The organism is Ruegeria sp. BHSA123 (genome assembly GCF_059613425.1).
Genome location: NZ_JBXWSL010000011.1, coordinates 1 through 55,725 on the forward strand (window position 1 = coordinate 1; position 55,725 = coordinate 55,725).

Below are 55,725 nucleotides of genomic sequence, written 5' to 3' on the forward strand. Positions count from 1 at the left end.
ATCGCGATGGAGCAGGGCCTGCGCTTCGCCATCCGCGAAGGCGGCCGCACCGTCGGCGCCGGCGTCGTGTCGAAGATTACTGAATAATTCGCACAAGCGAATGAACCAACGGAAAGGGCGCCCTTCGGGGCGCCCTTTTTCTGTCGCTATGCGCTTGTTGTCCCTAAGAGTGTGATGAATGCAATAGATCGTAGGGTTTTCTCAGGTTCGGATAAAATCGTTTATATTTTTCATCATTCTGGAAAAGTCCGGTTCGGTCTCAAAAAGTAAATGGTTCGGACTGCTTAGTTGGACAAATGACGCGTTTGGGATTTCTGAGGCCAGCAGCTTCCCCTCAGAAAGTGGTGCCACAGCGTCCATATCACTGTGGAGCACCAAAGTCGGTACTGTGACATCCGGCAACATATCGATTACGTTAATATCGTCAAACATCGCGCGAAATTGGGCAATATTTTCAGCTGGCCCGCAAAGCTTCTGAAATTCGTTGAACCATTGTGTTTCTTCTTTGGTGGCATCCGGCATGAACATCGTTGTCAAAATTTGGCGGATTGCCGGGTTATCGTTACCCCAACTGGTACGGATCAGTTTTACGAGGGCTTCGCTTTCTTCAAATTCAACTTCATTTCCACGTTGTCTGCGTCCCCGCGGATACCCCCCGCTGAGGATAAGGTGGGAAATGCGTTCGGGATGTCGAAGAGCATATGCCACCGAAACGGACGCACCCTGTGACAATCCCAAAACTGCCACGTTTTTAAAGCCGTAGGCGTCGACGACAACTTCCATGTCATCGACCATGCGGTCAAAGCTGATGTCGACATCTTTCCATTGAGACATCCCATTTCCGCGCTGATCATAACGGATGACAGAGAAATGTTGTGAAAGGTGTCGAATATAGTCGCCAAAAGCTGGGCTTTGCCAGTCTTGCTCTAGATGTGTCATCCAGCTTCCTGAGATCAGCAAAGGATAACCTTCACCAGAAACGGTATGAGCTATGGATGTTCCGTCATAGGAACGACAGAACTTTACTGGCGGCAAAGAGGACGGTTGACCATTTGGAACTCCGTTGCCTGAGCTTGGCTCTTCATCCGGTTTTATGGATATCGCGCCCAATAGGCGGAAGCCACGTCGCCCCACGGTCTCTAGATAGAGCGGATTTTTGGCGCTATCGCCGAGCGCTTTTCGGATTTCAAAGATGTATTCCCGTACCAGATCCGGGTTCACGTTCAAATCCTGCCAGACCGCCGCTAGAATTTCTTCCTTGGACAGAACGACGCCTGTCTGAGAAATCATAAAGGCCAGAACTTCGGATGCTTTGGGTGACACTGAGGAATTACCCTGGTCCGATGAAAGTGTGCCATCGTCTGGATTTAATTCCCATTGCCTCATGCAGGCCTCCATCGTTGTGTTAAAATTCAACGATATAACAACGATAAGTCAACGGTGCCGTTGTTCGTGAACGGGTAAGCTCAATCGCGAGGCTAACCGGGACTGAAGATAATGCCACAGATGTCGACAAATAATTTGCACCCGAAAACTGCTATCGGCCAACCCGAAACTGCCACTGAAGCTGCCCTTTTGTTGCTACGTATCGCAGATGAGTTGGAGGGAGAGATTTGCCGCGCGCTTTTGGATGGGGATGTTGATTTGGCTCAGCGTTTGGCATTGCCGCAAGCGCGGTTGAAAAATCTCAGCCCGTTTCTGCGTTAGTCGAAACCGGCTGAGCTTTAAAATAAGTGAATTCCAGCGTGCTAATAAACGGACGCCAGTTTTAGCCCAGAGAGGTTTCCGCCGCTGCCCGAACGGCCCGGATGTTCTGACCGTATACCTCGGGTTGATCCACCGAACCGCCCTTGAAGACAGCCGACCCTGCGACCAGCACATCAGCCCCCACTGCGGCAACAAGGGGTGCTGTCTGGGGATCAACACCGCCGTCGATCTCGATATGCACCGGGCGGTCACCGATCATCTGGCGCAATTTGCGGATCTTGCTGGTCATGTCGATGAACTTCTGGCCACCAAAGCCGGGGTTCACGGTCATGACGCAGACCAGATCGGTGAGGTCCAGCAGGTGTTCGACCGCCTCAGCCGGGGTGCCCGGGTTCAAGGCGACGCCTGCCTTCATGCCTGCGGCGCGGATTGCTTGCAGCGTGCGGTGGGTGTGGGCCCCCGCCTCGACATGCGCGGTCAGAATGTCAGCGCCTGCATCAGCGTAGGCCTGAATGTATGGATCGACCGGCGTGATCATCAGGTGCACGTCCATGACCGTCTTTACATGCGGGCGGAAGGCTTTGACGGCTGGCGGGCCAAAGGTCAGGTTCGGGACGAAATGGCCGTCCATTACGTCAACATGGACCCAATCCGCGCCCTGCGCTTCGATGGCCTGAATTTCCTGCCCGAAATTGGCAAAGTCGGCGGACAGAATGGACGGCGCGATCTTGATGGTGCGGTCAAAGCTCATATTGGCCTCGTGTCAGCTGAAGAGTCGCGGATGCGTATACCCGTGAGGCGGAGCGATGGATACCCCCCGCGCGCCGGGGCGTTACAAAACTTTCACTACGCTGACACATATCCTTTGAACGGCATCTGTAGCAGTCCGCCAACACGAATTGGGGGTGGCACGTGCTGCGTATCAAGAAACTGACCAAACGCTTTGGTGACAATGTTGCCGTGAATGCCGCGACGCTGGATGTGGACAGGCCGTGCATGATCGGGATCATCGGACGGTCGGGCGCGGGTAAGTCCAGCCTGCTGCGGATGATTAACCGCCTGACGGATGCCAGCGAAGGCGAAATCCTGTTTGAGGGTCGGGACATCACCCAACTGAAAGGCCGTGAGAAACGCGCCTGGCAGGCTGATTGCGCGATGATCTTCCAACAGTTCAACCTGGTGCCGCGCATGGATGTGGTTTCGAACGTGCTGCATGGCACGCTCAACCGTCATTCGACGCTGGCCGCTATGTTCAACCTGTTCCCGATGGATGAAATTCACCGTGCCATCGACATTCTGGACCGGTTGGGAATTGCGGAACACGCTCCGAAACGGGCCGAGGCCTTGTCGGGCGGCCAGCAACAGCGCGTGGCGATTGCGCGGGCGCTGATGCAGGACCCGAGGATTATTCTGGCGGATGAACCAATTGCCTCGCTGGACCCGATGAATGCACAGGTGGTGATGCAGGCGCTGCGCCGCATCCACGAAGAAGATGGCCGTACCGTCATCGCCAACCTGCACACGCTGGACACAGCACGTCGCTATTGCGACCGCGTGGTTGGGATGCGCGACGGGCGCATCGTCTTCGATGGGCTGCCCGAGCAACTGACCACAGGCGTCGCCCGCGAGATCTATGGCGCCGATGCCAGCTTCTCGGAAGAAGCGACATCAACGGAAATCGAAACGCTCGACGCCACGCGAAAGGCGCTGATGGAAGCAGAAGCAACCATCTGAGCCATCCCAACCCCTTTCATCGCCCGGCCCGGTGAGAGGCCGGGGTTATCAAACTGGAGAGAGACAGATGAAAAAACTGATTGCTGCCTTGGTCGCATCCACAACACTGGCTGCACCGGTCATGGCCGAAGAAATCAGCGAATTCCGCATCGGCATTCTGGGTGGCGAGAACGCTCAGGACCGGATGAGCAAAAACGAGTGTCTGCGCGAATACACCGAAGAACTGTTGGGCGTTCCGACCAAACTGTTTGCCCCTGCCGACTATAACGGAGTGATTCAGGGGCTGCTGGGCGGCACGATTGATGTCGCCTGGCTGGGTGCGTCGGGCTATGCCAAAACCTATCTGAGCGACCCCGACGCGGTTGAGCCGGTACTGGTCAAGGTGAACACCGATGGCGGCTACGGCTATTACTCGGTTGGGTTTGCACACAAGGACAGCGGCATCACCTCACTTGAGGACATGAAGGGCAAGGTTTTCGGCTTTGGCGACCCGAATTCGACCTCGGGTTATCTGATCCCGTCGATTGAGATTCCCCAGGCCACCGGAGCAACCATGGAGTCGGGTGACTATTTTGCTGAGGTGAAATTCACCGGCGGTCACGAGCAGACCATCGTTGCGGTGAACAACGGTGACGTAGATGGCGGTGTGACCTGGGCCGATGGTCTCGGCGAGTGGGAAGACGGCTATCAGTCGGGCGCACTGCGCCGCGCTGTGGATGCTGGTCTGGTCGACATGAACGATCTGGTCCAGATCTGGAAATCGGCACCGATCCCGGAAGGTCCGGTTGTACTGCGCAAGGCTCTGCCCGAGGATGTCAAAGCTCAGGTTACCGAATTGTGGAACACGCTGGATGAAAAAGACCGCGAATGTTTCTACGGCGTGGCCGCGGGTGAGGCCAAGAGCTTTGATCCTATCACGCATGAGGCCTACGAGGTCATCATAGAAGCGCGCAAGCTGAAGTCCAACTAAGACTGCATATCCAATGATCGGGGTCTGGCGATGTACCGGACCCCGTTTTCCCTTCAGGAGCATTCCATGACAGACCTTACCGCAGGGTCCTTATCCGTCGATCAGATCCGCAACGACTATACAGCGATGACACGGCGCAAGCGGGTCTATGGTGGTATCCTCCTGATCCTGTTCCTGTCGTTGATGGCGGCAGGGTTTCGCACAGCCGACAATCGGAATGCCGGCAGCTTTGTCGATGGCTGGCACCGTATCCTTGATTACCCCAAAGAGGTTCTGTCCGAAGCGGGGGAAAAGATTGCCGAAATGCCAGCCAATCTGGTCTCGTTCTTCCCAGCCCTGGTCGAGACAATCAACATCGCGGCGGCGGCGACGCTTGTCGGCACAATTGTCGGAACGTTTTTCGCCCTGATGTCGACACGCGGCATGGCGCTGTGGCCGTCATTGATCCCGCTGTTTCGCCGAATATCAGACATCTGCCGCGCCATTCCCGAGATCGTAATTGCGTTGGTTCTGATCTTCATTCTGGGCGGTGGCCCGGTTCCCGCGATGATCGCCATCGCGATTCACACTGCTGGCGCATTAGGCAAACTGTTTTCCGAGGTGAACGAGAACGCCTCGCTGAAACCGGTGGATGGGCTGCATTCCGTGGGTGCCAACTGGTCACAGCGGATGTATCTGGGGGTGATTCCGCAGGTCGGGCCGAACTATGTCAGCTACGCGCTGCTGCGGTTCGAGATCAACATCCGTGCCTCGGCCATTCTTGGATTTGTTGGGGCAGGCGGTCTGGGTTACGAGCTTCGCAATGCCATGTCCTGGGGGCAGGGGCGTTATGACGAAGCCGCGGCCATCTTCATCCTTCTGTTCGTGACAATCGTGGTCGTCGACCAGCTGTCTGGCTACCTGCGCGACCGTCTGACCCATGGCTCGGAAAAAGGAGCTTTGGCATGAGCACCTTCGCAACCAATCTGACTGTCGATGACCTCAAAGCCGAAGCAGATCGCTTGTTCAACCGCAAGAGGCTGATGAACTTCGGGTTGCCTGCTCTGGTTTTCGTCTATCTGATCTATGTCTTTTTTGTTTTTGACGTGTCGGGCCTTGTGGGGCGCGCAAACTGGGCAAATGGCAAGACGCTGGTGGCTGACAGCTATAGCTACAAAACGCATATCGCGCGGGATAATCGCACCGGTGAAGTTTCAGCCGCCATCGAGGGTGAGCGCAAGGGGGCATATCCTGAAGGGCAGGCCCCGGAGTGGGTGGCGCTGGGCGAGACAACTGTGATCGACCTTGAAAAGGGCCATGTCGTGCGTTTCGGTTCGCAGACGGTGGAATATGACATTCCCGGCTATGGCACCATTCGCGCAACACCAACGCGTTCGGCCGGTGTACAGACGGAGTTGCCGGAGGGCGAAGTTCCTGAGTGGATCAACGTCTCTAAAAACCGGCTGTCTGTGACCACGGACGCAGGTCGTTTGACTGTCACCCGCAACCGGTCCGAGGTGTTTCGCTATTTCACAGGTTGGGAATTATTCTGGTTCACGCTGGACAGCCCTTATTTCGGCAAGTCCTTCCCGGAACTGGCCAGACTCGCGGCGTCGGGCGAGGCGGGCGCGATCTTTAATGATTTCTGGACCAACAAGATGTGGCGCCATCAGGATGTGGCCTGGGCCATCTTCGAGACGATGCTGATGGCATTTCTGGGCACGTTTGGCGCGGCGATTGTGGCCCTGCCATTGGCCTTCCTTGCGACGCGCAATTTCAACCGGATAACATCCATCCGCTTTGCTACGCGCCGTGTATTCGACTTTGTGCGCGGCGTGGATGCGTTGATCTGGACTGTGGTTCTGGCTCGCGCCTTTGGTCCCGGCCCATTGACCGGTGCGCTTGCCATTCTGGTGACGGACACCGGAACATTCGGCAAGATCTTCTCGGAAGCGTTGGAAAATGTGGATCAGAAGCAGATCGAAGGTGTGCAGTCCACGGGTGCAAACGCCCCGCAACGGTATCGGTTTGGCGTTATCCCTCAGGTTACGCCCGTTTTGCTGAGCCAGCTTTTGTATTTCCTCGAATCCAACACCCGCAGTGCGACGGTGATCGGTGCAATCACGGGCGGCGGCATTGGGTTACTGCTGACGCAGGCAATCATCACGCAGAAAGACTGGGAAGAGGTCGCCTATTACATCATCCTGATCATTCTGATGGTGATGCTGATGGATTGGTTTTCGGGCTGGCTGCGCCGTCGTCTGATCGAGGGTAAGGCGGGTAAAAAGCGCTGGCCGCGCACGCCCGACCCCAAACCGTTCCTGTTGCCCTGAACCGGGTTTGGAGTGACAAGAAAACAGCTCGGTTCAGTGCGGCGCAACCGTTTGAAGAAGCGTCACAGAGCTTATTCCATTACCGTTCATCCCATATTCAGAATAATGCTGACCCGAAAGGCAGCTGAACCGATTTTCGCACCATGCCCAACGGGATGCGACCCCCGGCAGTAGGTCGAGGTCGAGCGGCAGGGGTTGTGGTTTACTCTTCGTTCAGCGTCAGCGTGACACGCTCACCAGCAAATACGGTTCGGCCATATTCGACGGGTCTGCCGTCCGGGTCCGCGTTGATGCCGACCGAAAACAACACGGGGGCACCTTCGGACAGTTGCAGGTGAAGGGCTTGCGTTGCTGTCGCGCCGCGCGCGGTCAATCGGGTCGAGATGCGGGTGTAGTCCGCGATACCGCTGCGTTGCAGGGCTTTTGTTACTGACTGGGTCTCGGTCAGCGCCTGTAACAGGTTTGGAAAGCGTTCTGCCGGGAAGACGCTTTGAAAAACGGCTATGGGCTGCCCATCCGCCAGCGATAACCCGTCATAGACATGCACCGGGTCGCCTTTGCTCAGACCCAGTGCTTCGGCCTCGGCTTCATCTGCCGCGCGTGTCGTCAGGGCCAGAATTTTCTTTCCCGGTATCTTGCCGCTGGCCGAGACGTTCTTGTGATATCGAACCCTTTTGCCAATCGGATAGTCGGTTGGCCGCGCGGCCACAAAAACGCCCGCACCGCGCCGGGCATGAACCAGACCTTGTTCCGACATGTCGGCCAATGCGCGCCGCACTGTGTGGCGATTGACACCGTATTTGGCGGCCAGCTGCGCTTCGGTCGGCAGGCGGTCACTGGTTTGATACCGCCCTTCGGCAATGTCCGAGGTCAGGCGCAAGGCGATGCTTTTCCAGATCGGCGTTTTGCTCATGTCATCAAATCTTCACACAGTTGGAGATTGCGTGTTGCGCGCACGCAGGCTAATATTTGTCTAGTTGTATAGTTCAAATAGACAACCCGGCCAAGAGGCTTTGATGACAGATCAGACAGAAATCGCGACCGGGGCGCGCAGGGATTGGATGAGTTTGCTGGCCCGTGCACCTGACGACACCCTGATGACCTTGTGGGATGGGATTGAGACCCGCCCGAGCTTTGACTGGCTGCGCCGTCCCGAGGTCGGGAGCGTGATGGTGCGCGGTCGCACCGGTGGTACCGGAGCGCCGTTCAATATGGGCGAAATGACGGTCACGCGCTGTTCTGTGGTGTTGCAGGATGGAACGGTTGGTCACGGTTATGTTCAGGGCAGGTCGAAACCCAAGGCCGAAGCCGCAGCGATGATTGATGCGATGATGCAGACCGCGGCGGCAGATGAGGTACAGGCGCGGCTGCTCGACCCGCTTCAGCAACAAATGCAGGCGGTCAAAAGCACACGCGCGGCCAAGGCAGCGGCCACCAAGGTTGAGTTTTTCACGCTGGTTCGGGGGGAAGATTGATGGCCGCGCAAACACAGTTTTCCGGGGGCTTTGAAAACGCACCTGTCGATGCCGCACATGCGTTCCGCGCTGCGATGACCGTTATGGCGCGCCCGGGCTACATACGTGTCCTGTCGGGCGGCGAACCCCCAGCGCCCCTGTCCGTGGCGGCTGGTACACTGCTGCTGACGTTGTGCGACCCCGAGACCAGGGTTCATCTGGCCGGAGGCACCGATACCGAAGCAATCCGCAATTGGCTGACTTTCCACTCGGGCGCACCGCTCGTATCCGCAGCAAAGGCTGATTTTGCCGTTGGCACATGGAACGCATTGGGACCGCTTAACGCCTATCGCATCGGAACGCCGGAATACCCGGATCGTTCTGCAACCCTGATTGTGGAATGCGACCGGCTAGAGCAGTGCGGTGCCGTTCTGAGCGGCCCCGGCATCAAAAAGACCGCGTGCTTGTCGCTGCCGGATGTTCCGGCGCTTCAGGGGAATGCGATGCTCTATCCTCTGGGGTGCGATTTCTTTTTTACCTGTGGCAACAGGGTTGCGGCCCTGCCCCGCAGCACGCAGATCACGTCGGAGACCTAAGCGATGTATGTTGCTGTCAAAGGGGGCGAAAAAGCCATCGAGAACGCCCATGCCTGGCTGGCCGAAGAGCGCCGGGGTGCGACCGATGTGGCTGAACTGAGCCTTGCGCAGATCCGGGAACAGCTGAGCCTTGCAGTGAACCGGGTCATGGCGGAAGGTTCGCTATATGACCCCGACCTGGTTGCGCTGGCGATCAAGCAGGCGCGGGGCGATCTGATCGAGGCGATCTTTCTGATCCGCGCCTACCGCACGACGCTGCCGCGTTTTGGCTACTCCAATCCGGTCGAAACGGGTGAGATGGCCTGCGACCGCCGGATTTCGGCCACGTTCAAGGATGCGCCCGGAGGGCAGGTTCTGGGGCCGACTTTCGACTATACGCACCGTTTGCTGGATTTCAAACTGGCCGCGAATGGTGATGTCCCGAATGCTCCGGAAGGTCCTGCACGGCAGGAACCGACGCCGCATATCACCGAATTCCTGAAGGACGAGGACCTCATTCAGGACGAACCGGCAAGTGATGAACCCCCCGGCGACCTGACGCGCGAACCGATGGAATTCCCTGCCAGTCGCCCGTTGCGCCTGCAATCGCTGACACGCGGAGATGAGGGTTTCGTGCTGGGCATGGCCTATTCCACCCAACGCGGTTACGCGCGCAACCACGCGTTTGTGGGTGAATTGCGGATCGGCAAGGTTGCGGTTGAAATGGACATCCCTGAGTTGGGGTTTACCATCGATATCGGCGAGGTCGAACTGACCGAGTGTGAGACGGTGAACCAGTTCAAGGGTTCAAAAACCGAGCCGCCTCAGTTCACGCGCGGTTATGGTCTGGTCTTTGGTCAATCCGAACGAAAGGCCATCGCGATGGCTTTGGTTGATCGCGCGCTGCGGTGGAAGGAACTGGGCGAAGACTATCTGGGCGCGCCTGCGCAGGATGAAGAATTTGTTCTGAGCCACGCGGACAACATTCAGGCGACCGGTTTTCTCGAACACATCAAGCTGCCGCATTACGTGGATTTCCAGTCCGAGCTTGAACTGGTCCGCAAACTGCGCCGCGAGGCTGACGCGCGGATCACGTCAAAGGAGGCTGCGGAATGAGCGGGTTTGTCTTTCTGGTGGTAATGCTGGCAGCGCTGCTGCACGCCACGTGGAACGCGTTGGTCAAGGGTGGGTCGGACAAAAGCGCCGCGATGACGGCTGTGGTGATGGGGCAGGGGTTGTCCGGCCTCCTTCTTCTGCCGTTTGCCCAGCCGCTCGATTGGACGTGCTGGCCCTACCTGCTGGCAGGCATCGGGCTGCATCTGGGCTATCAGCTGTTTCTGATTCAGGCCTACAAGATCGGCGACCTGACCCAGGTCTACCCGATCGCACGCGGTGCCTCGCCGCTCTTGGTTGCGCTTGGTACGGCGCTGTTCTTTGGGGTTACGTTCAGCCAGGCCGAGCTATTGGCGATGGCAATGGTCTCGGTCGGGATAGCCTCGATCGCGCTGGTGCGGCGCGCGGATGGCAATTTCAATATGGCTGCTGCAGGGCTGGCGCTGATCACTGGGTTGTTCATCGCCGCCTATTCCATCGTCGACGGACAAGGCGCGCGCATTGCGGGAACAGCGCTGGGCTTCTTCGGCACGCTGACGGCGGCGAATGCGCTGGGCTTTGCCCTGGTGGCGCGGGTTGCGCGACCGGGGTTGTTGCGGCGGGCAGCCAGCCTTTGGCGGCTGGCGGTCCTTGGCGGCGCGGCCTCATTCACCGCCTATGTTCTGGTTGTCTGGGCTTTCACCCAAGCGCCCATCGCGTTGGTCACTGCCTTGCGCGAGTGTTCGATCATCTTTGCACTGATCATCGGCGTGACCTTCCTAAACGAAAGGCTCGACCTGAAAAAGGTCGCCTCAACCGCGCTGACCCTTGCGGGTGCGATCCTTCTGCGCATGAGCCGGAGTTGACCCATGTCTGACTACAACTTCGCCTATCTAGACGAACAAACCAAACGGATGATCCGCAGGGCCATCCTGAAGGGCCTCGCTATTCCGGGGTATCAGGTGCCCTTTGCCAGCCGTGAAATGCCGATGCCTTATGGCTGGGGCACCGGAGGGGTGCAGGTCTCGGCCGCGGCGCTGACGCCTGAGGATACGCTCAAGGTCATCGATCAGGGTGCGGATGACACGACCAACGCGGTGTCGATCCGCAAGTTCTTTGAAAAGACCGCAGGTGTGGAGACGACCGAGGAAACCGAGAAGGCGACGGTGATCCAGACCCGCCACCGCATCCCCGAGGCAAAGTTGCGCGAAGATCAGATCATCGTTTATCAAGTGCCGATCCCGGAACCTCTGCGCTTCCTCGAACCGCGCGAGACCGAGACACGCAAGATGCACAGCCTAGAAGAATATGGGCTGATGCATGTGAAGCTATATGAGGATATCAGCCAGCACGGGGCGATCTCGACCGCTTACGCCTATCCGGTGAAAGTGTCTAGCCGCTATGTGATGGACCCGTCCCCGATCCCGAAATTCGACAACCCGAAGCTTGAAATGGATGCAATCCAGCTGTTCGGTGCCGGGCGCGAGCAGCGCATCTACGCAGTGCCGCCACATACCAGGGTCGTGAGCCTGGACTTCGAGGATTACCCGTTCGAGGCCACCAAGGCCGATCATCCCTGTGACCTGTGCGGGGCCGAGGATAGCTATCTGGATGAAGTCATCATGGATGATGCGGGCAACCGAATGTTTGTCTGTTCGGACACTGATTATTGCCGGTCGCGCCGCGAAGCGGGCCATATGGGCCGACTGGCCGAGGAGAACGCGGCATGACCGCCCTGTTGCAGGCCAAGGGCATCGAAAAGCTCTATGGTGCGCGGATCGGATGCACGGATGTGACTTTTGATCTCTATCCCGGAGAGGTGATGGGGATCGTGGGTGAAAGTGGCTCGGGCAAGTCGACCCTGCTGAATTGTCTGGCCGGTCATCTGGTTCCTGATGCAGGGCAAGTGATCTTTGACACGCGCGCGAATGGGCCAGTGGATACGGTGACCATGTCGGAGCCCGAACGCCGGATGCTGAGCCGTACCGATTGGGCCTTTGTGCATCAGCATGCACGTGACGGGCTGCGGATGTCAGTTAGTGCCGGAGGCAATATTGGTGAACGGCTGATGGCCGTGGGCGAGCGCCACTATGGTGACATCCGAGACAAGGCCATTGACTGGCTGGGTCGGGTCGAGATCGAGGCGGCCCGCGTTGATGACCGGCCCACCGCGTTTTCGGGCGGAATGCAGCAACGTTTGCAGATTGCCCGCAATCTGGTGACCGGTCCGAGGCTGGTATTCATGGACGAACCGACCGGGGGGCTGGATGTCTCGGTTCAGGCGCGGTTGCTGGACCTCTTGCGCGGCTTGGTGCGTGAAATGGGGCTGAGCGCGATCATCGTGACCCATGACCTTGCCGTAGTGCGCCTGCTGGCCGATCGGCTGATGGTGATGAAGGATGGTCATGTGGTTGAGGCCGGGCTGACCGATCAGGTGCTGGATGATCCTCAACACGCCTATACGCAGCTGCTTGTGTCCAGCGTTCTGCAGGTTTGAGTATTTGGGAAAAGGTGAAGCAATGATTGAACTGATCAATGTGAGCAAAAGCTTTACCCTGCACAATCAGGGCGGTGCCGTTATCCCGGTGATGGAAGACGCGTCGCTTAAGGTTGAACCGAGTGAGTGCGTTGCTTTGACGGGGACGTCAGGCGCGGGCAAGTCCACGCTGATGCGCGTGATTTATGGCAATTACCTGGCGGCCTCTGGTCAGGTGTTGGTAGGAGGTCTGGACGTGGCAAAAGCCGAGCCGCGCCAGATCTTGACCCTCCGCCGGGAAACGCTGGGCTATGTCAGTCAATTCCTGCGGGTCGTGCCGCGGGTGCCGACGCTGGACGTTGTGGCAGAGCCTTTGCTGGCCGTCGGTTGCGACAGGACAGAAGCGCTGGAGAAATCCGCCGGGTTGTTGAAGCGGCTGAACATTCCTGAGCGCTTGTGGACCCTGAGCCCCACAACCTTTTCAGGCGGGGAACAGCAGCGGGTGAACATTGCACGTGGCTTTGCCCATGACTACCCGGTGATGTTGCTGGACGAACCGACGGCAAGCCTGGATGCGCAGAACCGCGAAACCGTGTTGTCGCTGATTGAAGAGGCAAAAGGGCGTGGCGCGGCGATTGTCGGGATATTCCACGACCTCGATGCACGTGAGCGTGTCTGTGACCGCGAAGTCAATGTCGCCGACTTCACGCCGGGACTGGTGGCATGACAGTTGCCCCTGTCATAGCGATTGTTGGCCCCTCGGGCGTCGGCAAAGACAGTGTTATGAAAGCGTTGGAGGCACAGGTGCGCGGCGCCCGGCGGGTGCGAAGGGTGATCACCCGCCCCGCAGGCGAAGAAGGCGAGGATTTCGACCGGGTTTCGGTCGCAGAATTCCAGCAGATGGAACAGGCAGGCGCTTTCGCGCTGAGCTGGCCCGCGCATGGTCTGTTCTACGGAATCCCTGCTGAGATTTTGCGACAGCGTCAGGGGGCGAATGCGGTTCTGGTCAATCTTTCTCGCCGGGTTCTTTTACAGGCGCAGAAGGTGTTTGGAGACCTGATCGTGATCTCTCTGACGGCAAATGCCGGAGTTTTGGCGCGGCGCCTGTCCGCGCGGGGACGGGAAAGCGCAGACGAGCAGGCGCGGCGGCTGTGTCGCGCCAACGCGGAGTTGCCGGATGGTCTGAACCGGGTCATCGAAGTCGACAATTCCGGCGCGCTGGAAGACACGGTCGCCGAAATCCTGCGCCGCCTTCAACTGGAAAGCGCGTAGCGATGGATCAGGTGAAACCACCCATCTTCCGTCTCGCCCATCAGGGCAAGATCAGTGATCTGGAAGGGCTGTGGCAGCAAAGGGCTCAGATGGGTTTGCAGTGCTTCTTGCGTTGCCCTGAGGGTCGGCTTGTCCAGTTTGCCGCTCAGCGTGATGTGAAATCGAAACGCGTCCAGCACGTAGGGATAGCCCCATTGGGTCAGATTAGCGTCCTGCTCGGGGGTCAGCCCGGCAGCGCGGCGGCGCGTCAGTTCAGCCTGAGTGGCAGGTGCGCGACACCGGTCGAGGTTGCGAACACAGGCCGCGGCCAGCGCATTCAACGCCTGCGTTTCACCCAGCGGGCACAGGGCCAGAAACCGGCCAAGGCGGGCAATTTCCAGACCATCGAGTGTGATGGGCTGCCGGTTTGCAGCCAGTGCTATGCACGCCTGGTGCAATGCGTCAAAGGTCAGGCCATCGCGCAACCGGAACGGCGGTTTCAATGTCGCGTGCAGCCCGTATTTGCGTGGCACATCTGTGACGGAGGCAATGTCGATGCCACCTATGATCGGATGCGCGACCTGCATTCCCTTTTCCATGTCCCAGCCCAGCCAGCTGGTCGCAAAATCCGTCCAGGCCGCCCCGGCGGGCGGCGCAAAATAGATCGCGTATCGCGTGAATGTCACATTGGCCTCCTATTAAGTGGCCTTCCAATACCTCAGATTGTGTGAAGTTCAGATGACAGAAGACTTGATCCTTGCCAATGCCACGCTTGTGTTGCCGAATGAAACTGTCACCGGCTGTGTTCGAATTGTGGATGACACTATCATCGAAATTGACACCGGGAGTGCAGTTCCCGCAGGTGCGATAGACTGCGAAGGCGACTATGTCAGCCCCGGTCTTGTCGAGTTGCACACGGATAATCTTGAACGCCATATTCAGCCGCGCCCCAATGTACATTGGCCCCATGCCGCCGCCATTCTGGCCCATGACGCGGAACTGGCCAGCGTGGGGATAACAAGTGTGTTCGATGCGATGCGGGTTGGTTCAATCCCGTCCGGCGCCGGACGGTACGGAAAATATACCCGCGGCCTGTCGCGGGAGTTGTGGGAACTGCGCGAGCAGGATGCGCTTAAGATCAGCCATTTCCTGCATTTGCGGGCAGAGGTGTGTTCCGAGACACTGATCGAAGAACTGGACGAGTTTGGACCCGAGGATAGGGTCGGCCTTGTGTCCATCATGGATCACACCCCCGGCCAGCGTCAGTTTCGCGACATGGGCAAGCTGGAATCCTTTCTGAAGGGCAAATATGCAATGGACGATGATACGTTCTTTCAGCATGTGGCTCAGCTGAAAAGCCTACGTGATCGCAACGGCGATGTGCACGAGGTCGAAACCGTCAAGGCCGCGCGCCGATTTGGGGCCGTTCTTGCCAGTCATGACGATACGACCGAAGATCAGGTGAAGGTCTCGGCAGGTCACGGCATTCGGCTGGCTGAGTTTCCCACAACGGTGGAGGCCGCACGGGCGTGTCATGAACATGGTATCAAGGTTATGATGGGTGCGCCAAACGTTGTACGCGGTGGCTCTCATTCCGGCAATGTTGCGGCCCGCGAATTGGCCGAGCTTGGGCATCTGGACGTAATGTCCTCGGATTACGTGCCGTCGGCCTTGTTATTGTCTGCGGTCATGCTGGGTCAAATGTGGGGCGATATGGCGCGTGGAATGAAGACCGTCACATTGGCCCCGGCGCAGGCGGCCAGGCTGGAGGATCGTGGCGAGTTGCGCGCCAATGCCCGCGCCGATGTTATCCGTTTCCGGATGCGCGCGGGTGTGCCAGCCCTCAACTCGGTTTGGGCGCGCGGTCGCCGTGTGGCGTGATCAGGCCGTATAGAACAGGTAACGGTCCGGCGCGATCGTCTCGGGCCCTTTGATCTGGTTGATGCCGACAAGGGGCTGGCCGGAAATCAACAACCCACCGGGCTGCATCACTTGCGCGATCAACGGGCTGAGGCGCGCGGCCTCGGCCACATCTTCGTGTTTGATGCCGCGTCCGAAATCATAATGCGCCAACGCGATCTTGTGCCCCTCGGCCATCAGTTTCCGCAGCATGGGTTCAGCTTCGCCTTGCAGGAAATCTTCGGCCGGTGGGGTGCTTTCGGGATGGCATTGCAGCACACGATCCATCACCCAGATCCGGCGGTGCGGCAGAATTTCTCGCAGGTGGTCATAGGTGCGACCATTGCCCAAACCCATATCCAGCACATCGCCGGGCTGGCCACTGATCTGTTCGGCTGCCCAGTTCAGCCCGTCACGTTGGGCCGTCAGTCGGCGCAGCATGGAATCCAGTCGGCTCATGACGATGTCCTCACTCGTTCTTTGGTGCGACCCAGGGTGTGGCAGGACCGTCCAGCAGATGTTTCAGCAACGCCTCGGTAAAGGCCCAGATGTCCTGATCATGGACCAGGTGATGGGTCAATACTCCAAAAGGCTCGGCGTTGTCTGCGCGGCCTTCGCGCCTGTCCCGCAGGAGGTTAACTGTCTGTGCGATCAGGCGGTCCGGAGAGATCAGACCGCATGAACCCCGCCAGTCAATCGGGTCAAGATGTGTGTTGACCTGCTCAAGCCCCGCTGCCGCCATTTTTGTTCTGCGGGGCGTTGCCGTTGAAAGAACGCGATACCCCAGCGATGGAAGATGTTCGATGACTTCTGGTGCAATGCGGTTCCACGGAGGGATAAACATCGGCCGCAGGGTGTTGCCGAACAAGGCGCCAAGGCGTGACAATCCTGCCGCGGCATCCGCGACAACCTGGTCCAACGGACGGTTGAGACGAAACTCGGCTTTCTTCTCACCGGCGGGCGCATGGTTCGTGTGGGACCAACCGTGGACCACAGGGATGAGAGTTTCGCCGTGCGCAACATAGTCGGCCAGCGCAGCGGTTGCCCCGTGCGGAATGACAGCCAGATGCACCGGCAGGCCTAACTGCGTGGCCAGATCGGACAGCCGGTCCAACTGTGGTGTCGGGTCGATCGCGTCATCGTCTCGCCACCACAACGGCAACGAAAGGCCCGCTGCATGCCAATGGGTCAGCTCGACCTCAAGTGGGTGCCAGTCCGGGTTCATTTACGCCGTTCCAGCAGGTGCTTGGCGATCTCCACGGTTTGGGCCGCGCCATCAAATCCGAAGTCCTGCTGCGCGCGGGGTCCATCTGAAATGACGCGCTCTACGGCCTGCGCCAACGCCTGCCCGCTCAGGGTTCGGCTGAGAAGCACCTCGATGGCTGGCAAACTCGACAGGCTTTGCCCACGCAGCCCCTGTTCAACCTCTTTGCCATCATCGAATGGGACAAAAACAGCGGGTGTTCCGCTTTGCAGAATATCCATGGCGGTGTTGTAGCCGCACATGCTGACCGATGCCGCTGCATGGGGCAGCATCTGGCGAAAATCGGGGCGCACAGGTTCCAGAATTGCCGAGGTTTCTTCAGCCAGTTGGGACAGCTCTGCGATCCTTGCCTTGGCATCCGTCCCGCCGATCAACAGGCGCCAGCGCCTGTTGGGCATCTGGCGGGCGGCCTCGATGGCCGCGCGAAAGATCGGTTGCCCCACAGAACCGCCGCCGGCGCTGACAAGGATTTCGCCCTGCCCAACGGACTGCGGATGCGGTAGAGGCAGTTCCGGCGCCACAAAGCCGGTATAATGCAGCCGTTCCGCCAATCGGTCCGACACCGGCCAACTGACCGAAAGCGGCGTGACACTTTCGGTCGAGTGAACAAGAATGCCGTCATAAAAGCGGGTGACGATATCTTCGGTACGCTGGGCCTTGGCAGGTTTGGATGGCGGGGCCAGAATATCGCGGATCGATCCCAGGATGACCGGAGGCTGAGGCAGGGCCCGTGCCGCATTCAGGCTCGCGTCGAATTCCGCTGCCAGCGACCGGCGGCCAAAGGGGAAAAGCTCGGTTATCAGGATTTGCGGCTGAAAGCTGTTTACCGCCTGCACCATGGCTGTCACGCGCGCGCGATGATAATCAGCATCGGCCTCGGCACCGCTTTCAGTCAGAAGCCGCGTGAAATTGGCTCCATCCGATCTGAGCGGTGGCAAACCGAACAGGGTTAGCCCGCTGCTGTCTAGTTGAGGCGCAGGCATCCCGCCCGAGACGACCATGACCTCGTGACCGTCATCCCGGAAGGCCCGGCCCAATGTCAGAGCCCGGCTCAGATGCCCTGTTCCCAACAGGTGCGTGACAACGATCATCACCTTCATGGCAGCGGCCCATGTTTGATCAAGCGAACAGGGTCCGGATCTGCGGTCATCGTATTCATATCGACGATATACAGCCGATTGCGCTTGATCTTGAAGGGGGCGGGACCATCAAAATCCCAGCGCCACGCCTGGGCGAGAATGACCCGCATGATGCCAATATGGCAGACCGCGACTGTATCCTGCCGCAGCCCGGACACCCAGGGGTGCAGCCTGGTCCAGACCTCGGCAGGGCTTTCACCGTCAGGCGGGCGAAAATCCCAACTCCAGTCTTCGATATGGCGATACCCGCTGGTTTCATCGGCGATCAGGTCGACGCCTCGAAGTCCTTCCCAGTCGCCCCAATTCATTTCTATCAGCGCGTCCGAGGTTTTCGGGGCGCGCCCAGACACGATGCGTGCCGTCTCGCTGGCGCGCAGCAAGGGGCTGGACCAGATATCGGCGGCGGCCCATGGATCAGGCAAGCGATACCCGGCCAGCTCAGACCGCGCGTCGTCATCCAGCGGAATATCGCTGCGCCCCTGAATGCGCCCCGCGCGGTTCCAGTGGGTATGCCCGTGGCGAAGTAGTGCAAGACGGGTCATGATACATCCTTCAACAAGGGCCGTAGATGCGCCCACAACCGCGCGGTCGCCTGAGGTATAAGATGACGCCGGGCCACATAGCTGCGCGCATTCTCCCCAAGCGCGTGGCGCTGCGCGGTATCCTCAAGCAGGTTTTGCATGTGATCGGCAAGCCCTCTGGCCCCAGCTTCAACCGGTGGGTAAACCGCAGGTGCCAGCACGTCCCGAACGCCGGGACGATCCTGTGCGACCACGGGCAGGCCTGTCGCCTGCGCCTCAAGATAGACCATCCCATAGGCTTCGTTCACACCGGGCCAGACAAGCAGGGACGCGCGTTGGTAGGTATTCTGCAAGGCCGCCCGGTCGAGCTGGCCCAGAAAGTGCACCCGGCTTCCGAATGGCGCCATCAGGGTTTCGACTTCAGGCCGCGCCGGACCGTCCCCCGCGATGTTCAGGCGCCAGTCACATGTCAGGTGCGAAAGGGCCTCGGCCAAAATCCAGTAGGACGCCAGCTTGTCCCCATGCCGCATCATTCCGACAGCCAGCATGGGGCCGTCCCCGGTCGTAGCCACAGGCAACCCGGTTTCAGGCAGAAATGGCGGCAATTCAACCAGTGCCTGCTTGCCAAAACGGTCCCGTTCCAACGTAATCAGGTCATTGGCTGTGTGGTAGAATATGATATCCGCTGCATCACACGCCTGATGCGCCGCTTGGGCAAAATCGGCCCACGGCCCGTTCAGCCTGCTTGATGCGCGCGTGCTTTCCAGTTGCACATATGGGATGCCGCGCGCCTGGCAGACCTTGGGGCCCAGCAAGTCGGGTGCTTTGTAGTAATTGTGATAAGTCACCCACAGATCTGTATCAAAGGGCAATTCGGCGCTCAGCCGCTGCGCTTCAATCTCAGCCGCGCGAACAAGGGTTCGCTGTAGGTCCCGGTCTCCGATCTTGTCGTAGATGCGCAGGTCCGAGGCCAGTTCGATCTTATCCCCTTGCGCCGCCAAGCCGAGCATAAGGTTTCGCGCCATTTCGCGGTCGCCCGAGGGTATCTGGCTGCCGGGGGATTTCATTGGCGCATAAAACGCGACCCGCGCCATTACGCGTCTTCCATGCTCAGGGTTTTCAGCCGTGCCGACAGCCGTAAAATACCGGGTTCCATTCGAAAATCTGCAATCAGGCGGTCATAGGCTGCACGCGCCATAGATGCTGCCGTTTCCGGATCAGCGGCCAAAGCTGAAATGGCCGAAGCCAATGCAGCCGGGTCGTCATCAGACAGCACGCCATGCGTTCCGGATTGGATGAATTCCGGGATGGCCGAAACCGGTGTCGACAGAATTGGCAACTGCTGCGATGCGGCCTCCATCAACACGTTCGGCAATCCATCCCGGTCCCCGTCCGCAGCAACACGGCTGGGCAAAACAAACAGGTCGGCCTTGCGCATGGCTTCGATCACCTCGGGCTGATCGCAGGCCCCCCTCCAGGTGATGCGGTCCACGATACCAGCAGCGCGCACCTGTTTGTGTAGTGAGTCCCCAAGACCCCCGCCGCCAATGTGGGTCCAATGCCAGTCCAGGTTTTCCGGCAGCAGCGTGAAGGCCGCAATAAGGCGGTCAAAGCCCTTCTTTTCAACCAGCCGCCCAACGGAAATCATGTGAAACGGATCGCCAGCGGCGCGTATCCTGCGCTTTGGCGGTTCGGGGAAGCGCGACAGGTCCAGGCCATGATAGATAAGGTCCACGCGGTTGGGGTCATCAGCGAGGCTGCGCAGGTGTTCCGCGCCGATTGCCGTGCAGGTGGCTCCGAAAGCGGCCCCATATGTTGCAGCCTGCAGCTTTTCACGCTTTTCCCAGTCCGGTGAGGTCCAGATATCCTTGGCATGGGCGGAAAAGCTCCATGGCAGACCGCGCATGATGGCCGCATATCGGGCGACGGACGAGGGGGTGTGCATGAAATGGGCATAGAGCCCCTGCGTCTGGGCGGGTAACTCGGCGGCCAGAACACATGCTTGCCCAAACCGGCGGATGCGGTTCGGCGTGGGATCGCGGCGCAGGTCGTGCCGCCAGATCTTGTAGGCCTCGGCATAGCCGGGCAGGTCTTGGGCGGCAGTGCGGGCCGCCCACACCCGCTGTGGCTCCTCATGCAGGTATTCCGGCAGATAGCGAACCTGCCCCAAGAATCGATCGTGCAAAGGGTGACGTTTGGTGTCGGTCGGACGGCGCAGAGACCAGATGTCAAATCGGTGCCCGGCTTCCTGCAAGGCAACAAGTTCCTGAGCGATAAATGTTTCGGACAGTCGCGGCCAGCCTTTGACCACAACCGCCAGATTGGGAGAGGCCGAGTTCATCCAGTGGCTCGTTTCTGTTCCCGTGTCAGCAGGCTGTCAATGCGGTCGGTGACATAGTCCAAACCGTCCAGCAATCCACTTTGGATGGCATGCGACGGCACAGATTGGTGCGGCAGATTGCGGATGGCACGGATCATTGCGTCGGGTGTCAGGCTGTCGCGTCGTTCGTCCAGCATCTTGACCAGCCCCAGCTCTTCCGCGCGTGAGGCCCTTATCCACTGTTCCAGACGAGGTGTGGTGCGTGGAACAATGACGGCCCGTTTGTCGAAGGACAAAACCTCGCAAAACGTGTTGTATCCACCCATGCAGACCACGCCTTCGGCCCCTGCAAACAGCGTTTCGATCTGCGATTCAAATCCAACCGCAGTTACGCGACCATTCAATGCGGCAACCCGTGCTTCGAAATCGTTGCGCAATTCACCCGACAGGAATGGGCCATAGACCAACACGGCACGCGGCGACAGGTCTGGGTCTTTCTCGTAGGCGGACAGCACAAGGTTGACCAGCGCCTTACCATCGCCACCGCCGCCGGGTGTGATCAGGATATAAGGTTGCTGAGGCGGTTCCCCGACCGGGCCGAGATCGCGGCGCAGATATCCCGTCCAGTGAATACGCGATCGCGCTGACGCGCTCAGCCGCAATCCTTGCGTCGGATCGTAGATCGACTGTGATCCGTAAACCCAGATCTCATGATAGAACCGCTCGGTCGCTTCGATGGCTTCTTTGCGTGCCCATTCGGCGGCCAGCACTTCGGGTTCGTCCAGCACATCACGCAGGCCCAGAACCAGTTTCGTACCGCAATGGCGTTCGAGATATTTCAGTGTTGGCAACAGCTCACCCCGGAACCCTGTCGGTTCCTTGTCGACCACCAACACGTCTGGGTCGAACTGCTGAACCGCGGTCTGGATCAATCCCGCACGCAATTCGGTTACTTCGTCGATCCCCATTCCGATTGTGCGCGCGGCATACGAGCCGTCCGCACGCTTGGTCACACCGGGCAGGCGCACATGGTCAACCCGGCGCGGAAAAGTGAAACGGCCTGCCACGGGTGAACCCGTCAGGATCAGCGCCGAGGCGCTTGGGTCCGCCTGCGTGATTGCCGCAGCCAAGGCGCGGGACCGGCGCAAATGCCCCAGACCGAACGTGTCATGGCTGTAAAACAGGATACGCGGCGCGCGGTCCGGTTTAGAATTGGTTGTGCCAAGGCTCATAGTGTTGCCCGTCTTCTTGATCCCAGAGCGAAATCCGCGCGTTCGCTAGCGTTACCGTATATTTCAATACCACGCTTGCCAAAGGCGGATTTGCGCATTTGCAAATGTTTCAAGCATTGCGATTTGGCAACAGCGTTTTGACAACTTCGCGGCATATCGCACCACAGCTAGAGAAGATCGCATAAGGATCCCGATGAAGGCAATCGGGTCGGACCTGAAACTTTTGCCCGGTCATATTCAATTATGGCAAGATTGAAAACACCTGCGAGCATCAGAGTGCGCCAAGAACACGTCCAAACACGATATTGAGACGGAGTGATGCGAGTGTTTGAACTGCCTGAAACGCTTCTGTAATCTGGCCAATATCGGCAAAAACTGGATGCAAGACCCAATGCGAAATAACTTTCCGGCCGTATTTTTTTTGGCGTTGTGGGCCATTTTCCTGAGCGTTCCCACTGGTGCATTGGCGCAGACGTCCTTGATTCCCGGATATTCTTCCGGGTCGGGCAGTTCGTCCGGGACCGACAAGGAAAGTGATTTGGCCGCTGCAATCCGTGCTGCCAGCGATGCAGGCGCGAGTGTCATTGTCATCGACAGTGCCGGTCAGGTTGTGACAACGGCAGGTGGAAAGGATGCAGGTTCGGGGGGCGCGGACAGCGATTCGAGCAACCCGATGGGTGACGGTTCGCAGTTGATGAAGGCGCAAGAGCGGTTCTCGAAATTCCGCGAGTCGATGAATTCCCGTCTCGAGGCGCTGCCCTATTCTATTTTTGAAGTACAGTACATCCTGCGCCAGACCAGCCCAGATGGCCGTATCCAGACCTATGTCGAGGTGTTGGGCTGGAATATCCTGTTCCTGTTACTTGGGCGGTGGCTGTCGATCGAGATTTACGGGAAACGGTTCGCGCGCCGCTGGGTGGTGGCGCGGATCAAGGACGAACCACAGGGTTATCGGGAAAAGATGCCGTTCCTGCTGTTCCGGTTCCTGATGGGGATCGGTGCTACGGTCTTTGCAATGATCATGGCTTTGATCGTCGGGTATCTGATCTTTGGCGAGGCCGAGGATATCTCGGTCCAGTTCACGATCACCGCCATCTTTACGGCTTTTTTCCTGTCGCGCACGGTGTCGGACCTGTGGCGCATGGTCCTGTCGCCTTATCTGAGCCAATATCGATTACCGCCCTTTTCGGACAAGAATGCGCGCAGGCTGTACATCTGGGCGTCCGTGCTGGCGACCTATGATATTTCGGTCGTCCTGTTTTCCACCTGGGTCGCTGATTTTGGGCTGAACTACAATGTCTACGCCATGGTGTATGGCGGTCTGACGATGCTGGGCGCGCTGGGTAATATTCTGATGATCCTATTCAACGCCCGTGCCATCTCGAACGCGATCCGGGGTGGGCGGGCATCCGAACAGGTGTCTTGGCTGCTGCGGTTTGTGTCATTTGGCTGGGCGCCGGCATTGATCATCTATGTCGTGTTCAGCTGGTTCCGTCTGGCTGTTGATCTGGCGCTGGAGCATCCGACACCGCTGCCGTTGATTGCAAGCAGCTATCTGATCTTCATGTCCGTGGTCGTGGCCTATGGTGCAATGAACTACCTGCTGGAGCGGTATTTTGACCGCTCGCGCATGATTAGCGAAATAAACGGGGAAGCCGAGGCAGCGGATGAAGGCGTCATGGCGGCGGATATACCCGAGGCTGAACAGCCGAAGCAGCATCTTCTGACTTATGAAGACCTGGCCCGCCGGGTAGCCGGAATTCTGGCTTTCGTGCTCGGGGCTTATGCGCTTGTCGTGATATGGTACCCGAACGCGGACTGGAGCGAGGATCTGCCGGTAGAACGTGCGCTGGATGTGATGGTCGTCCTGTTTATCGGGTACATCCTGTTTCATTTCTTTCGGATCTGGATCGACAGCAAGATCGCTGAAGAATCCGACGATGGCACCGAGGTTGAACTGGGCGACGAAGGCGGGGAAGGCGGGCAAAGCCGTCTGGCAACGTTGTTGCCACTTTTCCGGGGCGCAATTCTGGCTGTTGTCGTGGTCACGATCGTACTAATTGTCCTGATGGAACTGGGTATCAATGTCAGCCCGTTGTTTGCGGGTGCCGGTGTGGTTGGTCTGGCCGTGGGTTTCGGGTCGCAAACGCTGGTGCGCGACATTTTTTCCGGCGCATTCTTCCTGCTGGATGATGCGTTCCGGAAAGGGGAATATATCGACATTGGGGATGTGAAAGGGACGGTCGAGAAAATCTCGGTCAGGTCCATGCAACTGCGTCACCATCTGGGTGCGCTGAACACCATTCCCTTTGGCGAGATCAAAGTGCTGACCAACTATTCGCGCGATTGGGTGATCATGAAGCTGCCGCTGCGCGTGACCTATGACACCGATGTCGAGAAGGTTCGCAAGTTGATCAAGAAATTGGGTCAGGAACTGTTGGCCGATCCCGTAATCGGAGACAATTTCATCCAACCGCTGAAGTCACAGGGCGTGATCGAGATGCAGGATTCAGCGATGATCATCCGGGTCAAGTTCATGACGAAACCCGGCGACCAGTGGCTGGTTCGCAAAAAGGTCTATCAGGACATTCGCGAGTTGTTCGCGCGAGAGGGGATCAAGTTTGCGCATCGCGAGGTCACTGTAAGATTGGCAGATGGCAAAGAGGCGGAAGACCTGACACCAAAACAGCGTGAGGCCGTGACAGGGGCTGTTCAGGCCGCAATTGACGAGGACTATCTGGACGATATCGGGCCGGATGGCGACGACCGGTAGAGAGTCCCGCCGCCGCTTTGTGTTGAGTCTCGGATGAGGTGCCACGAAAGCGTGAGGTCAGTTGGAAACGAAGGGCCAGACCGGGTCAGATGTGCCCAGTTTCGACGCCGGTAAATCCCATTGCAGCACAGTTTCACCGAGGCTTAGCGCTGGTTTGAGGCGGTGCCCCGGTCCCCAGCCCGAGGCTTCTGTTGCAGGGGAGTAATCCGTGGGCATCGGGCGAATGGGCTCAGCCTCGACGTCGTCTTTGCCGAGAATCGCCAAAAGCTCGGCGGTGCGGGCAAGGGACACATACGCATGCATGATGGAATTGCCCGACGCGGCCTCGGCCAATGCGGAAAGGACGGCGGCGGCCATTAGGTAGCCGGTTGCGTGGTCCAAAGCCTGAACCGGCAATGGCGTTGGTTTGTCTGCGTCAGCCCAACCCATGCCCGTATGCGCAATTCCCGCGCTCATCTGCACAAGGCTGTCAAAGCCGCGCCGGTTCGACCACGGGCCTTGCCAGCCATAGGCATTCAGCGTCACCTCGACCCTGTTCGGTGCCAGTTCATCGCGCTTAGCACGGGTCAGGCCCAGCGCGTCCAAAGCGCCGGGCCGGTACCCGTGCACGAATACATCGGCCTGGGACAAAAGCTCTTGCAGCCGTTCCATTCCATTGGTCGATTTCAGATCGAGATAAGAGCAGTGTTTGCCTAGTGAAATGTCAGGGATCACACCGGGTTCGTCCCAACCGGGCGGATCGATCCGCAAAACCTCGGCCCCGAAACCGGCCAATGTGCGTGTCGATACCGGACCCGCCAGAACGCGTGTCAGGTCAAGAACGCGCAACCCGGCAAGAGGTCTTGCAGAGGTTGCCTGCGGCCTCTCGCGCAGCTTGACGTACCGGGGGCCTTGCCAACCAATCAGCGGGTCGCGCGATACAGCGCGGCCCTGCGGATGTTCAAGCCATTCGGTCCGGCTGCGCATGGCAGCGGCCACGCCGCCTTCGGCCACAATATCGGTTTCCAAATCGGATATGGCCCGGGTTCTGACGGCTTTTGCCACAGCGTCACGCTCTGGCAGCGTTCCAAGAACCTTCATCGCTGCCGCGCGATGGCGTGGCAGGTTGGTGTGCAACCTGATCCACCCATCAGAAGCCCTGTAATCCCCCGCGACCGAATCCCAAAGGTTCGGCATTTCCCATCCATCAGGCTTGAAGGAATAGCCGAACCACAAGGATGCCAGCCGATGGTCGACGACGATCTCGGGTGCTTTCTGGGTCAGGTTCAGCGCCTGCATAAAGCGGGACATCTCTTGCCCAACGGCTGCAAAGCTGGCCGTCGCCAGTTCGGAAACGGCAAAAGCACTTGGCAGAGCGCCTGTGCCGACCCTGCGATATCGGTCGGCAGCCGGAAGGGTGGCAAGAAGGCTCATTGCTGATAAGGATCCAGGCTGTCGCGCAACCCGTCACCCAGGAAGTTGAAGGCCAGTACGATCACGATGATCGGCAGCATCGGGATTGCTGTCCAGGGATAGATCTCGATCGATGCGAGGTTTTGCGCGTCATTCAGCATCACTCCCCAGCTTACCGCTGGTGCACGAAGGCCCAGTCCAAGAAAGCTGAGCGCGGTTTCCCCAAGGATCATTGCCGGGATCGACAGAGTGGCAGATGCAATCAAATGAGACATGAAATTCGGCAACAAGTGCTTGCGGATCACCCGGCCCGAGCTTGCGCCCATCATTTCTGCGGCCCGTACATATTCTTCCTCGCGCAGGGACAGGAACTTGGCACGGACCGAACGCGCCAGCCCGGGCCAGTCGAGGATGCCGAGGATGATCGAAATGATGAAGAATACGGCAACCGGGCTCCAATTCGAAGGCACGGCGGCAGACAGTGCCAGCCACAGCGGCAATTCCGGCAGCGAGCGCAGGATTTCGATGACCCGGTTGATGACCCAGTCGATGCGCCCACCGAAATAACCCGCCATCGAACCGAACAGGATACCCAGAAAGAACGATACCGAAATACCGATCAGACCCACGGTCAGCGACAACTGCGCGCCATAGAGGATGCGGCTGAAGATATCGCGCCCCAACCTGTCGGAACCCCACAGGAACAAAGTGGCACCATCCGGCGCGCAGAAAAGATGCGTATCTGTCTTGATAAGACCTGCAAGTCGATATTCGGATCCTTCACAGAAGAACCGGATCGGGCGCGGGTCATCAGTGTCAGGGACGAACTTCCACTGGAAGGTTTCCAGATCCGCCTCGGCGACGATTGGAAAAACATGGGGGCCGATAAAAGCGCCGTCGTAAAACCAGTTCACGGATTGTGGTGGCGCGTACAGATGCTCTCCGTTCCGGTCATTAGGGCCATACGGCGCGATGAAACCGGCAAACGGCAGCATTAGATAGCACAGCAGCAGGAAGATACCCGAGATCAGGCCCAGCTTATGTGTGCGGAACTTGCGCCAGACCAACACCCAGTTTGGGGCATCCAGATCGGCGCGTTCCAGTTGCTGTATCGATGCCTGCGGATCAAAAGGCGCGTCATCGACGTAGCGATTGTCAGGACGTTCGGTCATGCTTCGCGCCCCTCATACCGTATGCGGGGATCCAGCATGACCAGCAGAATATCCGAGATCATCGTGCCGATAAGCGTCAGCAGCGCGACAAACATCAGGATGAATGCGGACAGGAATTGATCCTGCGTTTTCAGTGCTGTCAGCAAAGTCGGCCCGATGGTTTGCAAGCCCAGAACGACTGAAACCAGAACCGATCCTGACACCATTGATGGCAGAAGGTTACCGATGTCCGCAACGAACGGGTTGAATGCCACGCGCAACGGATATTTTGTTAGCATCCGCGACGGGGCCATGCCCTTGGCAATGGCCGTTTCCACATAGGGCTTCCCCAGTTCGTCGAGCATATTTGCCCGCAGGCGCTGCATCATCGCCGATGCGCCCGAGGTTCCGATGACAAAAGTCGGAACGATCAGGTGGATGAGAATGGATTTCATCTTGTCCCAACTCAGCGGCTGACCTTCGAATTGGGGGTCCATCAGACCGCCGATAGGCAGGTTGAAATACCGATGCCCGTAGTAGAACAAGATCAGGGCCAGCAGGAAGTTTGGGGTCGCCAGCCCCAGATAACCCACAAAGGCCGAGGTATAATCAATCCACGTCCGTGATCGCGCCGCAGCAATAACACCCAGGGGAAGGGCAACGGCATATACAAACAGGATCGCGGCAAGGTTGACGACGACCGTCAACCAAAGCGTGTCGCCTACAATCTCCGATACAGGCCGGTCGAACTCAAAGGACCAGCCGTAATTGCCTTGGATCAGACCTGAAAATCCGTGTGGTCCCGGCCAGAAGCCTATCCAGATCAGGTACTGTTCCCACATAGGGCGATCCAGAGCGTACTCGGCGCGCAGAAACTCGGCCTTGGCGACACCCGCTGACTGGCCCGAGGCCTGAAGCTCGGCAATCTGGTTGCTCAGGTAATCACCGGGCGGCAGGTTGATGATTATGAAGATCAGGACCGAGACCACCAACAATGTCAGCAGCATCGTGAAAAAGCGATACACCGCATAGCGCAGCATGACCATTTAGCTGCTCCTGCTTAGTCGGCGAAAAAGAACTCGTCCGGGCGGTGAACGCCGAAATGCGCACCGGGCTCCCATGCCCACATGGCCTGTTCCGGCACATTGCGCAGACGGTTCGACACGACAATGGGTTGGGGTGCTCCGTTCAGGATACCAATGGCATAAAGCTGATCGGCGTGGATTTTAAGCATTTCCGTCCAGATTTCCTTGCGTTCGTCGTCCGTTGTGGCGACCTCCCAGTTATGGGCCAGTTGCATCAGACGTTCTGCCTCGGGCATGTCGGGGGCTTCCCCGGCTTCACCACCTGTCTGGTAGAACTGGCCCCATTTTGGCCAGGCCAGGAATACCTGATCGGTGGGCGCCAGATAGGTTGGAGACGTGTGTGCCTGCGGGATGCCGTCATCCCATCCATACCAGACCGATGCCATCGAGTTGCCGGCAAACACCCGGTTGCGCAGGATATCGCGATCCAATGGGCGCATGACCAGCTTGACCCCGATCTCACGCCAGGTGTCGGTGACGATTTGCAAGGCGTTTTCAACCTCTTGCCGCTCACCAGCAGTTTCGATCACCAGTTCCATAGGACGGCCATCCGGTAACAGACGGACACCGTTCTTGTCGCGCTCGGTCAGGCCGACCTCATCCAGCAACGCATTGGCCTGGCCGACATCGTAACTGGCCCAGGCGGTGGCATTCCTTTCATCGTAAAAGGGCGAGGCAGGCAGAACCGACATTGCACCGGGGTGCGCAAGCTTGAAATACAAAGCCTGGTTGATTGTCTCGCGGTCGATGGCAAGGGAAAGGGCGCGCCGCACACGGACGTCACGCAACACTTCGCGCCAGGCGTCATCCTCGAAATTGAGGTTCGGATAGATCGCGATTTGCGATGCAACGCCGGTTTTCCACAGTAGTGTCTTGTAGCCGCCTTGCGCCTCGCCTTTTTTCAGGATGGAAGCGTCGCGGAAATCCAGGCCCCGACCTTGCAGGTCGCTTTCCCCTGCATTGGTTTTGGCGGCAACCAGACCGGGGGCAACGATCTCCATCTCGACCACATCGATATAGGGCAGCTGAACCCCTTTGCTGTCGATACGGTGGTAATAGGGGTTACGTACGAAATTGTGGCGGATTTTCTTGCCGGAACTTGCGTTCAGCCACGGTTGCAACGTGGGCAATTCGTGATTGTCGAACTTGTACAGGTTGTCGAGCTTGTTGTGCAGCGCGGCCCAGCTTTTGACGCGGGCATCGTCGACCAGAAAGGCAAGTTCCTCGGGGTCGGCATATTTCTCGTGATATCGTTTCAGGAACGCTGCGGGACGATAGATAAAGGGCGGTCTTGCCTGAGCCAGCGATTGTAGAAAACCCGGGTTAGGGTTCTCCCATTCGAAAATCACAGTGGTTTCATCCGGGAAGGTAACGGTGGGTGATTTGCCTTCGACTATCAGAAAATCCGGCGGGCCTGACGGGCTGAGCAATTTGTTGTTGGCAACGTCTTCCCACCAATAGCGGAAATCTTCCGACGTAAACGGAGAGCCGTCGGACCATTTGTGCCCTTCGCGCAGTTTCAGGGTGAACTTGCGGCCGTCTTCGTTTTCAAACGACGCCAGCAAATCGGGGATAATCTCGTAGTTCTGGTCGAAACCGACCAGCCGGGCATAGCCATAGACAACCATCTGGCGAATATCTTTGGAGCGCGTGATCATGGTGCGCAGGGTGCCGCCCTGTTTGCCGAATTCGCGACCCTTTGCTGCCAGATCGACAATCAGTGGGTCCTTGGGCAGGCGCTCCTGAACGGGAGGCAGATTGCCCGCTTCTACTTCCGCGTTCCAGAACGCGCTTTCCTGCGGCGTCGGGATCGTCTCGGCCGTGGCGGGCAGCATCCCGATGAACGCCAGCGAAGCGGCCAGGATCAGGGGGCGAGTGGTCTTAAACATGGCAACGTACCTTATGGCCCGGTTCCAATTCCACCAATGAGGGTATCACGGTGTCCGAGAAACGAAAGGCTTCATCCCAACTGTCCGGCGCGCCGGCGCCCAAGGAAACCACTTGCAGGTCGATCGGGCGATTGATGTCGGGTTCGGGTTGAGCGGCAATCAGCGCTTTGGTGTAGGGGTGGCGCGGATTGTAGAAAAGAGTTTCGGGTGGTGCTTGCTCGACGATCAGGCCTCGACGCATCACGGCAACTTCGTCGGCGATCCGTGCGACCACAGCCAGATCGTGCGAGATGAACAGATAGGACAGATTCAGGCTATCCTGCAGATTTTCCAACAGGGTCAGAATCTGCCCCTGTACCGATACATCCAGCGCCGAGGTGGGTTCGTCACACACGATGAGCTGCGGGTCGAGCATCATGGCGCGGGCTATCGACAGACGTTGCCGCTGGCCCCCCGAAAAGGCGTGTGGATAGCGTTTCAGCATGTCGGCTGTCAGGCCGACGCGCTGCAACATCTCGGCGGCCTTGTCGCGCTGCTCGGCGGTTGTTCCGATGCGGTGAATTTCCAGCGGCTCAGTCATCGCGTCCTGAATGCGCATCCGCGGGCTGAGCGAGCTGTAGGGATCCTGAAACACCATCTGCGCATTGCGCTGAAACGCCGTGCGCTGGGCGCGGGTCATGTTGTGCACCGTGACGGGATCGGCATTCGGCGCGGTGCGAAACAGGACTTCTCCGCCGGGATCGGGCAGTTCCGCACCCAACGCGATCCGCGCGGCTGTCGTTTTACCTGATCCGCTTTCACCGACAATGGCCAGCGTCTTGCCACGTGCAAGATTCAGATCGACCCCTTTGCACGCATAGATTTCCTTGTCGGCCTGCCACCCTTTGCTGGACCGCATCGTGTAGGTCTTTGAGACGCCCTTCATCTGAAGGATCAGATCGTCGTCCGGCATCGGTATGCCCACAGCAGCCTGATCTGGAATTTCCGGCGCAGCATCAAACAGTTGTTTGGTATATGGATGCGCCGGGGAGGTCAGGATTGGTGCGGCCGGGCCAGCCTCCATGATGCGGCCCTTGTGCATGACCACAACCTGTTCGGCCATGTTGGCAACCACGCCCAGATCATGGGTCACCAGAATAAGCGCCATGCCAGTCTCGCGCTGCAATTCCTTGATCAGCCCCAGAACCTGAGCCTGAGTGGTCACATCCAGCGCGGTGGTTGGCTCGTCCGCGATCAGCAACTCGGGTTTGGATACCATGGCCATCGCAATCATGGCGCGTTGGCGCATTCCGCCCGACAGCTCGAACGGGTAGGAGTCATAGGCGCGCTGCGGATCTGGAAAACCCACGCGCTCGAACTGCGTCAGGACCTTTTTTCGCGCTTCAGACTCGGAAAGCCCACGATGCAGCCACAGGACTTCACTGACCTGATTCCCAATCTTGTGCAGAGGTGACAGTGATCGCATTGGTTCCTGAAAGATCATCGAAACGCGATTGCCACGAATGCCGCGCATTTCCCGTTCGGTGACCGCTGTCAGGTTACATGTGCCCTTGGAATCATTCAAAGTTATCGTGCCGCTGCGTATCTGGGCCGTTCGCGGCAGAATCCGCAAGACGGCCCGGCACGTGATGGTTTTACCCGATCCCGATTCACCGACCAGCGCCAAGGTTTCCCCTGGTTTGACATCAAAGTTCACATCCGCGACCACGGAACTTCCCGCACCAAAGCCGATGCTGAGGTCTCTGACGCACAACAACGCGCTCATGCAGGCTTTCCAACCGTTTGGCCGCTTGGTGACATCGGTCGTTTCAACTCCCCGTGATTTTTTCGCCAGTGTCGCGCGGTTCCGCCTGTCTAGTCAAACCCGTTCTTGGGCTGAAATGTCGCGAAAATGTGAAACTTTGGGCTTCGTCGCTACACAAAGTCTTGAGAATTTGTCATCTAAGGCGGCGTCGGGGGCATCTATGCTTTCGATTGGTATCAAGGAGATATTTACCGGTGTCCAAGAATCAAAGCCGTCTGGACTTGTTTATCGATCGAATGGTGTCACAGCGCGCCTGTCTGGATCACGCGATTGCGCAAACGGCAGGCATGGCAGGTCCGGTGTTTGAACTGGGTCTGGGCAATGGGCGCACCTATCATCATCTTGTGCAGCATATCGATGGACGCCCTGTCTTTGTGTTCGAACGCGCGGTGGCTTCGCACCCCGATTCAACCCCGCCCGAGGATAGGGTGATCTTGGGAGATGTGCGCGAGACGCTGCCAGCGGCGGTCGACAGGTTTGGACCGACAGCAAGCCTGATCCATGCAGATCTTGGGGGGCATAATCGCGAAAAGAACGACATCTTTGCGCGGCTTGTTTCCCCGTTGATCGAGCCCTTGCTGGCATCGGGTGGATTAATGGTATCAAGCGACCGGATGTATTTCGAGCGGCTGGAGGAAATGCCGTTGCCCGAGGGTGCCGTCGAAGGGCGCTGTTTCATCTATCGGCGCTGACCAGAGAGAAGGGGCCTGCATGATATTCTACGATTGCTCTACGGCCCCAAACCCGCGCCGTGCTCGCATGTTCATCGCGGAAAAAGGGTTGGACATCGAAACGCACGAAATCTCGATTGCTAAGGGCGCGCAGTTGAGCGCTGAGTTTCGTGCAGTGAACCCCCGGGCCACAATCCCGGTTCTGGTAACGGATGAAGGCGCAGTCCTGACCGAAAATCTTGGCATCGCCGCGTATCTTGAAGCGCGTTTCCCCGAGCCGTCCTTAATGGGCCGTACCGCTGATGAAAAAGGGTTGGTCTTGATGTGGAACGCAATTGCCGAGCAGCAGGGCGGTGCGCCCATCGCTGAGGCTTTGCGCAACAGCCACCCGGCGTTCAAAGACCGTGCTATTCCCGGCCCTGTTAACCATGCGCAGATCCCTGAGCTGGCGCTACGTGGGCGCGAGCGGGTTGCGTCGTTTTTCGAGCTGCTGGAGGCGCGGCTGATGCAAAGCGCGTATGTCGCTAGCGATGTATTCACTCTGGCGGATATATCCACTTTTGTTTTTGTCGATTTCGCGCGCGTCATAAAGATGCGGATACCGGACGGCAATACGAACACGCAGGTCTGGTTTGAAAGCGTGAAAGCCCGCCCAAGCGCGCAGCTTTAGGTTTGCAAAGCAATAGGTAGAGTTCTCTCATTCCGCACTGTACAGAAATGTCTAGACAGAACTGAACAGTGCTACTAGCGTCTTCCAAGATTCTGTTCAGGGAGGTCGGGATGAAATCCCAATATCGCGTAGTGGTCATTGGAGGGGGCGTCGTTGGTGCCTCGGTTCTGTATCATCTGGCCAAATTCGGCTGGTCGGATGTGGTCATGCTGGAAAGGCGGCGGCTGGCTTCGGGATCGTCATGGCACGCGGCGGGCGGCATCCATGCCCTGAACGCGGATCCAAACATGGCCTCGTTGCAGGCCTACACAATCGACCTGCTGAGTGAGATCGAAAAAGAATCGGGCCAGAATATCGGTTTGCATATGACCGGTGGCCTGACTTTGGCCGGTACGCCTGAACGCTGGGAGTGGTTGCAGGCCAATTACCGCATCTTCCAGTCCATCGGTATTGACGACTGCGAGTTGCTGACCCCGCAAGAGGCACAGAGACGCTGCCCGATCATGTCAACCGACGGTGTTTTGGGCGCGATGTGGGCGGATCGCGAGGGGTATATCGATACAACAGGTACTGTTCAGGCTTATGCTACTGCGGCCAGGAAACGTGGTGCCGAATATTATGAGGAAACCAAGGTCGAGGAATTGATCCAGACGGCGGATGGCTGGCAGGTGGTGACCGATAAGGGCACGATCACCTGTGAACATGTGGTCAACGCGGCCGGGCTCTGGGCCAAGCAGGTTGGGCGCATGGCAGGGGTAGAGCTGCCAGTCTCACCGTTGAAGCACCACTATCTGATCACGGACACGGTGTCCGAAGTGGCGCAGGCGGACTTCGAGTTGCCGATGACCGTGGACCTCGAAGGGTTCACCTATATGCGGCAGGACCAGAAGGGCGTTCTGGTGGGGATCTACGAGGTCGATCACGAACACTGGGCGATGGATGGCGCGCCGTGGAACTATGGCGAGGAACTGTTTCAGGAACAGCTTGACCGGATCGAGAACGAGCTGACATTGGGCTTTGAGCGGTATCCGTCGATCCAGAACGTGGGCATCAAGACATGGGTCAATGGTGCTTTCACGTTTTCACCGGATGGTAACCCGCTGGTTGGTCCGGTTCCGGGTAAACGAGGGTATTGGACGGCCTGTGCGGTCATGGCAGGGTTCCTGCAAGGTGGTGGCGTTGGGAAAACACTGGCCGAATGGATGATCCATGGCGAGCCCGAAGCCGATGCCTGGCCGATGGATGTGGCGCGCTATGGGGAATTCGCACAGAACAAGCGGTATATCCGTGAAACCACTGGCCAGTTCTATTCGCGCCGCTTCGTGATGACCTACCCGAACGAACAATTGCCTGCGGGTCGCCCGCTAAAGATGGCTCCGGCGCATGACGCGATGACTGAGGCCGGATGCAAATGGGGCGTCAGCTGGGATCTGGAGGTGCCGCTGTATTTCGCACCCAAAGGGTTCGAGGAAACGCCGACGCTCAAACGTTCGAACGCGCACGACATCGTGGCGGCTGAATGCAGAACCATCCGTGAGGGCGTGGGCCTGATGGATATCACGGGCTTTTCCCGCTTTGAGGTTTCCGGTCCCAATGCCAAAGCGTGGCTGGATAACGTTATGGCTTCGAAACTACCCGCGCCGGGTCGTGCCAAACTGGCGCCGATGCTGGGCGAAGACGGGCGGCTCAAAGGCGATCTGACCGTGTTGAACTGGGGCGATGGCACCTGGTGGATCATGGGCAGCTATTACCTGCGCGCCTGGCATATGCGATGGTTCAACGATCATATGATGGATGGGGTCACCGTCCGCGACCTGGGAGAGGAGTATTGCGGGTTTGCCGTGGTCGGACCGAAATCGCAGGCGGTGGTCGAGAAACTGGCCGAACAGGATATCTCAAACCTGAAATTCATGGGCTGCGGTGATTTCGACATCGGCCTGGTCCGTGCCCGCGTGGCCCGCATGTCGGTGACCGGCGAAAAAGGGTATGAAATCAACTGTCGCTATGGCGATCACATCAAGCTGCGCCGCATTTTACTGGAAGAGGGTTCAGAAGAGGGAATCCGCGAGTGCGGTTTCAATGCGATGCTGTCAACGCGGCTTGAGAAAAGCTTTGGCATCTGGTCGGCAGAGTTCACGCAGGCTTACACACCCGGCATGACAGGCATGGATCGCTGGATCGACTGGGACAAGGAGTTCATCGGCAAGAAGGCCGCTTTGGCCGAACGGGATGGCAATGGCCCGGCGCAGGTACAGGTAACACTGGAAATCGATGCGTTGGACGCCGATGCCAGCGGGTATGAGCCGGTCTGGGCCAATGGCGAACGCGTGGGTTTTGTGACTTCAGGCGGTTATGGGCACCACATCGGCAAGTCGTTGGCGATGGCCTTGATTGACCGTGACAAGGTGGACCCGGGTACGGAACTGTCTGTCCATGTGGTGGGTGTGGAATGTCCGGCGCGAGTAATTGCGCCGTCGCCCTACGACCCTCAGGGCAAAGCGATGCGGGGCTGATCATGGCCGCTCCGGACCGACGACGCCGAAGGCGAGGGGGCGAGGCTGCCCCGCAGCCCAGCCGCGACGTGAACTATCGCCAGCTTAGGAACCCTTTCCCTTTGATGGAGGTGTTTCCGGCTGACCAGATCGCGGACATGCACGAGACAGCGTTGCGTACGCTCGAGGAGTTGGGTGTAAAGACCCTGCTTCCCGAGGCACGCAAGCTGTTCAAGCAAGGTGGCGCGCGCGTGGATGAAGACAGTGAAATGGTCTTTATCGGGCGCGAGATGGTTGAGGCTGCAGTTGCCTCGGCCCCCAAATCTGTCGCTTGTAGCGCCGGTTCGCGGCATCGTGATTTCACTCTGGAACTGGGTTCGCTGGTGTTTCAACCGGGGGCAGGCGCGCCGAACGCAACCGATCTGGAACGTGGCCGTCGCCCGGCGACAGGTCAGGATTATCTGGAGTTTCTGAAGCTCACCCATCATTTCGATGTGTTCCAGATGATCTCTCCTCAGGTTGAACCTCAGGATGTACCGACGCATCTGCGCCACTACTTCACGACACAGGCACAGATGGAACTGACCGACAAGTTCCCGTTCTTCTTCTCGCGCGGCACGCCGCAGGTCATGGATTGCTTTGAGATGCTGTCCACGGCGCGAGGTCTGTCGGATGATGAGTTCCGGGGCAACGCGCATTGTTACACAATCATCAACACAAACAGCCCGCGCACGTTGGACATTCCCATGGCGCAAGGCCTGATCGACTTTGCGCGCCACGGTCAGATGTCGATCATCACACCGTTCACCCTGATGGGGGCGATGGCGCCGATCACCGTGGCCGGGGCAATCACCCTGTCCCATTCCGAGACGCTGGCCGCGCTGACCTTGGCGCAGCTGGCCAGACCGGGCGCTCCGGTGTGTTATGGCACGTTCACCAGCAATGTGGACATGAAATCCGGCGCGCCTGCATTCGGGACGCCCTCGCATTTTCAGGCGTCACTTGCTGCGGGCCAGTTGGCGCGTCACCTTGGCCTGCCCTGGCGGTCGGCGGCAGGGTCAGCGTCAAACAGCAACGACGTGCAAGCGGCGAATGAGAACCAGTTTGGCCTTTGGGGTTGCCTGATGGCCGGGGCGACTGTGATCATTCATTCCGCGGGCTGGCTGGAAGGGGGATTGACCGTATCCTTCGAAAAGCTGGTCTGCGATGCCGAGGTGCTGAATATGGTGGCCGAGCTTTGCGCGGGCGCGCAGGCGGGGTCCGCCGAGATTGGCTTTGATACCGCTTTAAGTGAGGTCGCGCCCGGCGGCCATTTCTTTGCTTGCCCCCAGACGATGGAGCGCTACACCACCGAGTTCTATCAACCGCATGTCCATGACTACGCCAATTTCGGCACATGGACCGAGCGCGGTTCAACAGATGCCAACCAACGTGCAACGGGGGTTTGGCAGGGTATCTTGAACGATTTCAAGGCCCCTGCCATAGACAATGATCGTTTTGGTGCCTTGCAGGACTTTATCGCACGTCGCACCGCAGAGGGCGGGGCGCCACCGGAGAGTTGAATGAACAACAAACCTATCCTTCACCGCGATGATCCCGAGGCCGAGCCCCTGATCGGCAATATCAAGGTCACCCGAGACGATTGGCTGAACGTAGCGATGGACGTGCTGATTTCGGACGGGGTGGACCAGATCAAGGTTCTTAACCTGGCCGAGCGGATGGCCGTGTCACGTTCATCCTTCTACTGGTACTTCAAGTCCAGACAGGAACTTTTGGATGCACTGCTGGCGCGGTGGCAGGCGACCAATACGGTTGCGCTTGTAAAACAGGCCGAAGCACCAGCCGAAACGATAACAGGCGCGGTCTGCAATGTGCATCGTTGTGTGGTCAACACGGACTTGTTTGACACCGCATTGGATTTTGCCGTGCGCGACTGGGCGCGTAAATCGGGCAAAGTACGCCGTGCGCTGGACCAGTCAGACACACGGCGACTTGAAGCTTTGCACGCGATGTTCGCCAGATACGGCTATTCCGAGATCGAGTCCGAAACGCGTGCGCGCGTGCTGTATTACATGCAGATCGGATATGATCTGGCACAATTGAACGAACCCTTCGAGACGCGGATCTCGATGGTGCCGCATTACCTATACGCCTTTACGGGCGTTGAACCGAAACCCGAAGAAGTTGAAGAATTCAGCGCATATTCCCGGCGCTACTGGAAAGGAGACCCGACATGAGTCAACCAGACGCAATCATCATTGGCACAGGTGTGATCGGCGCGGCCATCGCGTTCGAAATGTCCAAGGCGGGCTGGAAAACCCTGTCTCTGGATCGCAACGCACAGGTTGGGCACGGTTCAACCGCCGGGTCCTGCGCGATCATCCGGATGCATTATTCCACCTTCGACGGAACGGCGTTTGCCTGGGAAGGGTATCATTACTGGCGCGACTGGGCTGACTATCTTGGCCTGCCAGAGGGGGCCAATCTGGCTCAGTTCCGGGAAACCGGCTGCCTGGTCATGAAGACCGACGCGAACGGGATGCTGGAAAAGCACATGCGCAATTCATCAGAACTGGATTGCCCGTTCGAAGAATGGTCGGGGGAAAAAGTGGTTGAACGCCTGCCGGTTTATTCGTTGGACAGCTTTGCCCCGGCGCGCCGCATGGATGACCCGGAATTCGGCCAGCCCAACGGGCGAAAGATGACGGGTGGAGTGTACTGGCCGCAGGCGGGATATGTCACCGACCCGGCCTTGTCGGCGCAAAACCTGATGGATGCTGCCAAACAGCACGGGGCCGAGGTCCGCACCAGTGCCGAAGTTACCGAGATCCTGACCGAAGATGGTCGCGTTTCCGGAGTCAAGCTGGCCTCGGGCGAAGAAATCCGCGCAAGGGTTGTCGTGAACGTGGCCGGGCCGGGCTCGGCTATCATCAATGGGATGGCAGGCGTTCTGGACGACATGACCATCAAAACCCGCCCCCTGCGGCAAGAGGTCGTGCATGTCCCTGCCCCGGAGGGGTTCGACTTTGAAAACGACGGAACCATCGTCTCGGACAGCGACATCGCCTGCTATTGCCGCCCGGAACACGGCAATCACATCCTTGTGGGATCTGAGGACCCGGAATGCGATCCGCATCAATGGTGCGAGGATGATGTCACCTATAACCGAGAGTTCACGGACCAATGGACCACACAGGCCATGCGATACGCGCAGCGTGTACCCAGCCTTGGTATTCCATCAAAAACGCGGGGTGTGGTTGACCTTTACGATGCCTCAACCGACTGGATTCCGATCTATGACAAATCCAGCTTGCCGGGGTTTTACATGGCCTGCGGGTCCAGCGGGAACCAGTATAAGAATGCACCGATTGCGGGTAAGATGATGGCGGCGCTGATCGCGTATTGCGAAGGCGGAGCGGATCACGACGCGGAACCGTTGCAATTCGAACTGCCTTATATCAAACGGATCATCGACGTGGGCTTTTACTCACGCAAGCGCCCGATCAATGAGGAAAGCAGCTTTTCGGTTCTGGGCTAGTCGGGTTTTTGCAACAATCAAAGTCGAGCGGGGCAGGTTTACAGCTTACCTCGCTATGACCGACCGAAGGATCGGCGCATAGCTTCCAGGCTGCGAAACGGACAGTATACCCTGATGTTAGTTACGTTGCCGCGAAGGTGACCCAGGCCCAGACCATCGCCACATAGGTCAGGTTGTGCAGGCACTGATCCAGCCCAGTTGCACGCCAGAATGCGGCCTGCGTGGGCTCAAGTTGTTTCTTGTCTGAATAGCTGGCTTTCACGAAATCGATATTGAAGTGAATGACCCATTCAAGCAATTCGACAATCAGGATAAACAACAGAGGCGCGCCGAAAGCGGCAAACACGATGACAGAGCCCGCAACATGAACTGCTGCGTGCTGCGCGCGTCCCAAGTGAAAATACTCGCCTCTGCCAGAGAGCATCTTCGGTGTCTGGAGGTAGTAGTCAGCGAACATATGCTTGATCTGTAAAAGGCAAAGCATAAGTAGCACTGCGCCAATACTGGCAGTCAAAAGAACCCTCCCGATATCGTTCAAAACTGACTTTAGGCAATAACACGGCCATGCGTAAATGAACTAGTTCACATAAGATAAAGAAAATTCTCAGGTGGGAAAAAAATTGCATAACGTGTCAGTATGGCAGTAAATTCAAACTGTTGAATTTGGGCGCACGGCGTCCGGGCCGTGTTATCGGCCAGCAGTAGGGGCAGGTTCCATAGAACGCACGATTTTCCGCTTTATCTGGAAATACTCCAAACGCGATCAGCTGATCCTGCTGGCTGTGACGGCGACGTTGTTTCCGTTGCTCTATCTTACACTGGAGTTGCCCAAGCGTATCATCAACGACGCAATCGGTTCGACAACGGCCGAAGTGGATGTCTGGGGTTATACGCTTTCACAGACGAATTTCCTGATTATTTTGTGTTTTGTTTTCTTGGCTGCAGTGCTGGCGCACGGGCTGATGAAAATGCGCATCAACACCATGAAGGGTGTGCTGAGCGAACGCATGCTGCGACGGTTTCGGTATCAGCTGGTCAGCCGCGCGCTTCTTTTTCCGCAACCTTATTTCGAACGGGTCAGCCAAGGTGAAATGGTCTCGATGATCACGGCTGAAAGCGAACCAATGGGGGGGCTGATGGGCGATGCGATCAGCCAGCCGGTTCTGCAAGCCGGTCAGATGATCACCATCCTTTCTTTCCTGTTCTTGCAAAGCTTTTGGTTCGGGCTGGCCGCTGTCGCCCTGATCCCGGTACAGGCCTGGTTAATCCCCAAATTACAACGTCAGATCAACCTGTTGAACAAGAAACGCATTCAGGAAGTACGGGCGTTGGCTGCCCAGATCGGCGAAAACGCGGCAGGGGCGTCAACCCTACGCAGCAATGGCGGTTGGCGCTATCGCAGGGCTATGGTTTCCGATCAATTGGGGCGGCTTTTCACGATCCGCTTTGAGATTTACCAGAAGAAGTTCTTTATGAAGTTCATAAACAACTTCATCTCGCAGCTGACACCATTCATGTTCTACCTGATTGGTGGCCTTCTGGTGTTGCAGGGTTCGGTTTCGCTGGGGGCATTGGTTGCCGCGCTGGCGGCGTACAAGGATCTGAGCTCACCCTGGAAAGAGCTGTTGACCTATTACAACCAAACCCAGGACATGTCGTTGCGCTGGGAAATCGTCGTTGACCGTTTCGATCCGGCCGGATTGAAGGATGAAGTGCTGTTCGAGGGCGAACCAGCAGAGCGCCCCCACCTGAGCGGCGATATCGTGTTGAATCACGTTTCAGTTCGCGACATGGACGGAAATCAGGTGCTGGATGATCTGAATCTTACTTTTCCCGGTGGCAAGACGATTGGTATCGCCGCACCCAGCGAAGAGGATCGGCGCGCCATGGGTGAGCTGCTGACCCGCGAGATTTTGCCCGCTGCCGGCACGGTTCAGGTTGGGGATCTGAACCTGGCAGATCTGCATCAGGGCGTTGTGGCCGCGCGTATCGGGTACGCAACGTCCCGCCCGGTCATGTTTCAGGGAACGTTGGGTGACAACGTGATGATGCCGATGCGATTCAAACCCTTGGCTGAATCCTCAGACGACCCTGATTTTGCCGAGACTTTGCGGGCTGGAAACAGCATGGATCCGTTCAGGGTGGAATGGCTTGACCCGGCGCTGGCCGGGTTCGAAGACGCGACGGCGTTGCGCGACTGGTGGTTGCAGCTGATTGATGGAATGGGGTCCGGTGCAGCCTTGTTTCGGCGCGGTGCCGAACAAAGCTTTGTTGCGACCGAACACTGCGAACTGGCAAGGAAACTGGTCGAGCTGCGCCCGCTTGTTCGGCGGGCGGTCCATGACGCGGGTCTTGAGCAGCAGGCGCTGATATTCGACCGGAATGCTTACAACCCGGCGCTGCCTGTTGCCGAGAACCTGCTTTTTGCGACGCCCCGCGTGCCGGTGACGCAGGCGTTGCTTGCCCGGCAGAAGGTTTTTCTCATGCAGTTGCGAGAGCTGGGGCTGGATGAGACGCTGATCGCCCTGACCCGTGACGTGATCGAGATGCTGCGACAGATCTTCGGGTTCGACGGAACCGACCATCCGTTGTTCCGCAAGCTGGGTCTTGATGCAAAGACTTATGAGGCAGCTGTGGAGCTGGTTGAACAGACCCGCAAAGAGGGAACATCAGGGCTGGATGACGAACAGCTGGCCAGTATGTTGGCCGTGCCTTTCGTCGTCTCGGCTGAGCAGATTGGCCCGGCTTTCACGGATGAGCTGAAAGACCGCATTCTGGAACTGAGGCAGAGTCATTCGGATAAGCTGTTGGAAAGCCTCAAGGACGCATTTGTTCCGCTGGATCCGGAAGATTTCGCGCCTGGATTGACGGTCATGGAAAACGCGCTGTTCGGCAAGGTCAGCCAGATAGGCGGCGCGCGATCGGATGAGGCCCGCAAGGTCATTGTCGACGTGTTGGAGGAGAACGGCGCGCGTCCTTTGGTGGTCGAGCTGATTTATGACATTCCGGTTGCTTTGGGTGGGCAGAGCCTTCCGGCGGTTTTTGCCGAACCGCTGGCGTTTACCCGCGCGACAATCAAGAAGCCAGATATCCTGATCCTGGAGCAGGCATTGGCCAGTTACGACATGAAAACGCAGGTATCGGTTTACAAGAAGCTGCGCGAGTTGCTGCCGGATGCCACGGTGTTCTACCTCAATGACCAGTTCGAAAACCCGGACGTATTCGACATGTTCGTGGAAATCCGGCAAGGTCGTGTCGTCTCGGATGGAGGACCGGTAGACGTGGGAAAAGACAGCGCATCTTCAGCAGACCTGGCGCGGAAACTGCGCGCGCTGGAGCAGACCCCCTTGTTTTCGGGTCTGGACCGGAGGCAATTGCGCCTTCTGGCTTTTGGGGCGCAATGGTTCGATGCCAAGCCTGGGCAGGTGGTGTTCCTGAAAGATGATCAGCCCACCGATGGCGCATATGTAGTGCTGGAGGGAGAGGCAGGCCTGTACCTGCCACAGGAAGATGGACCCGATCAGTTGATCACCACCGTGGGGCCGGGCGCATTGGTGGGTGAACTTGGTCTGATCCGCAAAGAACCACGCGCGCTGAGCATGATAGCCGAAACACAACTATCCTGCCTTAGGATCGGTGAGGAAGAATTCCTGGCCGTTGTGGAAAACGATGCGGCAACCGCGTTCAAGCTGATGCAGGTGATCGCCGGTTACGTGTCCAATTAGGCGTGATCAGCTGGCAGGCTCGCAGAACAGCTCGTACAGCAGACCGATCATCTGCGCTGCATTTCCATCGCTTAGCGAATAATAGATCGTTTTGCCATCTCTTCGGGTGGTGACAAATCCTTCCTCCCGCAGACGGGCCAACATTTGGCTGACGGCGGCTTGTCGCAATTGCAGCAAATCCTCAAGCTGGCCTACCGATTTCTCGCCATTCCCAAGGTGGCACAGGATCATCAGGCGCCCTTCATGCGCCAGTGTCTTGAGAAATGCAGCCGCGCGGGCAGCATTTTCTTTCATTTCTGATGGTGTGTCCGAGGTGTGTGCCTGAGGTTCGGTTTCTAGGAGTGTCACGTTTTGACCGTTGTGCCGTTGATCTTGGGTCAATATGCCTCAAACCCGTCTGTGTTGTCACCCCTCGGTTGCAGGGGCACCGCCCTGAAAAGCATTGCCATTAACGTAATCGCACGGCTCTTCCTGCATCTGCAAGTGCAAGCCGCGACCTTCATACGGGTGCGCGCGGGCCAGGTCTTCGTCGACATCGATCCCAAGTCCCGGCGCTGTCGGAGCGATCACGAAGCCGTCCTCTATCTGAATGGAACCTTTGATCAGCTGGTTGTGGAACGGTGTTTCAATGGTTTCCAGCAACAGCAGGTTCGGGATCGACGCGGCCAGGTGGATATTGGCGGCCCATTCGACCGGTCCAGCATAAAGATGTGGCGCCATCTGAGCATTGAATATCTCTGCTATAGCGGCGACTTTCTTCATCTCCCAGATTCCTCCGGCTCGCCCCAGCGCCGGTTGTAGGATTTCCGCAGCCCCGGCGCGCAGAACGGCTCCAAACTCGGCTTTGGTTGTCATGCGCTCTCCGGTGGCGATGGGGATACGGACGTTGCGGGCGACACGGGCCATGTCTTCGATCATATCAGGTGGCGTGGGTTCTTCGAACCATAGGGGCTGATATGGTTCCAGCGCCTGCCCCAGCCTAATGGCACCGGCCGTGTTGAACTGCCCGTGTGTGCCAAACAGCAGGTCGGCCTTGTCCCCTACGGCTTCGCGAATTGCCTTACAAAAGGCGACGGACATGGAAATGTCACTCATCGCGGGCATGTGGCCGCCATGGATTGTATAAGGGCCCGCCGGGTCGAATTTTACAGCGGTATAGCCGCGTCGCACCATTTCAGCGGCTGTTTCACCCGCTTGTTCGGGAGAGGTCCAGAAGTCGGTCAGATTGTGATGCGGCAAAGGGTAGAGGTAAGTGTAGGAGCGAATTCGCTCGTTCACCTTGCCGCCCAACAGGGCGTAAACCGGGCGGTCGCGATCCTTGCCCAGAATATCCCAACAGGCGATCTCCAACCCCGAGAATGCGCCCATCACCGTCAGGTCGGGGCGCTGCGTGAAGCCGCTGGAATAGGCACGGCGGAACATAAGCTCGATGTTTTCGGGGTTCTCGCCCAGCATGTGCCGTTCGAACACATCCCGGATGACGTGGCGCATCGCCTCGGGTCCGACGGACGAGGCATAGCATTCGCCCCAACCGGTTATGCCGGTGTCTGTCGTCAGTTTGACCAATATCCAGTATCGCCCCCCCCAACCCGGAGCGGGTGGGGCGGTGACGATGATGTCGAGATCCTGCAGTTTCATCTCAGTTCCTCCGAGCCGGGAGATCAGGTTCTGTCGAACAGGATCACGTTGCGCTTGGCAGATCCGGTTTTGGTATCGGCAATGGCCTCGTTGATCTGATCCAGCGACCAGCGGCCCGAGATCAGCTCGTCCAGTTTCAACCGACCCTGCTCGTAAAGGTCGATCATCCAGGGGATGTCCCGCTGAATAACCACATCACCCATTTTCGAGCCGACAACACCCTGGCCGAGGGCTGCCAGAACAACCGGTTCATAGCTGGCCATGCCGCCCGAATGCGGCATTCCGATCATGATGGCCTTACCGCCGCGGCCAAGATAACGCGGGGCCTGATCATAGGCGGCGATTGCGCCGACCGAAATCAGAACCGCATCGGCACCGCGTCCGCCAAGGGCTTTGAACGCTGCCTTCCAGGGTTCTTTCAGGCTGGCCAGCACGCCATGGGTCGCGCCGAACTCCTTCGCGATTTCCAGCTTTTCTTCAGTCATGTCGACGGCCACGATCCGTCGTGCTCCTGCGATCCGTGCGCCCTGAATGGCGTTCAGGCCAACACCACCCGCACCGATGACAACGACATCCTGACCCGGACGCAAATTGGCGGCGTTTACAGCAGCGCCGACCCCGGTGATCACCCCGCAAGACAGAAGGCTGGCCAGGTCTTTGGGCAGGCTTTCGGGTATCCTGACGATCTGCCGATGGCTCACCACAACTTTTTCGGCAAACGCGCCGCAGGCCATGGCCTGTTCCAGCGGACCGCCGTCAGCCGTTTTTAGCGGGCCTTTGACGGTGTCGTACGGTGTTTCGCAATTTGTCGGGTGCCCTCCGGCACAGGTGGGGCAGGACCCGCACGCGCGGATCAGCGTCACAACTACAGGTTCGCCAATCCTGAAGTCCCCTGCGGCCTCTCCAACTGCGGAGATCACACCTGCGGCTTCGTGTCCGTAAACGGCGGGCAGGAACCCTCCCCAGGCACCTTCGGCATAGGATATATCTGAATGGCAGATGGCCACTGCATCCAGCGTCACTTCGACTTCGCCCGTGCCGGGGGGCGCCAGCTGAACCTCTTCGATAACCAGGGGTTCGCCGAATGCCCGGCAGACTGCGGCTTTGATTGTTTGCATGTTTTCCCTCATTCCCGTTGGCCCCACGGTGGCGTGGGAAAGCGTTGATCGCAAGGCGAAAACCGCCATGTAAGTGTCGTTGTTAAGCCACGACAGGCGGGGACCGGCGAAACAAAACGAACCCGGCCAGCATCAGCGCCAGTGCCAGCAGGAAAGGAGCACCCGGCAGGTACAGCGGTGTGTCGGGGCGAATGAATTGCGCAAATACGCTGGTCATGACCAGGGGCGAGATTACCATCGAAAGCGCGTGGAGCGCGGCGAGGACGCCCTGCAACTCCCCTTGCTGCGAATCTGGTGTCGCTTTGGACATCATTGCCTGAAGTGCCGGTGTGGTGATTGCCCCGATTGCGGTGATTGGGATGAACAAAAGCGCAATGAACCCGTTGGTCAGAAAGGCCAGAATTGCGAAATTAAGAATTTCAAAACCCATCCCGTAGATGATGGCACCCCGTTCGCCGCACAATCGGATTGCGGGGCGGATCAGACCGCCCTGCACAACGGCCATGCCGATCCCATAGACGCCCAGTGACAGGCCGATCATCTGAGGGGACCATCCGAACCGCTCGGTGGTGAAAAAGGACCAGATAGCGGGGTAGACGTAGATTGAGACCGAATACAGAAAGTAGACCCACAGCATAGGTCGGATACCGGGCAGTGCAGCAATGGCGCGCAGCGAATTCACCGGGTTGGCGCGGCGCAGGTTGAAGGCGCGCCGGGTCTTGTCGGTCACGGTTTCAGGCATCACGAAGCAGCCGATGGCAAAGATCAGTGCCACCAGACCTGCCGCAGCCCAAAACGGGGCACGGGTTCCATATTCGCTGAGCAACCCGCCGATCACTGGTCCGAGCACAAATCCGACGCCAAAGGCCGCCCCTAACAGGCCAAAGTTTGCGGCCTTGTCCTTGGGATCGGAAATATCCGCCATGAACGCGGCGGCGGTGGAATGCGTGGCTGCAGTAATACCGCCGACAATACGACCGGCCAGCAACAGCCAGATACTGCCCGCCACTGCCATAACCATATAATCAAGCGCCATGACGAACAGCGACAGCAGCAGCACAGTTCTGCGGCCATAGGCGTCGGACAGGTTTCCAAGGATTGGACCAAAGATGAATTGCATCGCCGCAAAAGCGGTACTCAGCACTCCACCCCAGATCGCCGCATTGGCAAGCGAACTGCCCTGCACATCAACAATCAGTTGCGGCATGATCGGCATAACCAGACCAATGCCCATTGCGTCGATCATGACGATGCTGAGGATGAAGAGTGATGGCAGGCGCATGGAACTCGGGCTGGTGATCTGTTCGTGGCACCCTAGGCACAGTCACCGAATGTGGGAAGACAGAGTTTTGCGTGCAGTCCGCCGCATCACTCAAATTTGCTTGCCAATTCGCTCAGCAATCCGGCCAGTTCCTGTGGATGCGAGAAAAACGGAGAATGCGAACTGTCGATGGTTCGCCGCAGGTCCTTCGGGATAAACGCGCACATGTCCGCCTGATATTCCGCGGGGATCGTTCGGTCATCTGTGGTGCGGATATAGGCCTTGGGCACTTCGTTGAAATTCGTGCCGACCGGCAGTGGTGTTTCCTGGGGGCGAATGGCCTGTGGGCACAGGCGCGCATAGGCGTAAGGCAGGATATCGTCAGGGCAATCGTGGTAGAACAGCTTTGGGATGGCATCTACCGACACGGTGTAAGACAGCCCGTCAGACGATTTGTCAATCGCGTGGGCAATTGTCTGCTGCGGGCCGCGTCTGCGCATTTCTGCCAGCGAAAGGCCATCGTGAGGCACGTAGGCGCACAGAAAGATCAGGGCGCGCATGGCGTCCGGTCGAGCTTCGGCGGCGGCGCTGATCGGATACCCGCCCCACGAGTGACCCACGACAATCGTATCGGGCGTACAGGCGTTCAGAACGGCATCGCGGCAATTTTCCAGCGTCACCTCGGACACCGGCGTTGGATCTGCACCATGGCTGGGCAAGTCGATGGCCCGGGCCGAATGTCCCAAAGCTTCCAGCGCGGGGATCAGGTCGCGCCAGCACCAGGCTCCGTGGCAGGAGCCGTGGACCAACAGGAAAGACGCCATCGCTGTTCTCCTTCAGATATGCCCGATATCGGTCAGAAACCGGGTCAGGATTGCTGCGTATTCTGCGGGTTTCTCGACGCAGGGCAAATGGCCAGCTCTGCGGATCAGTTCGAACCGCGATCCGGGGATCAGGTCGACAGTTTCGCGCACCAGATCGGGCGGGGTCGAGCCGTCCTCGCTTCCGGCGATGCCAAGCGTGGGAAGGCGCAGGCCGCTTGTGGGTGTATAGAAGTCGGTCCCGGCGACAGCAGCGCAACAGCCCAGATATCCGTCAAGCGGTTGGCTGATCATCATGTCGCGCCATGGCAGGTGGTTTTGCGCTGCGCGGAAATCACGGGAAAACCAGCGTTCCATCGTGGCGTCTGCCACCGCTTCAATCCTGCCGCGACGCACAGCGTCGATCCGATCCTGCCAGACTGCGGGTGTGGCGATTTTGGCAGCGGTGTTCGACAGAACCTGCGCACGTATCTGATCCATACGTTTGACGGCCAGCCCCTGTGCGATCATCCCGCCAATGGACAGGCCGACAAAAACGCAGTCGCGAACCTTCAGGTGATCCAGCAGCGACTCGGCATCGCGGATCAGGGCGCCCATAGAATAAGGTGCCGGTGGAACCGATGATTGCCCATGCCCGCGTTTGTCATACCGGATGATACGCAACCCTTTGGGCAGGTGCGGAAACACTGCGTCCCATATGTGCAGGTTTGTTCCCAATGAGTTGGCAAAAACCAGTGGCGCGCCGTCCGCCGCACCATCGACACGGTAATTCAGTTTCACGTCGCCCAGATCAGCGATCATCATGACTCAGGTCCTTGCAGCCCCGGCGTTCCAGGTGCAACTTGCACAGGTTTGGGGTGCCTGTCAGGTCAGGAATTCCAACGCCCTGGCAAAAACATCCGGATCGACGTTACCACCCGATGTGACTACGATCACGTCGTCGCCCTCAATCTCGTCGCCCCGGAACAGGGCCGAGGCCAATGCGACTGCGCCGCCGGGCTCCAGCACGATCTTGAGGCGCAGGAAAGCAAGTGCCATGGCCCGCAGGGCCTCTTCTTCGGTCACCGAAATACCGGGCCCGCAAAGACGGTTTAGGATGGGAAAGGTGATGTCGCCGGGTTGCGGTGTCAGGATAGCATCGCAAATATTGCCTGATGCCGCGTTGTTGTTCTGAATCCGTCCCGTCGCCAGTGATCGTTTGACGTCATCGAACCCTTCCGGTTCGCACGGGCGTGCCCTTAGGTCGGGGGCGTGTTTTTCCAATGCCAGTGCAATGCCAGAGGTGAGGCCGCCACCGCCGCAACAGACCAGAACATCCGCCTGAGATAACCCAAGTTTCGCGGCCTGTCTGGCGATTTCCAAGCCGGTGGTACCTTGCCCGGCAATCACCTGAGGTTCGTCATATGGCCGGATCAGAGTCAGCCCGCGTTCGGCGGCGATGGTCTCCCCGATCTCTTCACGGCTTTCGTTTGCGCGGTCGTAAAGAACGACCTCACCTCCAAGCGCGCGGGTGTTTTCGATTTTCAGGTGTGGCGCGTCCGACGGCATGACAATGACAGAAGCAATACCGTGTTTCGCCGCCGCCATCGCAACGCCTTGTGCGTGATTGCCCGAAGAATATGCAATCACGCCGCGCTGGCGTGTGTCTTCGTCCAGCGCGGATATGGCAGACCAAGCTCCCCGAAACTTGAAACTGCCCGTATGTTGCAGGCATTCCGGCTTGACCCAAATCCGGCGCCCGGCGATCGCGTCAAGAAATGGCGACGACAGAATTGGTGTCTCGCGGACATGTCCTTTAAGCCGTATGGCCGCGGCTTCGATCATTTCAAATGTGCTCATGCAGCGTTCTTCAATACCTTTTTGATGACATCCAGAGATTGCGGCTCATTCAAGAACGGAACATGCCCGCGATCCGGTACTTCGGCCGAGATCAGACCGGGATGCCGCCGGTGCATCTCAGCCAGTGTTTCTGCGCTCAAAACGTCCGAGTTTGCGCCCCTGATCGCGCCGCATGGAATATTGCGCAGCGCTTCAAAAAACAACCAATAGTCGGGTATAGCACCGCTCGCGGCCTGTTCCAGAAGCGCCTTGCGCAGGGCCGGATCATAGCGCAGCGCCAGCCCGTCCCTTTGTTGTTCGTATTGAATTTCGGCCTGTTTGCGCCAGATCTCCAACGGAACCCTGGGGAACTGCGGCTCCATCACATGTTTCAGGGCGGCAGCAGCTTCGTCATGGGTTTTCGCGGTGGGTTGTGCGCCCACATAGGCCATGATCTTGGCGATGCCTGACGTCTCTATGACGGGCCCCACATCGTTCAGAATCAAACCGGCCAAGCGTTCGGGGTGGCTTGCTGCCAGTGCCATGGCAATCAGCCCGCCCCGCGAGGTGCCCAGAATGACCGCTTTTTCGATGCCCAGAAAATCCAGCAGTTCAATCGCGTCATGGGATTCACGAAAGATGTTGTAGTTCATGAAATCGGGGTCGTAGTCTGAGCGGCCGCGCCCCCTGTAATCCATCGCAATCATGCGCAGCTCAGTGGCATGTGGTGCGAAATACGAAAAATCCCGGCTGTTTCTGGTCAATCCGGCCAGACACAAAAGCGGCGTGCCCGATCCATGGTCTTCGAAATAGATGCGCTTGCCGTCCGAAGTCGTAAAGTCTGACATCAAAGACCAGCCAGCTTGGGAATGGTGGTCAAATCAGACAGAACATGCGCTGGCGTCCACGGCAGCCGGTCCATTGGTTCCCCGATCCGATTGACCCAGGCGGTGACAAAACCATAACCGCTGGCCCCTGCGGCATCCCAACCGTTTGAACTGACGAACAAGACTTCGTCGCGGGCGCAGTCAAACCTGTTCTGAACCAGATCATAGACACGGGAATGGGGCTTGAAGACCCCAACGCTTTCGACCGACAGCACGTCATCCAGCACATCGCCGATCCCGGCGGACTGAACAGCACCGTCCAGCATGGGCGGTGATCCGTTGGACAGGATGGCAGTCTGCATCCCGCCATCCTTGAGGGTTTTCAACATGGCAGGAACTTCGGGATAGGCCTGCAACTCCCAATAAAGATCCAGCAGGCGTTGGCGCAGTTCAGGGTTGCCCTGCAGGCCTGCAGCTTCCAGCGCCCAGTCCAGCCCGTCCTGCGTGACATCCCAGAAGTCCGCATGCGCATCAGCCACTGCACGCAGCCATGTGTATTGCAATTGCTTCAGGCGCCAATGTCCCGCGACCTCGGGCCATTTGTCTTTCAGTGCTTCGAATCCAGGTTCGCTTGCCGCCTGCCGGGCGGCGGCCGCAACATCAAACAGTGTTCCGTAGGCGTCGAACACGCAGGTCGTGACTGCCATATAACCCTCCTTTGATTGCGCGCAGGTTGGCACAACACGGAATGGGGGGGAAGGGCCAAGGGTTTACAACTTTGTGTCAATCTCTAGGGTTGGCCGCTTAACCCCTAAAACGGCCGGAGGCCACTATGACCGAAATCAAGCAAGGCGACACGGTTCGCATCCATTACACAGGGACATTGCTGGATGGCAAAGTCTTTGACAGCTCGGATGGGCGCGATCCGTTGGAGTTCGTGGTTGGATCGGGCCAGATTATTCCCGGTCTGGACAGTGCAATGCCCGGTTTGTCCGCAGGTGACAAGAAACGGGTCGAGATTGCCTGTACCGACGCCTACGGCCCGATCAACCCTGCGATGCGTCAGGAAATCCCCCGTGAGGGTATTCCAGAGGATATTCCGCTGGATCCGGGCACTCAACTGCAGATGCAGACACCGGACGGTCAGGCCGTGCCTGTGACAGTTGTGGACGCCAACGAAGCGACTGTAACCCTGGATGGAAATCATCCGTTGGCCGGACAGGATCTGGTGTTTGAGATTGAAGTCGTCTCGATCAATTGAGACTTAGTTCAGGTTGGAACTCCTGCACGGACTTCAGCCGATCAAAGCTTCAACAGCTGCACGTACCTGTGGCTGGGTGAAAAAGACAAACACCAGCAGCAATGAAGTCAGCGCGAGCAGCAGCACTCTGGCCCGCTGGCTGAGGAAACCGGACTTCTTCCGGCTTTGCACTGACCGTGCGTTGTTTGCAATGATTTGATCTAGCTTGCTCATATCGAAGTCCTGCCGCCCAAAGATGGTGAAATCTTGGCGGCGGCAGGGAAAGATATGGTCACATGAAATCGGGTTGTGGCATGCCCAGAACGTGGAAACCACCGTCAACTCGGATGATTTCACCAGACGTGCAGGCACCCGCATCAGATGTCAGGTAAACTGCGGTCCCGCCAACAGCTTCCAGTGTGGCATTCGAACGCATCGGCGCATTCTGATCACAGAACTTGTATGTCCTGCGCGCTCCGCCAATGGCCGCACCGGCAAGGGTTTTCATCGGCCCAGGTGAGATTGCGTTCACGCGGATACCATCCGGGCCAAGGTCATTGGCCAGATAACGGGTCGCCGATTCCAGCGCAGCCTTGGCAACACCCATGACGTTGTAGTTCGGTACAACCCGGTTTGATCCCTGATAGGTCAGCGTCAGCAGCGAACCCCCTTTGTCCTTCATCATCGGATAGGCGCGGCGCGCCACCTCGATGAAAGAATAGGCCGACACGTCCATCGAGTGTTTGAAGTTCGCCCGCGTGGTATTCAGAAACCGGCCTGTCAGCTCGGACTTATCCGAATACGCAATGGCATGAACAACAAAGTCGATGGTGGGCCAACGCTGAGCCAGCTCACCAAAGGCGCGATCCAGTGACTCGTCGTCGGTCACATCGGCATCCACCATGAAATCACTGCCCAAGCTTTGAGCGAGAGGTTCCAACCGCTTGCCGAACGCTTCGCCCTGATAGGTGAAGGCCAGTTCTGCGCCTGCCTCGTGCATGGCCTTGGCAATGCCCCACGCGATTGAGCGGTCATTGGCCACGCCCATGATCAGGCCGCGTTTACCTTTGAGAAGATCCGACATCACTTTCACCCGTTATACTTAGACAGAATCATGGACCCGTTAGTGCCGCCAAAGCCGAAGCTGTTGGTCATGACACTGTCCAGTCCTGCGTTTTCAACCACTTCAGTTGCAATTTCACCGGGCAAGATGCCTTGGGCGAGTGTGTCGACATTGATCGACGGCGTAATGAAATCATTGTCCAGCATGAGTAAGCAGAAGATCGCCTCAAGCGCTCCTGCCGCGCCTTGCGCGTGGCCAGTCATTGATTTGGTCGAGGAAATCGGCGGTACATTGCCTTCACCGAAGATGCGGCGCACAGCCTCTACTTCGCCCACGTCACCGACAGGGGTCGAGGTCCCATGTGCATTGATATAGCCGACCTTACGACCTTCGGGCAGTGTGTCCAGCGCCAGCCGCATCGCGCGCTCGCCGCCTTCACCTGAAGGGGCCACCATATCATGGCCATCCGAAGTGGCAGCATAGCCGGTGACTTCGGCATAAATCTTTGCGCCGCGGGCCAGAGCGTGCTCCAACTCTTCCAGAACGAGGATGCCGCCGCCACCGGAAATCACAAACCCGTCACGGTTTTCGTCAAACGCGCGCGAGGCTTTCTCGGGCGTGTCATTGTATTTCGACGACATCGCGCCCATCGCATCGAACAGACACGAAAGCGTCCAGTCCAGTTCTTCGCCGCCGCCAGCAAACATGACGTCCTGTTTGCCCAGCATGATCTGTTCGGCCGCGTTGCCGATGCAATGCAGCGAGGTCGAGCAGGCCGAGGTGATCGAATAGTTGATACCCTTGATCTTGAACGCGGTCGCCAGGTTTGCCGAAATTGTCGAGCACATACATTTTGGCACGGCGAACGGCCCTATCCGTTTGGTTGCACCGGTGCTCAGAACCGTCTGATGCGCGGTCAGCATCGCGCTTGTCGACGGGCCGCCGGATCCGGCCACCAAACCTGTACGCGGGTTGACTACCTGGTCCTCGGTCAGACCGGAATCTGCAATGGCCTGAGACATGGCGATATGAGCGTAAGCCGCGCCCGGACCCATGAAGCGCAGGGTGCGTTTGTCTACGTGTTCAGCCACGTCAATCTTGAGCGTTCCCGCGATCTGACTGCGAAACCCGTGTTCTGCCATCTGTTCGCTGGCTTCGATCCCGGATTTACCTGCTTTGAGCGAGGCCAGAACCTCTTGGGCATTATTCCCGATCGAAGACACTACCCCCAGACCGGTGACGACTACTCGACGCATGTGCGCACTCCTTATTTCGGGTCGTACAGGCTCAGGCCTCGGACAGAACGACCTTCATATCTTTGACATCATAGATCATCTCGCCATCGGCTTCGACGATTCCATCTGCCACACCCATGGTCAGGCGACGTGTCTGAATCGCTTTTTTGAAATCGATTTTATACGTTAGCATCTTGCGGTCCGGACGAACCATACCGGTCAGTTTCACTTCGCCCACGCCAACGGCCATGCCGCGCCCTTGCCATCCACGCCAACCCAGGTTGAAACCGGTCAGCTGCCATAGACCGTCAAGGCCAAGGCAACCCGGCATAATCGGGTTGCCTGGAAAATGGCAGTCAAAGAACCAAAGGTCAGGGGTGATATCGAACTCGGCCAGCACATGGCCTTTGCCGTGCAGGCCACCATCATCCGAGATGTCGGTGATCCGGTCCATCATCAGCATTGGCGGGGCGGGCAATTGTGCATTGCCGGGGCCAAATAATTCGCCGCGGGCGCATTTCAGCAGATCGTCTTTGTCAAAACTGCTCGGGAACTGGGCCATTCTTGCCGCCTCTCCTGCCGTGGGTCCGTTCGTAATATCTGGCCTCGTCTAGCACCCGTTTGCAAGGTCCTGCAAGAGCAGCGGCCACATCATGTTGTGTATACCGCGTTCTTTGCGAATGAATTTCATTTGAAATTGCCAACCATGCGCTCCTATATATAATGGAAGTCACTATGGGTATTGGATCAATGACACCGCAGAGCGGCGATATAGCTACAGGTTGGCTGGTGAACGCTGGCCTGCGTCCGACGCGTCAGCGTGTGGCGTTGGCCGAGCTTTTAGTGGGCGATGGCCGCCATCGTCACGTTACCGCCGAGAGCCTGTTTGAATCGGCCAAGGCGAATGGTGACGCTGTATCACTGGCGACGGTTTACAATACCCTGCGCGCGTTTTGCGACGCTGGCGTTCTGCAGGAAATCACTGTGGACGGGTCAAAAAGCTATTTCGACACGAACACGCATGATCACCCTCATTTTTATTGGGAAGACGAGGCACGCCTGAGTGATGCGCCATCGGACCAATTGGTGATCCAGCGCCTGCCCGAAGCGCCCGAAGGGGTCGAGATTGCCTCGGTTGACGTTGTCATTCGCCTGCGCAAAAAGTAGCGCCAACACCGCCGTTCAAACTCGCCAACAACAAACGTTCAACCTGATCAATGGTCGCGTCAGCGGGCCCTGTTCCGTGGCGCGCAAGAACAACGGATTCAGTTGCGTCCTGATTGCTGATCGGAACACTGACAAGACGTCTGTTGTCATAACTGACCGCGTTGAGCGGGCTGGTATAGCTGATCCCGATCCCTTCGCCATGGGCGGCAAGACTGCGCTGAATCTCGATCGATGCTGCCCTATGTGCGACAGTCGGGTGCAGACCGTTGCGCCGAAAGAGACTGAGGATGTGTTGTGCCGACCAGCCTTCTGTTGACAGGATCAACGGGTGAGCAGCCAAGTCAGCCAGTGAGACCGTGCCCGCTGTCGCCAATAGATGATCTGGGGGGATAAGGGCCTTT

55 protein-coding genes (1 of these 55 only partly in view) are annotated in these 55,725 nt (G+C 58.2%); 24 read left to right on the top strand and 31 right to left on the bottom strand.

Annotation, left to right across the window (positions count from 1 at the left end; genetic code table 11):
• Positions 1–87 (top strand): EF-Tu C-terminal domain-related protein (locus tag AC2FNC_RS08185; protein ID WP_370001509.1); only part of this gene is annotated, 87 nt, incomplete at its 5' end.
• A gap of 114 nt (positions 88–201) precedes the next feature.
• Here the strand turns inward: AC2FNC_RS08185 and AC2FNC_RS08190 are convergent.
• Entirely contained in the window at positions 202–1,386 is a 1,185-nt protein-coding gene (locus AC2FNC_RS08190) for an alpha/beta hydrolase (RefSeq protein WP_480554579.1), read from the bottom strand.
• A 382-nt stretch (positions 1,387–1,768) separates the two neighbouring features.
• Positions 1,769–2,458 (bottom strand): ribulose-phosphate 3-epimerase, encoded by a 690-nt coding sequence (gene rpe, locus AC2FNC_RS08195; protein WP_480554578.1) that lies wholly within the window; start codon positions 2,456–2,458, stop codon positions 1,769–1,771.
• A gap of 161 nt (positions 2,459–2,619) precedes the next feature.
• On the opposite strand from rpe, the gene phnC reads away from it, so the two are divergent.
• From phnC to phnE (AC2FNC_RS08215), 4 genes are all read left to right on the top strand, one after another.
• Complete coding sequence (gene phnC, locus AC2FNC_RS08200) at positions 2,620–3,441, top strand: phosphonate ABC transporter ATP-binding protein (RefSeq protein ID WP_480554577.1); 822 nt, start codon at positions 2,620–2,622, stop codon at positions 3,439–3,441.
• A 67-nt stretch (positions 3,442–3,508) separates the two neighbouring features.
• The gene (phnD, locus tag AC2FNC_RS08205; protein WP_480473844.1) at positions 3,509–4,411 is read left to right on the top strand and encodes a phosphonate ABC transporter substrate-binding protein; all 903 of its coding nucleotides are present in this window, start codon (positions 3,509–3,511) and stop codon (positions 4,409–4,411) included.
• 66 nt (positions 4,412–4,477) lie between these two features.
• A complete protein-coding gene (phnE, locus tag AC2FNC_RS08210; RefSeq protein WP_480518647.1) occupies positions 4,478–5,359 on the top strand; it encodes a phosphonate ABC transporter, permease protein PhnE in 882 nt (293 codons plus the stop codon).
• Positions 5,356–6,723 (top strand): phosphonate ABC transporter, permease protein PhnE, encoded by a 1,368-nt coding sequence (gene phnE, locus AC2FNC_RS08215; protein ID WP_480518649.1) that lies wholly within the window; start codon positions 5,356–5,358, stop codon positions 6,721–6,723. The genes phnE (AC2FNC_RS08210) and phnE (AC2FNC_RS08215) overlap by 4 nt, the downstream gene beginning before the upstream one ends.
• A gap of 202 nt (positions 6,724–6,925) precedes the next feature.
• On the opposite strand, the gene phnF is transcribed toward phnE (AC2FNC_RS08215), so the two are convergent.
• Positions 6,926–7,636, bottom strand: coding sequence for a phosphonate metabolism transcriptional regulator PhnF (gene phnF / locus AC2FNC_RS08220; RefSeq protein WP_480518651.1), 711 nt, complete (start codon positions 7,634–7,636; stop codon positions 6,926–6,928).
• Positions 7,637–7,739: 103 nt separating this feature from the next.
• On the opposite strand from phnF, the gene phnG reads away from it, so the two are divergent.
• The 8 genes from phnG to phnN are packed head-to-tail and all read left to right on the top strand — an operon-like array spanning position 7,740 to position 13,592.
• The gene (gene phnG / locus AC2FNC_RS08225) at positions 7,740–8,198 is read left to right on the top strand and encodes a phosphonate C-P lyase system protein PhnG (protein WP_480622837.1); all 459 of its coding nucleotides are present in this window, start codon (positions 7,740–7,742) and stop codon (positions 8,196–8,198) included.
• Positions 8,198–8,773, top strand: coding sequence for a phosphonate C-P lyase system protein PhnH (gene phnH / locus AC2FNC_RS08230; protein WP_480622836.1), 576 nt, complete (start codon positions 8,198–8,200; stop codon positions 8,771–8,773). The genes phnG and phnH overlap by 1 nt, the downstream gene beginning before the upstream one ends.
• A 3-nt stretch (positions 8,774–8,776) precedes the next feature.
• Positions 8,777–9,868 carry a carbon-phosphorus lyase complex subunit gene (locus AC2FNC_RS08235; protein WP_480870837.1) on the top strand — a complete coding sequence of 364 codons (1,092 nt, stop codon included), beginning with the start codon at positions 8,777–8,779 and terminating at the stop codon, positions 9,866–9,868.
• On the top strand, positions 9,865–10,710 hold the full coding sequence (locus tag AC2FNC_RS08240; RefSeq protein WP_496715032.1) for an EamA family transporter: 846 nt from the start codon (positions 9,865–9,867) through the stop codon (positions 10,708–10,710). Before AC2FNC_RS08235 ends, AC2FNC_RS08240 begins: the two co-directional genes overlap by 4 nt.
• A gap of 3 nt (positions 10,711–10,713) precedes the next feature.
• Positions 10,714–11,574: an alpha-D-ribose 1-methylphosphonate 5-phosphate C-P-lyase PhnJ gene (locus AC2FNC_RS08245; RefSeq protein WP_480605128.1), complete on the top strand. Its 861-nt coding sequence runs from the start codon at positions 10,714–10,716 to the stop codon at positions 11,572–11,574.
• Positions 11,571–12,341, top strand: a complete 771-nt coding sequence (phnK, locus tag AC2FNC_RS08250; protein ID WP_480518663.1) for a phosphonate C-P lyase system protein PhnK — start codon at positions 11,571–11,573, stop codon at positions 12,339–12,341. The genes AC2FNC_RS08245 and phnK overlap by 4 nt, the downstream gene beginning before the upstream one ends.
• Positions 12,342–12,363: 22 nt before the next feature.
• Positions 12,364–13,047, top strand: a complete 684-nt coding sequence (gene phnL, locus AC2FNC_RS08255; RefSeq protein ID WP_480605126.1) for a phosphonate C-P lyase system protein PhnL — start codon at positions 12,364–12,366, stop codon at positions 13,045–13,047.
• Complete coding sequence (gene phnN / locus AC2FNC_RS08260) at positions 13,044–13,592, top strand: phosphonate metabolism protein/1,5-bisphosphokinase (PRPP-forming) PhnN (RefSeq protein WP_480605125.1); 549 nt, start codon at positions 13,044–13,046, stop codon at positions 13,590–13,592. Before phnL ends, phnN begins: the two co-directional genes overlap by 4 nt.
• Here phnN and AC2FNC_RS08265 read toward each other — a convergent pair.
• Entirely contained in the window at positions 13,574–14,257 is a 684-nt protein-coding gene (locus AC2FNC_RS08265) for a DUF1045 domain-containing protein (RefSeq protein ID WP_480605123.1), read from the bottom strand. The genes phnN and AC2FNC_RS08265 overlap by 19 nt on opposite strands.
• 52 nt (positions 14,258–14,309) lie before the next feature.
• On the opposite strand from AC2FNC_RS08265, the gene AC2FNC_RS08270 reads away from it, so the two are divergent.
• On the top strand, positions 14,310–15,452 hold the full coding sequence (locus tag AC2FNC_RS08270; RefSeq protein WP_496715034.1) for an alpha-D-ribose 1-methylphosphonate 5-triphosphate diphosphatase: 1,143 nt from the start codon (positions 14,310–14,312) through the stop codon (positions 15,450–15,452).
• Here the strand turns inward: AC2FNC_RS08270 and AC2FNC_RS08275 are convergent, their stop codons facing one another.
• From AC2FNC_RS08275 to AC2FNC_RS08305, 7 genes are read right to left on the bottom strand one after another with little or no spacing between them, the layout of a single operon-like run.
• A complete protein-coding gene (locus tag AC2FNC_RS08275; RefSeq protein ID WP_480554561.1) occupies positions 15,453–15,929 on the bottom strand; it encodes a class I SAM-dependent methyltransferase in 477 nt (158 codons plus the stop codon). It lies immediately after the preceding gene.
• 10 nt (positions 15,930–15,939) lie between these two features.
• Complete coding sequence (locus AC2FNC_RS08280; RefSeq protein WP_480554560.1) at positions 15,940–16,695, bottom strand: polysaccharide deacetylase family protein; 756 nt, start codon at positions 16,693–16,695, stop codon at positions 15,940–15,942.
• A complete protein-coding gene (locus AC2FNC_RS08285; RefSeq protein ID WP_496715035.1) occupies positions 16,692–17,834 on the bottom strand; it encodes a glycosyltransferase family protein in 1,143 nt (380 codons plus the stop codon). Before AC2FNC_RS08285 ends, AC2FNC_RS08280 begins: the two co-directional genes overlap by 4 nt.
• Positions 17,831–18,415: a histidine phosphatase family protein gene (locus AC2FNC_RS08290; RefSeq protein ID WP_496715036.1), complete on the bottom strand. Its 585-nt coding sequence runs from the start codon at positions 18,413–18,415 to the stop codon at positions 17,831–17,833. Before AC2FNC_RS08290 ends, AC2FNC_RS08285 begins: the two co-directional genes overlap by 4 nt.
• Positions 18,412–19,488, bottom strand: a complete 1,077-nt coding sequence (locus AC2FNC_RS08295) for a glycosyltransferase family 4 protein (protein ID WP_496715037.1) — start codon at positions 19,486–19,488, stop codon at positions 18,412–18,414. Before AC2FNC_RS08295 ends, AC2FNC_RS08290 begins: the two co-directional genes overlap by 4 nt.
• A complete protein-coding gene (locus tag AC2FNC_RS08300; protein WP_480605114.1) occupies positions 19,488–20,735 on the bottom strand; it encodes a glycosyltransferase family 4 protein in 1,248 nt (415 codons plus the stop codon). The genes AC2FNC_RS08295 and AC2FNC_RS08300 overlap by 1 nt, the downstream gene beginning before the upstream one ends.
• A complete protein-coding gene (locus AC2FNC_RS08305; protein WP_480473823.1) occupies positions 20,732–21,946 on the bottom strand; it encodes a glycosyltransferase family protein in 1,215 nt (404 codons plus the stop codon). Before AC2FNC_RS08305 ends, AC2FNC_RS08300 begins: the two co-directional genes overlap by 4 nt.
• A gap of 391 nt (positions 21,947–22,337) precedes the next feature.
• Here AC2FNC_RS08305 and AC2FNC_RS08310 point away from each other — a divergent pair, with 391 nt between their 5' ends.
• Entirely contained in the window at positions 22,338–24,719 is a 2,382-nt protein-coding gene (locus tag AC2FNC_RS08310) for a mechanosensitive ion channel domain-containing protein (protein WP_480473822.1), read from the top strand.
• 57 nt (positions 24,720–24,776) lie between these two features.
• Here AC2FNC_RS08310 and AC2FNC_RS08315 read toward each other — a convergent pair whose 3' ends face one another.
• The 5 genes from AC2FNC_RS08315 to AC2FNC_RS08335 are packed head-to-tail and all read right to left on the bottom strand — an operon-like array spanning position 24,777 to position 32,001.
• Entirely contained in the window at positions 24,777–26,132 is a 1,356-nt protein-coding gene (locus tag AC2FNC_RS08315; protein ID WP_496715039.1) for a CoA transferase, read from the bottom strand.
• Positions 26,129–27,283: an ABC transporter permease gene (locus AC2FNC_RS08320; protein ID WP_480518687.1), complete on the bottom strand. Its 1,155-nt coding sequence runs from the start codon at positions 27,281–27,283 to the stop codon at positions 26,129–26,131. Before AC2FNC_RS08320 ends, AC2FNC_RS08315 begins: the two co-directional genes overlap by 4 nt.
• Positions 27,280–28,308 (bottom strand): ABC transporter permease, encoded by a 1,029-nt coding sequence (locus AC2FNC_RS08325; RefSeq protein WP_480473819.1) that lies wholly within the window; start codon positions 28,306–28,308, stop codon positions 27,280–27,282. The genes AC2FNC_RS08320 and AC2FNC_RS08325 overlap by 4 nt, the downstream gene beginning before the upstream one ends.
• 14 nt (positions 28,309–28,322) lie before the next feature.
• Positions 28,323–30,236, bottom strand: coding sequence for an ABC transporter substrate-binding protein (locus tag AC2FNC_RS08330; protein WP_480605107.1), 1,914 nt, complete (start codon positions 30,234–30,236; stop codon positions 28,323–28,325).
• A complete protein-coding gene (locus tag AC2FNC_RS08335; protein ID WP_496715040.1) occupies positions 30,229–32,001 on the bottom strand; it encodes an ABC transporter ATP-binding protein in 1,773 nt (590 codons plus the stop codon). The genes AC2FNC_RS08330 and AC2FNC_RS08335 overlap by 8 nt, the downstream gene beginning before the upstream one ends.
• 233 nt (positions 32,002–32,234) lie before the next feature.
• Between AC2FNC_RS08335 and AC2FNC_RS08340 the strand changes: the two genes are divergently transcribed.
• The 6 genes from AC2FNC_RS08340 to AC2FNC_RS08365 all read left to right on the top strand — a co-directional run bounded on the left by AC2FNC_RS08340 (position 32,235) and on the right by AC2FNC_RS08365 (position 39,411).
• A complete protein-coding gene (locus tag AC2FNC_RS08340) occupies positions 32,235–32,732 on the top strand; it encodes a class I SAM-dependent methyltransferase (RefSeq protein ID WP_480518693.1) in 498 nt (165 codons plus the stop codon).
• 19 nt (positions 32,733–32,751) lie between these two features.
• Complete coding sequence (locus AC2FNC_RS08345) at positions 32,752–33,381, top strand: glutathione S-transferase family protein (RefSeq protein WP_480473815.1); 630 nt, start codon at positions 32,752–32,754, stop codon at positions 33,379–33,381.
• 110 nt (positions 33,382–33,491) lie between these two features.
• Positions 33,492–35,894, top strand: coding sequence for a GcvT family protein (locus AC2FNC_RS08350; protein WP_496715042.1), 2,403 nt, complete (start codon positions 33,492–33,494; stop codon positions 35,892–35,894).
• A gap of 2 nt (positions 35,895–35,896) precedes the next feature.
• A complete protein-coding gene (locus AC2FNC_RS08355; protein WP_496715043.1) occupies positions 35,897–37,435 on the top strand; it encodes a trimethylamine methyltransferase family protein in 1,539 nt (512 codons plus the stop codon).
• Entirely contained in the window at positions 37,436–38,110 is a 675-nt protein-coding gene (locus tag AC2FNC_RS08360) for a TetR/AcrR family transcriptional regulator (protein WP_209505343.1), read from the top strand. It abuts the gene before it with no gap.
• A complete protein-coding gene (locus AC2FNC_RS08365; RefSeq protein ID WP_496715045.1) occupies positions 38,107–39,411 on the top strand; it encodes an NAD(P)/FAD-dependent oxidoreductase in 1,305 nt (434 codons plus the stop codon). Before AC2FNC_RS08360 ends, AC2FNC_RS08365 begins: the two co-directional genes overlap by 4 nt.
• Before the next feature lie 121 nt (positions 39,412–39,532).
• Here AC2FNC_RS08365 and AC2FNC_RS08370 read toward each other — a convergent pair whose 3' ends face one another.
• Positions 39,533–39,895 (bottom strand): DUF3307 domain-containing protein, encoded by a 363-nt coding sequence (locus tag AC2FNC_RS08370; protein WP_496715047.1) that lies wholly within the window; start codon positions 39,893–39,895, stop codon positions 39,533–39,535.
• Between the two features lie 244 nt (positions 39,896–40,139).
• On the opposite strand from AC2FNC_RS08370, the gene AC2FNC_RS08375 reads away from it, so the two are divergent.
• The gene (locus AC2FNC_RS08375; RefSeq protein WP_496715087.1) at positions 40,140–43,136 is read left to right on the top strand and encodes a cyclic nucleotide-binding domain-containing protein; all 2,997 of its coding nucleotides are present in this window, start codon (positions 40,140–40,142) and stop codon (positions 43,134–43,136) included.
• Between the two features lie 6 nt (positions 43,137–43,142).
• On the opposite strand, the gene AC2FNC_RS08380 is transcribed toward AC2FNC_RS08375, so the two are convergent.
• The 9 genes from AC2FNC_RS08380 to AC2FNC_RS08420 form a co-directional block, all read right to left on the bottom strand.
• On the bottom strand, positions 43,143–43,430 hold the full coding sequence (locus tag AC2FNC_RS08380; RefSeq protein WP_480473809.1) for an ArsR/SmtB family transcription factor: 288 nt from the start codon (positions 43,428–43,430) through the stop codon (positions 43,143–43,145).
• A gap of 111 nt (positions 43,431–43,541) precedes the next feature.
• Complete coding sequence (locus tag AC2FNC_RS08385) at positions 43,542–44,774, bottom strand: mandelate racemase/muconate lactonizing enzyme family protein (protein WP_480518703.1); 1,233 nt, start codon at positions 44,772–44,774, stop codon at positions 43,542–43,544.
• 23 nt (positions 44,775–44,797) lie between these two features.
• A complete protein-coding gene (locus AC2FNC_RS08390; RefSeq protein ID WP_496715048.1) occupies positions 44,798–45,892 on the bottom strand; it encodes a Zn-dependent alcohol dehydrogenase in 1,095 nt (364 codons plus the stop codon).
• Positions 45,893–45,974: 82 nt separating this feature from the next.
• On the bottom strand, positions 45,975–47,174 hold the full coding sequence (locus tag AC2FNC_RS08395; RefSeq protein WP_496715049.1) for a TCR/Tet family MFS transporter: 1,200 nt from the start codon (positions 47,172–47,174) through the stop codon (positions 45,975–45,977).
• A gap of 86 nt (positions 47,175–47,260) precedes the next feature.
• Positions 47,261–47,977 carry an alpha/beta fold hydrolase gene (locus tag AC2FNC_RS08400; protein WP_480546291.1) on the bottom strand — a complete coding sequence of 239 codons (717 nt, stop codon included), beginning with the start codon at positions 47,975–47,977 and terminating at the stop codon, positions 47,261–47,263.
• Positions 47,978–47,989: 12 nt separating this feature from the next.
• The gene (gene pcaD / locus AC2FNC_RS08405; RefSeq protein WP_496715050.1) at positions 47,990–48,778 is read right to left on the bottom strand and encodes a 3-oxoadipate enol-lactonase; all 789 of its coding nucleotides are present in this window, start codon (positions 48,776–48,778) and stop codon (positions 47,990–47,992) included.
• 60 nt (positions 48,779–48,838) lie between these two features.
• A complete protein-coding gene (locus AC2FNC_RS08410) occupies positions 48,839–49,813 on the bottom strand; it encodes a threonine ammonia-lyase (RefSeq protein ID WP_480518713.1) in 975 nt (324 codons plus the stop codon).
• Positions 49,810–50,640 (bottom strand): alpha/beta fold hydrolase, encoded by an 831-nt coding sequence (locus AC2FNC_RS08415; protein ID WP_480622810.1) that lies wholly within the window; start codon positions 50,638–50,640, stop codon positions 49,810–49,812. The genes AC2FNC_RS08410 and AC2FNC_RS08415 overlap by 4 nt, the downstream gene beginning before the upstream one ends.
• Complete coding sequence (locus AC2FNC_RS08420) at positions 50,640–51,326, bottom strand: haloacid dehalogenase type II (RefSeq protein WP_480518718.1); 687 nt, start codon at positions 51,324–51,326, stop codon at positions 50,640–50,642. Before AC2FNC_RS08420 ends, AC2FNC_RS08415 begins: the two co-directional genes overlap by 1 nt.
• Before the next feature lie 125 nt (positions 51,327–51,451).
• Between AC2FNC_RS08420 and AC2FNC_RS08425 the strand changes: the two genes are divergently transcribed.
• Complete coding sequence (locus tag AC2FNC_RS08425) at positions 51,452–51,880, top strand: FKBP-type peptidyl-prolyl cis-trans isomerase (RefSeq protein WP_209505363.1); 429 nt, start codon at positions 51,452–51,454, stop codon at positions 51,878–51,880.
• Between the two features lie 33 nt (positions 51,881–51,913).
• Here AC2FNC_RS08425 and AC2FNC_RS08430 read toward each other — a convergent pair whose 3' ends face one another.
• From AC2FNC_RS08430 to fabA, 4 genes are read right to left on the bottom strand one after another with little or no spacing between them, the layout of a single operon-like run.
• Entirely contained in the window at positions 51,914–52,093 is a 180-nt protein-coding gene (locus AC2FNC_RS08430; RefSeq protein WP_267366102.1) for a hypothetical protein, read from the bottom strand.
• A gap of 58 nt (positions 52,094–52,151) precedes the next feature.
• Positions 52,152–52,943, bottom strand: a complete 792-nt coding sequence (locus tag AC2FNC_RS08435; protein WP_480473799.1) for an enoyl-ACP reductase FabI — start codon at positions 52,941–52,943, stop codon at positions 52,152–52,154.
• 5 nt (positions 52,944–52,948) lie between these two features.
• Complete coding sequence (gene fabB / locus AC2FNC_RS08440; protein ID WP_480518720.1) at positions 52,949–54,178, bottom strand: beta-ketoacyl-ACP synthase I; 1,230 nt, start codon at positions 54,176–54,178, stop codon at positions 52,949–52,951.
• 31 nt (positions 54,179–54,209) lie between these two features.
• Positions 54,210–54,719 (bottom strand): bifunctional 3-hydroxydecanoyl-ACP dehydratase/trans-2-decenoyl-ACP isomerase, encoded by a 510-nt coding sequence (fabA, locus tag AC2FNC_RS08445; RefSeq protein ID WP_209598228.1) that lies wholly within the window; start codon positions 54,717–54,719, stop codon positions 54,210–54,212.
• A gap of 188 nt (positions 54,720–54,907) precedes the next feature.
• Here fabA and irrA point away from each other — a divergent pair, with 188 nt between their 5' ends.
• On the top strand, positions 54,908–55,324 hold the full coding sequence (gene irrA / locus AC2FNC_RS08450) for an iron response transcriptional regulator IrrA (RefSeq protein WP_267366106.1): 417 nt from the start codon (positions 54,908–54,910) through the stop codon (positions 55,322–55,324).
• On the opposite strand, the gene AC2FNC_RS08455 is transcribed toward irrA, so the two are convergent.
• Positions 55,302–55,725, bottom strand: partial view of a LysR family transcriptional regulator gene (locus AC2FNC_RS08455; protein ID WP_480473797.1) — the end only. 500 nt of this gene lie beyond the right edge of the window; the window shows 424 of its 924 coding nt (coding positions 501–924); its start codon lies beyond the right edge, outside the window; the stop codon is at positions 55,302–55,304. The two genes, irrA and AC2FNC_RS08455, sit on opposite strands and share 23 nt — an antisense overlap.

What these genes read in the sequence shown, in the direction of transcription:
- AC2FNC_RS08390 (WP_496715048.1), bottom strand. Translation starts at nt 45,892, where the DNA reads ATGCAAACAATCAAAGCCGCAGTCTGCCGGGCATTCGGCGAACCCCTG.
- AC2FNC_RS08280 (WP_480554560.1), bottom strand. Translation starts at nt 16,695, where the DNA reads ATGAACCCGGACTGGCACCCACTTGAGGTCGAGCTGACCCATTGGCAT.
- irrA (WP_267366106.1), top strand. Translation starts at nt 54,908, where the DNA reads ATGACACCGCAGAGCGGCGATATAGCTACAGGTTGGCTGGTGAACGCT.
- AC2FNC_RS08415 (WP_480622810.1), bottom strand. Translation starts at nt 50,640, where the DNA reads ATGTCAGACTTTACGACTTCGGACGGCAAGCGCATCTATTTCGAAGAC.
- AC2FNC_RS08245 (WP_480605128.1), top strand. Translation starts at nt 10,714, where the DNA reads ATGTCTGACTACAACTTCGCCTATCTAGACGAACAAACCAAACGGATG.
- pcaD (WP_496715050.1), bottom strand. Translation starts at nt 48,778, where the DNA reads ATGATGATCGCTGATCTGGGCGACGTGAAACTGAATTACCGTGTCGAT.
- AC2FNC_RS08430 (WP_267366102.1), bottom strand. Translation starts at nt 52,093, where the DNA reads ATGAGCAAGCTAGATCAAATCATTGCAAACAACGCACGGTCAGTGCAA.
- AC2FNC_RS08385 (WP_480518703.1), bottom strand. Translation starts at nt 44,774, where the DNA reads ATGAAACTGCAGGATCTCGACATCATCGTCACCGCCCCACCCGCTCCG.
- AC2FNC_RS08425 (WP_209505363.1), top strand. Translation starts at nt 51,452, where the DNA reads ATGACCGAAATCAAGCAAGGCGACACGGTTCGCATCCATTACACAGGG.
- AC2FNC_RS08275 (WP_480554561.1), bottom strand. Translation starts at nt 15,929, where the DNA reads ATGAGCCGACTGGATTCCATGCTGCGCCGACTGACGGCCCAACGTGAC.
- phnG (WP_480622837.1), top strand. Translation starts at nt 7,740, where the DNA reads ATGACAGATCAGACAGAAATCGCGACCGGGGCGCGCAGGGATTGGATG.
- AC2FNC_RS08240 (WP_496715032.1), top strand. Translation starts at nt 9,865, where the DNA reads ATGAGCGGGTTTGTCTTTCTGGTGGTAATGCTGGCAGCGCTGCTGCAC.
- AC2FNC_RS08355 (WP_496715043.1), top strand. Translation starts at nt 35,897, where the DNA reads ATGGCCGCTCCGGACCGACGACGCCGAAGGCGAGGGGGCGAGGCTGCC.
- AC2FNC_RS08380 (WP_480473809.1), bottom strand. Translation starts at nt 43,430, where the DNA reads ATGAAAGAAAATGCTGCCCGCGCGGCTGCATTTCTCAAGACACTGGCG.
- phnF (WP_480518651.1), bottom strand. Translation starts at nt 7,636, where the DNA reads ATGAGCAAAACGCCGATCTGGAAAAGCATCGCCTTGCGCCTGACCTCG.
- AC2FNC_RS08285 (WP_496715035.1), bottom strand. Translation starts at nt 17,834, where the DNA reads ATGAAGGTGATGATCGTTGTCACGCACCTGTTGGGAACAGGGCATCTG.
- phnD (WP_480473844.1), top strand. Translation starts at nt 3,509, where the DNA reads ATGAAAAAACTGATTGCTGCCTTGGTCGCATCCACAACACTGGCTGCA.
- AC2FNC_RS08345 (WP_480473815.1), top strand. Translation starts at nt 32,752, where the DNA reads ATGATATTCTACGATTGCTCTACGGCCCCAAACCCGCGCCGTGCTCGC.
- AC2FNC_RS08435 (WP_480473799.1), bottom strand. Translation starts at nt 52,943, where the DNA reads ATGTCGGATCTTCTCAAAGGTAAACGCGGCCTGATCATGGGCGTGGCC.
- AC2FNC_RS08420 (WP_480518718.1), bottom strand. Translation starts at nt 51,326, where the DNA reads ATGGCAGTCACGACCTGCGTGTTCGACGCCTACGGAACACTGTTTGAT.
- AC2FNC_RS08395 (WP_496715049.1), bottom strand. Translation starts at nt 47,174, where the DNA reads ATGCGCCTGCCATCACTCTTCATCCTCAGCATCGTCATGATCGACGCA.
- AC2FNC_RS08330 (WP_480605107.1), bottom strand. Translation starts at nt 30,236, where the DNA reads ATGTTTAAGACCACTCGCCCCCTGATCCTGGCCGCTTCGCTGGCGTTC.
- AC2FNC_RS08305 (WP_480473823.1), bottom strand. Translation starts at nt 21,946, where the DNA reads ATGAGCCTTGGCACAACCAATTCTAAACCGGACCGCGCGCCGCGTATC.
- phnK (WP_480518663.1), top strand. Translation starts at nt 11,571, where the DNA reads ATGACCGCCCTGTTGCAGGCCAAGGGCATCGAAAAGCTCTATGGTGCG.
- phnL (WP_480605126.1), top strand. Translation starts at nt 12,364, where the DNA reads ATGATTGAACTGATCAATGTGAGCAAAAGCTTTACCCTGCACAATCAG.
- AC2FNC_RS08295 (WP_496715037.1), bottom strand. Translation starts at nt 19,488, where the DNA reads ATGGCGCGGGTCGCGTTTTATGCGCCAATGAAATCCCCCGGCAGCCAG.
- phnE (WP_480518647.1), top strand. Translation starts at nt 4,478, where the DNA reads ATGACAGACCTTACCGCAGGGTCCTTATCCGTCGATCAGATCCGCAAC.
- phnH (WP_480622836.1), top strand. Translation starts at nt 8,198, where the DNA reads ATGGCCGCGCAAACACAGTTTTCCGGGGGCTTTGAAAACGCACCTGTC.
- AC2FNC_RS08310 (WP_480473822.1), top strand. Translation starts at nt 22,338, where the DNA reads ATGCGAAATAACTTTCCGGCCGTATTTTTTTTGGCGTTGTGGGCCATT.
- AC2FNC_RS08325 (WP_480473819.1), bottom strand. Translation starts at nt 28,308, where the DNA reads ATGGTCATGCTGCGCTATGCGGTGTATCGCTTTTTCACGATGCTGCTG.
- AC2FNC_RS08350 (WP_496715042.1), top strand. Translation starts at nt 33,492, where the DNA reads ATGAAATCCCAATATCGCGTAGTGGTCATTGGAGGGGGCGTCGTTGGT.
- rpe (WP_480554578.1), bottom strand. Translation starts at nt 2,458, where the DNA reads ATGAGCTTTGACCGCACCATCAAGATCGCGCCGTCCATTCTGTCCGCC.
- fabA (WP_209598228.1), bottom strand. Translation starts at nt 54,719, where the DNA reads ATGGCCCAGTTCCCGAGCAGTTTTGACAAAGACGATCTGCTGAAATGC.
- AC2FNC_RS08335 (WP_496715040.1), bottom strand. Translation starts at nt 32,001, where the DNA reads ATGAGCGCGTTGTTGTGCGTCAGAGACCTCAGCATCGGCTTTGGTGCG.
- AC2FNC_RS08270 (WP_496715034.1), top strand. Translation starts at nt 14,310, where the DNA reads ATGACAGAAGACTTGATCCTTGCCAATGCCACGCTTGTGTTGCCGAAT.
- AC2FNC_RS08360 (WP_209505343.1), top strand. Translation starts at nt 37,436, where the DNA reads ATGAACAACAAACCTATCCTTCACCGCGATGATCCCGAGGCCGAGCCC.
- AC2FNC_RS08370 (WP_496715047.1), bottom strand. Translation starts at nt 39,895, where the DNA reads ATGCTTTGCCTTTTACAGATCAAGCATATGTTCGCTGACTACTACCTC.
- phnE (WP_480518649.1), top strand. Translation starts at nt 5,356, where the DNA reads ATGAGCACCTTCGCAACCAATCTGACTGTCGATGACCTCAAAGCCGAA.
- AC2FNC_RS08235 (WP_480870837.1), top strand. Translation starts at nt 8,777, where the DNA reads ATGTATGTTGCTGTCAAAGGGGGCGAAAAAGCCATCGAGAACGCCCAT.
- phnN (WP_480605125.1), top strand. Translation starts at nt 13,044, where the DNA reads ATGACAGTTGCCCCTGTCATAGCGATTGTTGGCCCCTCGGGCGTCGGC.
- AC2FNC_RS08320 (WP_480518687.1), bottom strand. Translation starts at nt 27,283, where the DNA reads ATGACCGAACGTCCTGACAATCGCTACGTCGATGACGCGCCTTTTGAT.
- AC2FNC_RS08300 (WP_480605114.1), bottom strand. Translation starts at nt 20,735, where the DNA reads ATGAACTCGGCCTCTCCCAATCTGGCGGTTGTGGTCAAAGGCTGGCCG.
- AC2FNC_RS08290 (WP_496715036.1), bottom strand. Translation starts at nt 18,415, where the DNA reads ATGACCCGTCTTGCACTACTTCGCCACGGGCATACCCACTGGAACCGC.
- fabB (WP_480518720.1), bottom strand. Translation starts at nt 54,178, where the DNA reads ATGCGTCGAGTAGTCGTCACCGGTCTGGGGGTAGTGTCTTCGATCGGG.
- AC2FNC_RS08400 (WP_480546291.1), bottom strand. Translation starts at nt 47,977, where the DNA reads ATGGCGTCTTTCCTGTTGGTCCACGGCTCCTGCCACGGAGCCTGGTGC.
- AC2FNC_RS08315 (WP_496715039.1), bottom strand. Translation starts at nt 26,132, where the DNA reads ATGAGCCTTCTTGCCACCCTTCCGGCTGCCGACCGATATCGCAGGGTC.
- AC2FNC_RS08190 (WP_480554579.1), bottom strand. Translation starts at nt 1,386, where the DNA reads ATGAGGCAATGGGAATTAAATCCAGACGATGGCACACTTTCATCGGAC.
- AC2FNC_RS08410 (WP_480518713.1), bottom strand. Translation starts at nt 49,813, where the DNA reads ATGAGCACATTTGAAATGATCGAAGCCGCGGCCATACGGCTTAAAGGA.
- AC2FNC_RS08365 (WP_496715045.1), top strand. Translation starts at nt 38,107, where the DNA reads ATGAGTCAACCAGACGCAATCATCATTGGCACAGGTGTGATCGGCGCG.